Source organism: Paracoccus pacificus, from assembly GCF_042680785.1.
In the GTDB taxonomy this organism is placed as follows: Bacteria; Pseudomonadota; Alphaproteobacteria; order Rhodobacterales; family Rhodobacteraceae; genus Paracoccus; species Paracoccus pacificus.
This window is the reverse complement of the sequence record NZ_JBHUEN010000003.1, coordinates 165,932-211,549: the sequence shown is the minus strand read 5'-3', so window position 1 is coordinate 211,549 and position 45,618 is coordinate 165,932. Positions and strand designations below refer to the sequence as shown.

39 protein-coding genes, 1 tRNA gene and 1 pseudogene are annotated in these 45,618 nt (G+C 64.8%); 22 read left to right on the top strand and 19 right to left on the bottom strand.

Translation table 11 applies throughout. The annotated features are described in order from the left end of the window. Both ACFSCT_RS01150 and ACFSCT_RS01145 read left to right on the top strand, forming a co-directional pair. Positions 1-140, top strand: a pseudogene (locus tag ACFSCT_RS01150) (IS630-like element ISSpo6 family transposase); the annotation flags it as partial. 528 nt (positions 141-668) lie between these two features. Next, positions 669-1,439, top strand: a complete 771-nt coding sequence (locus tag ACFSCT_RS01145) for a hypothetical protein (RefSeq protein ID WP_379139468.1) — start codon at positions 669-671, stop codon at positions 1,437-1,439. 17 nt (positions 1,440-1,456) lie between these two features. On the opposite strand, the gene ACFSCT_RS01140 is transcribed toward ACFSCT_RS01145, so the two are convergent. Then, a complete protein-coding gene (locus ACFSCT_RS01140) occupies positions 1,457-3,934 on the bottom strand; it encodes a glycosyltransferase (RefSeq protein ID WP_379139467.1) in 2,478 nt (825 codons plus the stop codon). 140 nt (positions 3,935-4,074) lie between these two features. Between ACFSCT_RS01140 and ACFSCT_RS01135 the strand changes: the two genes are divergently transcribed. The 3 genes from ACFSCT_RS01135 (at position 4,075) to ACFSCT_RS01125 (ending at position 6,741) form a co-directional block, all read left to right on the top strand. Further along, positions 4,075-5,016 carry an NAD-dependent epimerase/dehydratase family protein gene (locus ACFSCT_RS01135; protein WP_379139466.1) on the top strand — a complete coding sequence of 314 codons (942 nt, stop codon included), beginning with the start codon at positions 4,075-4,077 and terminating at the stop codon, positions 5,014-5,016. A gap of 76 nt (positions 5,017-5,092) precedes the next feature. Then, a complete protein-coding gene (locus ACFSCT_RS01130; RefSeq protein ID WP_379139465.1) occupies positions 5,093-5,725 on the top strand; it encodes a sulfotransferase family 2 domain-containing protein in 633 nt (210 codons plus the stop codon). Further along, a complete protein-coding gene (locus ACFSCT_RS01125; protein ID WP_379139464.1) occupies positions 5,722-6,741 on the top strand; it encodes a hypothetical protein in 1,020 nt (339 codons plus the stop codon). The genes ACFSCT_RS01130 and ACFSCT_RS01125 overlap by 4 nt, the downstream gene beginning before the upstream one ends. On the opposite strand, the gene ACFSCT_RS01120 is transcribed toward ACFSCT_RS01125, so the two are convergent. The 3 genes from ACFSCT_RS01120 to ACFSCT_RS01110 form a co-directional block, all read right to left on the bottom strand. Beyond that, positions 6,707-7,450 carry a glycosyltransferase family 2 protein gene (locus tag ACFSCT_RS01120; RefSeq protein WP_379139463.1) on the bottom strand — a complete coding sequence of 248 codons (744 nt, stop codon included), beginning with the start codon at positions 7,448-7,450 and terminating at the stop codon, positions 6,707-6,709. The two genes, ACFSCT_RS01125 and ACFSCT_RS01120, sit on opposite strands and share 35 nt — an antisense overlap. A gap of 2 nt (positions 7,451-7,452) precedes the next feature. Then, entirely contained in the window at positions 7,453-9,831 is a 2,379-nt protein-coding gene (locus ACFSCT_RS01115; RefSeq protein ID WP_379139462.1) for a glycosyltransferase, read from the bottom strand. A 649-nt stretch (positions 9,832-10,480) separates the two neighbouring features. After that, entirely contained in the window at positions 10,481-11,305 is an 825-nt protein-coding gene (locus ACFSCT_RS01110; RefSeq protein WP_379139461.1) for an ABC transporter permease, read from the bottom strand. Positions 11,306-11,454: 149 nt separating this feature from the next. Here ACFSCT_RS01110 and cysQ point away from each other — a divergent pair, with 149 nt between their 5' ends. The 9 genes from cysQ (at position 11,455) to ACFSCT_RS01065 (ending at position 21,732) form a co-directional block, all read left to right on the top strand. Further along, complete coding sequence (cysQ, locus tag ACFSCT_RS01105) at positions 11,455-12,249, top strand: 3'(2'),5'-bisphosphate nucleotidase CysQ (RefSeq protein ID WP_379139460.1); 795 nt, start codon at positions 11,455-11,457, stop codon at positions 12,247-12,249. Continuing rightward, the gene (gene kdsB / locus ACFSCT_RS01100; protein WP_379139459.1) at positions 12,246-13,046 is read left to right on the top strand and encodes a 3-deoxy-manno-octulosonate cytidylyltransferase; all 801 of its coding nucleotides are present in this window, start codon (positions 12,246-12,248) and stop codon (positions 13,044-13,046) included. The genes cysQ and kdsB overlap by 4 nt, the downstream gene beginning before the upstream one ends. Beyond that, positions 13,043-14,320: a glycosyltransferase family 2 protein gene (locus tag ACFSCT_RS01095; protein ID WP_379139458.1), complete on the top strand. Its 1,278-nt coding sequence runs from the start codon at positions 13,043-13,045 to the stop codon at positions 14,318-14,320. The genes kdsB and ACFSCT_RS01095 overlap by 4 nt, the downstream gene beginning before the upstream one ends. 97 nt (positions 14,321-14,417) lie before the next feature. Beyond that, the gene (galU, locus tag ACFSCT_RS01090; protein ID WP_379139457.1) at positions 14,418-15,311 is read left to right on the top strand and encodes a UTP--glucose-1-phosphate uridylyltransferase GalU; all 894 of its coding nucleotides are present in this window, start codon (positions 14,418-14,420) and stop codon (positions 15,309-15,311) included. Between the two features lie 3 nt (positions 15,312-15,314). Continuing rightward, complete coding sequence (gene galE, locus ACFSCT_RS01085; protein ID WP_379139456.1) at positions 15,315-16,313, top strand: UDP-glucose 4-epimerase GalE; 999 nt, start codon at positions 15,315-15,317, stop codon at positions 16,311-16,313. Beyond that, positions 16,303-17,586, top strand: a complete 1,284-nt coding sequence (locus ACFSCT_RS01080; protein WP_379139455.1) for a glycosyltransferase family 4 protein — start codon at positions 16,303-16,305, stop codon at positions 17,584-17,586. Before galE ends, ACFSCT_RS01080 begins: the two co-directional genes overlap by 11 nt. Before the next feature lie 71 nt (positions 17,587-17,657). Then, positions 17,658-18,644 (top strand): glycosyltransferase family 2 protein, encoded by a 987-nt coding sequence (locus tag ACFSCT_RS01075; protein ID WP_379139454.1) that lies wholly within the window; start codon positions 17,658-17,660, stop codon positions 18,642-18,644. Between the two features lie 5 nt (positions 18,645-18,649). Then, complete coding sequence (locus ACFSCT_RS01070; protein WP_379139476.1) at positions 18,650-20,347, top strand: DUF5927 domain-containing protein; 1,698 nt, start codon at positions 18,650-18,652, stop codon at positions 20,345-20,347. Continuing rightward, positions 20,344-21,732, top strand: a complete 1,389-nt coding sequence (locus ACFSCT_RS01065) for a sulfotransferase family 2 domain-containing protein (RefSeq protein WP_379139453.1) — start codon at positions 20,344-20,346, stop codon at positions 21,730-21,732. Before ACFSCT_RS01070 ends, ACFSCT_RS01065 begins: the two co-directional genes overlap by 4 nt. Here ACFSCT_RS01065 and ACFSCT_RS01060 read toward each other — a convergent pair. Together ACFSCT_RS01060 and cls are read right to left on the bottom strand one after the other, a co-directional pair. Further along, positions 21,717-22,049, bottom strand: coding sequence for a 4a-hydroxytetrahydrobiopterin dehydratase (locus ACFSCT_RS01060; protein ID WP_379139452.1), 333 nt, complete (start codon positions 22,047-22,049; stop codon positions 21,717-21,719). The two genes, ACFSCT_RS01065 and ACFSCT_RS01060, sit on opposite strands and share 16 nt — an antisense overlap. Positions 22,050-22,110: 61 nt before the next feature. After that, positions 22,111-23,538 carry a cardiolipin synthase gene (gene cls, locus ACFSCT_RS01055; protein WP_379139451.1) on the bottom strand — a complete coding sequence of 476 codons (1,428 nt, stop codon included), beginning with the start codon at positions 23,536-23,538 and terminating at the stop codon, positions 22,111-22,113. Between the two features lie 87 nt (positions 23,539-23,625). Here cls and accD point away from each other — a divergent pair, with 87 nt between their 5' ends. After that, complete coding sequence (gene accD / locus ACFSCT_RS01050) at positions 23,626-24,540, top strand: acetyl-CoA carboxylase, carboxyltransferase subunit beta (RefSeq protein WP_379139450.1); 915 nt, start codon at positions 23,626-23,628, stop codon at positions 24,538-24,540. 256 nt (positions 24,541-24,796) lie between these two features. Then, positions 24,797-26,305 (top strand): catalase, encoded by a 1,509-nt coding sequence (locus ACFSCT_RS01045; RefSeq protein WP_465263165.1) that lies wholly within the window; start codon positions 24,797-24,799, stop codon positions 26,303-26,305. 466 nt (positions 26,306-26,771) lie between these two features. On the opposite strand, the gene ACFSCT_RS01040 is transcribed toward ACFSCT_RS01045, so the two are convergent. From ACFSCT_RS01040 to ACFSCT_RS01025, 4 genes are all read right to left on the bottom strand, one after another. Then, a tRNA-Thr gene (locus tag ACFSCT_RS01040) sits at positions 26,772-26,847 on the bottom strand. Between the two features lie 147 nt (positions 26,848-26,994). Beyond that, on the bottom strand, positions 26,995-28,716 hold the full coding sequence (locus ACFSCT_RS01035; RefSeq protein ID WP_379139448.1) for a heme biosynthesis protein HemY: 1,722 nt from the start codon (positions 28,714-28,716) through the stop codon (positions 26,995-26,997). 10 nt (positions 28,717-28,726) lie between these two features. Beyond that, entirely contained in the window at positions 28,727-30,262 is a 1,536-nt protein-coding gene (locus ACFSCT_RS01030) for a COG4223 family protein (protein ID WP_379139447.1), read from the bottom strand. Positions 30,263-30,374: 112 nt separating this feature from the next. Further along, positions 30,375-31,094, bottom strand: coding sequence for a uroporphyrinogen-III synthase (locus ACFSCT_RS01025; RefSeq protein ID WP_379139446.1), 720 nt, complete (start codon positions 31,092-31,094; stop codon positions 30,375-30,377). Positions 31,095-31,191: 97 nt separating this feature from the next. Between ACFSCT_RS01025 and tsaD the strand changes: the two genes are divergently transcribed. From tsaD to zapE, 6 genes are all read left to right on the top strand, one after another. Beyond that, positions 31,192-32,277, top strand: coding sequence for a tRNA (adenosine(37)-N6)-threonylcarbamoyltransferase complex transferase subunit TsaD (gene tsaD, locus ACFSCT_RS01020; protein WP_379139475.1), 1,086 nt, complete (start codon positions 31,192-31,194; stop codon positions 32,275-32,277). Next, positions 32,274-33,227, top strand: coding sequence for an NAD(P)H-dependent glycerol-3-phosphate dehydrogenase (locus ACFSCT_RS01015; RefSeq protein ID WP_379139445.1), 954 nt, complete (start codon positions 32,274-32,276; stop codon positions 33,225-33,227). Before tsaD ends, ACFSCT_RS01015 begins: the two co-directional genes overlap by 4 nt. Positions 33,228-33,229: 2 nt before the next feature. After that, entirely contained in the window at positions 33,230-33,499 is a 270-nt protein-coding gene (locus ACFSCT_RS01010) for a YciI family protein (RefSeq protein WP_379139444.1), read from the top strand. After that, on the top strand, positions 33,499-33,921 hold the full coding sequence (locus tag ACFSCT_RS01005; protein ID WP_379139443.1) for an EVE domain-containing protein: 423 nt from the start codon (positions 33,499-33,501) through the stop codon (positions 33,919-33,921). Before ACFSCT_RS01010 ends, ACFSCT_RS01005 begins: the two co-directional genes overlap by 1 nt. A 167-nt stretch (positions 33,922-34,088) precedes the next feature. Continuing rightward, complete coding sequence (locus ACFSCT_RS01000) at positions 34,089-34,703, top strand: DUF6778 family protein (RefSeq protein WP_379139442.1); 615 nt, start codon at positions 34,089-34,091, stop codon at positions 34,701-34,703. A 177-nt stretch (positions 34,704-34,880) separates the two neighbouring features. After that, on the top strand, positions 34,881-36,011 hold the full coding sequence (zapE, locus tag ACFSCT_RS00995) for a cell division protein ZapE (protein WP_379139441.1): 1,131 nt from the start codon (positions 34,881-34,883) through the stop codon (positions 36,009-36,011). Between the two features lie 251 nt (positions 36,012-36,262). On the opposite strand, the gene ftsH is transcribed toward zapE, so the two are convergent. The 9 genes from ftsH to tolQ form a co-directional block, all read right to left on the bottom strand. Continuing rightward, positions 36,263-38,167 (bottom strand): ATP-dependent zinc metalloprotease FtsH, encoded by a 1,905-nt coding sequence (gene ftsH, locus ACFSCT_RS00990; RefSeq protein WP_379139440.1) that lies wholly within the window; start codon positions 38,165-38,167, stop codon positions 36,263-36,265. Positions 38,168-38,231: 64 nt separating this feature from the next. Continuing rightward, positions 38,232-39,476 (bottom strand): tRNA lysidine(34) synthetase TilS, encoded by a 1,245-nt coding sequence (gene tilS / locus ACFSCT_RS00985; RefSeq protein WP_379139439.1) that lies wholly within the window; start codon positions 39,474-39,476, stop codon positions 38,232-38,234. Continuing rightward, positions 39,469-40,377 carry a tol-pal system protein YbgF gene (gene ybgF / locus ACFSCT_RS00980; RefSeq protein ID WP_379139438.1) on the bottom strand — a complete coding sequence of 303 codons (909 nt, stop codon included), beginning with the start codon at positions 40,375-40,377 and terminating at the stop codon, positions 39,469-39,471. Before ybgF ends, tilS begins: the two co-directional genes overlap by 8 nt. 1 nt (position 40,378) lies before the next feature. Then, positions 40,379-40,906 carry a peptidoglycan-associated lipoprotein Pal gene (pal, locus tag ACFSCT_RS00975; protein WP_379139474.1) on the bottom strand — a complete coding sequence of 176 codons (528 nt, stop codon included), beginning with the start codon at positions 40,904-40,906 and terminating at the stop codon, positions 40,379-40,381. A gap of 26 nt (positions 40,907-40,932) precedes the next feature. Beyond that, positions 40,933-42,255 (bottom strand): Tol-Pal system beta propeller repeat protein TolB, encoded by a 1,323-nt coding sequence (tolB, locus tag ACFSCT_RS00970; RefSeq protein WP_379139437.1) that lies wholly within the window; start codon positions 42,253-42,255, stop codon positions 40,933-40,935. Positions 42,256-42,301: 46 nt separating this feature from the next. Beyond that, positions 42,302-42,727 (bottom strand): hypothetical protein, encoded by a 426-nt coding sequence (locus ACFSCT_RS00965; protein WP_379139436.1) that lies wholly within the window; start codon positions 42,725-42,727, stop codon positions 42,302-42,304. Further along, a complete protein-coding gene (gene tolA, locus ACFSCT_RS00960; RefSeq protein WP_379139435.1) occupies positions 42,727-44,319 on the bottom strand; it encodes a cell envelope integrity protein TolA in 1,593 nt (530 codons plus the stop codon). The genes ACFSCT_RS00965 and tolA overlap by 1 nt, the downstream gene beginning before the upstream one ends. Positions 44,320-44,323: 4 nt before the next feature. Then, on the bottom strand, positions 44,324-44,803 hold the full coding sequence (gene tolR, locus ACFSCT_RS00955) for a protein TolR (RefSeq protein ID WP_379139434.1): 480 nt from the start codon (positions 44,801-44,803) through the stop codon (positions 44,324-44,326). A 3-nt stretch (positions 44,804-44,806) separates the two neighbouring features. Then, positions 44,807-45,505 (bottom strand): protein TolQ, encoded by a 699-nt coding sequence (gene tolQ, locus ACFSCT_RS00950; RefSeq protein ID WP_379139433.1) that lies wholly within the window; start codon positions 45,503-45,505, stop codon positions 44,807-44,809. Between the last annotated feature and the right edge of the window lie 113 nt (positions 45,506-45,618).

The following is a 45,618-nucleotide window of genomic DNA, read 5'->3' as shown; positions in this document are numbered from 1 at the left end:
CCAAGCTCAAGGCCCACCTGCGCAGGATCGGCGCCCGCACTTTCACCGAGGTGTTCAAGGCTATCGGTCAGGTCTGTGACCTATACGGGCCTGACGAGTGCTCAAACTACTTCACCGCCGCCGGATATGTATCAAGTTAAAACCGAAATGCTTTAGGGTCGGGTCCCCCTGGCTGATGAGGCGATCCGTCTACCGCCACGGGCGGAAGCGTTGCGAAACAAACGCGCCACGGACGCCTGACGGTCAGCCCGCAATCAACACCACCATTCAGCTCTCCCGTCGTTTTCGGGCACCATCCGGACGACCCGATGCATGCAGCCCGTCGACAACGCGCCCCGACAAACGGGCGCCGACCAACGGGCTGCGAACAGCGGAAATCCCGCCCAGCCCGGCCCTAGCGAAGCCGACCCGCTGAAGGGCTTCATCGACGGGTAAAATCGGGTTTGAGGTGGTGCATCGCCGAAAGGCGCGCTAGAAGACCACACCCACCCATTGAGGCACCTGTGTCCGACCTGATCCTGCATATCGGCGCGCATAAGACCGCGACCACCGCCCTGCAATCGCTGCTGTCGAAATCGCCCGGCCAGCTTGCTGAATACGACATTATCTATCCGCATATCTCTTGGTGCCAATTCGCACAGCACCGGCTGGCGTTTGGCCTGAAGAACATGCGCGACCCGGCGCGTGGCGACATCCCCGATGCCGCGACCGAGATTGATGGGATCAACGCGACGTTGAAGCGCAATCCCGGAAAGAAAATCCTGATCTCCAGTGAAGAGCTTTTCACTCTTCGTCCAGAGGCGCTCACGCTTTTGCGCGACCGCCTTGACGCGCGCAGCATCCGCATCATCGCCTGCGTCCGCCGACCCGACGAGATGCTGCTGTCGATCTATAATCAAAAGGCCAAGACGCCGAACAATGGCTTTGTCATGCCGTTGAATTTCTTCCTTGAAAAGCCGCGGCAGATTGATCCTGACATCGCTTACGGGCAGCAGCTTGGGAAATGGGCCGACCATTTCGGCACTGAGGCGCTTACGGTGTTCACTTATGAGGCCGGGCCGGTGATGGATAATTTTTTCACCCTGATCGGCATGCCGCCATCGCCCCATAAGGGACCCAAGGTGAATCGCAGCGTTCCCGCCCCGGTGGTCGAGTTGCTGCGGTTCGCCAAGGCGCAGGAATTTCCCGCCCATTTACAGCAAAAGCTTTATAATCTGGCGCTGGAGCGGTTCCAGAATGAGCGGAAGCTTACCCTCACCAACGCTCAGCGCCTGCGCATCCTGCAGATTCTCAAACAGGAATACGACGACATCTTCGCGCGGCTGGGCCGGGAAAACCCATACCCGCCCAGTCTTGTCCGGGACTTGCCTGAAGGGCCGGAACCCACGGCGCCGCTTACCTTTCGAGACCTGCTGTCACTGATCGAATCCCTGATGTAGCGGACGACGGGCATTCCCTAGCCCGTCTTTCCGGTCACATTGTTGAACAAGTCCAGCAAGGTTCTGGCCTCGCGATCGGCCAGAATGTGTCCGTTCGGGGCCGCGGCGATGGTATCACCCTGCGCACCAAGCGCAAATGACATGACCGGCAGCCCCGTCGCCAGCATCTCATGCGTCGCGAACGAGAATGTTTCCGGCACGACCGAGGGCATCAGCCAAGCCTGCACCCGATGAAGCCGGATCAGTGTGGGCAAATCTTCGACGCTGTAACGCCCGGTAACGACGACATTTTCCGGCAGTGGAAACGACAGGTCGAATTCGCCGATCACGACAATGCGGGGCGCGCGGGGCAGCGTCTGCAACTCGGCCGCGACCCTTGACAGATAGCCCGCCCCTTTATGAGCTCCGATCGCGCCAAGCACGCCGATCGTGCCGGACGCGTCCTTAAGCCAGTCTGCATCCCCGACGGCTAGGTCGCCGATGCTGATCTCATGCGGACGGATGACAAGGTTATCGCCGAGATCGGGCCAGACTTCGCGGATGATCCGGGCGCTGCTGGGCGAAAACACCCGCACCTCGTCCGCCTTCATGACAAGACGTCCCCATTCGGCCTGCCATTCGCGCAAAGCCACGACCCGGCCGTCTGCATCCAGGCCTTGGTGGGCCACGTCCGTCGTGTCCTGCGGCGGCACGCCCAGATAATCGCCTTCGGCATTGACCAGCGCATGCGAGGGGCTGACCGGCCAGTAATCGTGGAACAGTACTTCGATCCTGCCGTCCGCGCCGGCCAGATCCCGGACGAGGCCGGGAATCTGGATGCCATGCGGATCCCCCACCCCACAGGAATAGATCAGCCGATGCCCGGAAAGTGGTGCCATCAGACGGCGCAGCAAAGCGGTGTCCTCGACCGCCGCCGAGATCATGCTGCCCTGCCCATGCACCTCGACCCTATAGCGGACCGGGCCGCCCAGACGAATAACCACGGCGGGAAGGCCAAGCTCCACATCCGCCAAGATGGCGCGTCTCAACCAGCTGTCCGCGCCACCGCCCATCGAATGCCCGACATAGACCGGCGCCCGGGTACTCTGACCCGCAGCCATACCCGCCGCCCAGGCCAATGCCAGCGCCAGCCGATGCCCCCGCAACGGGTCCGAGGCGATATAATCCTGCACGTCCTGATCGAAGGCCGGAAAACGGGTCGAGATCAGGCGCCCGTTGGCGCGCATCAGCGCGATCTTGGTATCGCTGCCAAAGGATTGCCCGCCACGGTGCTCGACGAACAGGTTGCCGATGCCCAGATGCCGCATTCCGGCCGCGCGAACCTTTTGGCACCAGTCGACCTCTTCGCCGTAACCCTTGCCGAACACCGGGTCGAATTGGCCGAGTACCGCCAAAGACCGCGCCGACATCGCCATGCAGAAGCCCACGCCCGTCGGCGCCGGGGCGGTCAGCGCGTCGGAGAGGGTGCGCGCCGTTTCGTCCAGCCGATCAGCCAGCCCCTCGGGGATGGCCGAGGACAGGCCGATAATGGGCACGCTGAAGATGGTGGCGTCATTCGACATCGGCGTCACGCTTGCCACGTTCGGGTCGGCGAGGATCGGCGCTAGGATCCGGCTCGCCCAGCCTTCCGGCACCAGCGCGTCGCTGTTCAGCAGAATCAGCGGACGGTCCTTGGGCGCGGCATCGAACGCCTTGTTGACGCTGCCGATGAATCCCAGATTCCGGTCATTCTCCAGAACCGTGACCCGGCCCGGTCTGGCTGCCGCCCAAGCGCGAAGCCACGGTCGCACCCGTTCATCGGTCGAGCAGTCCTCGACCGCGATCAGATGCCACGGCAGGTCAGTATGGGCCTCGACGCGGCGCACAGCCTCCGACACCAGATCGAAAGCATTATATACCGGCAAAACGATGGTGATGGCAGTATCGGCGGCAACGGGCGGCAGGGTGCCGGTGTCAAACAGACCCTTGTCCACCACGAACAGGGCCGGCGGCTCGATCGCCAGGCCAAGCTTGCGGCGCAGCGGGGCAAGGTCGATCGGCTGACGCCGCAACTTCTTCAAAACCACTCCCGGTCCATCAACAGCCGAGATTTTCAAGGTCTTTCCGATGACCCGCAACTGCCAGAGCCGCCACTGCGCAGGGCTCGGCACCGGCAGGGCCAGACGCGTACCATCGGGAAAATACAGCGAGACCGGACCGCTGAGCCACAGCAGGTCAAGATCGAAGCCGGGCCGCCCGCCATCCGTGACGATGTCGGGGCGGCTTTGTGCAACATCGGGACGTTTGAGGGTGCGAAGCAGTTTGCGGCGCTCTGACCCGATTTCCATGACCAGGTCACCACCGCCATACCAACCCGACAGGTGTACGCGCCCCTCGCGATAGCTCAACCGGTCAATGTAGCCGACCGGCTCGACCCCCGGGGCGGCAAGAGGAATACCCGTGAAATCCGCAATGGAAGTGCCCCGCCGTACCTTCTGATACAGTCGCCGGGCCATCAAATTCATCAAATGTCTTCGCTTCTTCTGGGTCGTTTTATGTTCTACAAAACTGTACTAAGACACCCCTGAATGCAAGCGTGCGGCGATACGAACCGCATCCGGATTCGTTCAACGCACGTTAAGGAAAAGGGGGCGCAATGCCGAAATCAGTTCCACCTCGGCAGGGCACGACGGGGCAAGAAAAGATCGTACTGGTAACCGGCGGCGGCGGCTTCATCGGGCAGGCGCTGTTACCGCAACTGGTGGCGGAAGGTTGGCAGGTTCGGAATCTGGACTTCATTCCCGGCCTGTTCGAACATCCCGCGGTCAGCCACTGGCAGGGCAGTTTCACCAACGGCGATCTTCTTCACGAAAGCATGAACGGGGTCGATTGCATCCTGCACCTCGCCTCGACCCATTTCCCACGAGAGGCGAACGCCCATCCCGATGCCGACGCCGCAAGCGGCATCCTCGGCATCATCGCCATGGCGCAAATGGCCGAAGATCGGGGCGTGGGGCGCATCGTCCTCGCGTCGTCGGGCGGGACAGTTTACGGGTCGCCCGAGCAGGTGCCGATCGTCGAAACCCATCCCACCCGTCCGATCACCGCCTATGGCATTTCGAAACTGGCGGCCGAGCATTACCTGCGATTCTTCGACACCCGCGGCATCCGTACCCTTTCGCTGCGGATCGCGAACCCCTATGGACCGGGCCAGAACATCCGCAAGGCACAGGGCGCGCTTACCACTTTTTGCCACCACGCAGCGAAAGGCCTTCCCATCGAAATCTGGGGCGATGGCTCGGTCGAGCGTGATTTCATTCATGTTGATGATGTCGCCCGCGCCCTTGTCCTTGCCGCCGACGCCGAGGCGCATGGAACCGAGATCAACATCGGATCGGGTCAGGGCCTTTCCCTGAACCTGCTGCTGGACCTGATCCGCGAAAACGGATTCAAGCCGGATGTGGTTTATCAGCCGGCACGCAGTTTCGACGTGCCGCGCAACGTGTTGGCGATCGACCGCGCACGCGAATTACTCGGCTGGACGCCGCAAGTCAGGATCGAGACCGGTATCGCGCAGATGTTGCAGGCATTTTCTTAGGATTTGCCGTTGCGCGGCGACGCATGCTTCGTCAAAACAATACGACGACATATTGATCATATTGCAGGCTGGACCGATGCCTTTCATACAGATTCAGAACCAGCGCGTGCTGTTCGTTCATATCCCCAAGACCGGCGGCAGTTCGGTGACGCGCTGGATGCAGGACCTTGGGCGGGTGCGCCTTCACGGCAACACGAAACCCGAAGGGCTCAAAGTCACCTCACAGCACCTGACTTGGACTGACATCGACGCGATGTGGGGGTGCGACGATTTCGACTATGTTTTCACCGTGGTGCGCAATCCGTTTACCCGTATGGCCAGCGAATTCGGGATGCGGCAGAAACTGCGGGAGCAGGGCTTTTTCGGCGGTTCGATGCATTTCCCCTCCTGGCTCGAGCGGGCGCTGATCGACACGCGTAACAACGCCAATCATTTCGACAATCATATTCGCCCACAATGGACCTTCATCAGTGACCGGATGCGAGTCTTTCGCTTTGAGGACGGGATGGAAACAATCCTGCGTGCGGTCAGCGCCGACCTGGGCCTTCCCGCGCCCGCGTCGGTGCCCCATATGCTGTCCTCGGCTGATCCGCAGCGTGCCCCGTTGACGTGGGATCGCGGCGACATCCTGCGGATGCGCGAGTTCTACCAGCAGGATTTCGAGCAATTCGGATATGATATTGAACCTTTGGAAAGCCAACCTGAATGACCGACCTGATCCTGCATATCGGCACCGAAAAGACCGGAAGCACCTCGATTCAATACGCGCTTGCCTCCTGCCGCCAAGAGTTGGCCGCGCGAGGCATCCTATATCCCCGTCTGTTGGGAACGCCGAACCACACCGAAGTCGCTATGATCTCCATGGGCTTCCAGTACGACGATCCCCTGCAGATGCAGGAGCTGGCCCGCACCGGTCTGAGCCTGCCGGATTATACCACCGAGGTTCTGCGGCGACTTGACGACGAAATCGCCCAGACCGACGCGCAAACGGTGCTGTTGTCGAATGAACACTGCCACGGGCGCGTGCTCGGCCGCGAATTCGTCGAGCGGCTGCATGCGCATTTTTCGCCGCGTTTCAGCTCGATCCGGGTGATCGTCTACCTCCGGCGCCAGGATCGGATGGTCGTCAGTCACCATTCGACTCGCCTGCGCGAAGGAGGAGAGGGGCAGGTCTTTCCGCAAAATGGCACGGAATCGCCCTTCTACAACTTTGAGCGGCTGTTGGGCTTTTATGGTGATCTTTTCGGGGACCAGGCAATCACCGTGCGTCTGTTTGAGAGTGACCGCCTGATCGCCAACGACATAGTGCATGATTTTTTCGAGACCGCCGGTCTCGGAATGGCACCGCCTCCTCATAAAATCATCGCCAATCCTTCCGTGTCGCGGCAACAGAGTCGGTTCCTGACACTGTTCAACACCCGCTTTCCGCTGGTCGTGAACGGGGCGCTGAATCCCGAACGCGATCTGGTGGTGCCGGCCATCGAGCAAACGCTGAAAGGTCCGCAGGCCCGCCCTGCACGCGCCGAGGCCCAGGCATTCCTGTCCCGCTTCGACGCCGCGAACACGCGTCTGCGTGACCGTTTTCTGCCCGATCTGGATCGTCCAACGCTGTTCGATACGAATTTCGCCGACTATCCCGAGAAAAGCGACCTTGAAGTGCCCCTTACCGAAGCTGAAATGCTGGAATTCGCTAGCGCGCTTTGGCGTTGGAAGGTTGCGCCCTGACCAACGGCTGTCGCATCGGCCAGCTTACCCCGTCAGCGGCCAGCACATGCGACATTTGCGAACCGCGACGGCGACGGATGAAATACACCGTTTCAAGGACCGGCTTGTGGGCATGACCCGCCGCCAGGGTGACGCGGTTCCAGTGCCAGTCTTCGTGCCCGAAACCTCGGTGCAGATCATTGCCCGCGAATGGCAGGCGGCGATAGGTTTCAACCGGCGCACAGGAAATCGCGGTCCAGTAGTTCGACCATTCCAGATAAAGCGGGTCGAACAGCGTCGATTCGGAATCGACATGCCACCACAGGTTATTTTCAATGCCGAAGACCCGATTACAGGCCGGGTGGAAAATAGCGTCGGGCCGCGACTGAACCGCCCGTATGGCTTCGGTGAACCAGTTCTCGGACACCAGATCATCGGCATCAAGAAAGGTCGCCGCAAAGCCCGAAGCGTTCGCGATACCGACGTTGCGCGCGCGGCCGGGGTCACCTTCGTCAGTCTCGATGAAGGAAACCTCTGCACCCTCCGTCCGGCCGAAGCCGTGGCGCATTATCGCGCGGGTATCGTCGTCGGCGCGGTCCAGAGTCACGATGACCTCCACCGTCACGCCGGCGCGACGCGCATGCGCGATCGCCGCCTGTGCGCTGCGGATCGTGGGTCCCGCCAGAATGCCCTCACGATGGGCGGTGATGATCAGGCTGAGGTCAGTCATCGTTATGTTCTCTGTCCGTCAAGGATCGAATCAAGTTGCCGGCGATACTGCTGCTGGCTGTGGCGCGACCGAGCAAGGTCCATCAATGCCTGTGCGCGAAGCCGCCGCTGATCCGGCGCAGCCAGCATTTCGCGAATGACGCGGACGTAATCCTCGGCCGTCGCGTCTGCCGCCACCGGCCAGCCAGTCTGTTCCGTGATCAGTTCGGGAACGCCGCCGACGGCGCTGGCCACGATGGGGACCCCCCTGCTTGCGATCTCGATCAGGATGGTAGGCAATCCGTCCCATCCCGAGGTATAAAGCCAGCCGTCGCTTTGACCCAGCGGCAATTCGTCAATGCTGGAATAAACGCCCATCAAGGACATGTTCTCGGGCAGTTGCGACATGTCGGGCGGCTGGTCCAGAACCGCTTTACCCCAGCATTTGAAATCGACCTCGGGCATCTGTCGCGCGATCTCCTGCACCAGATCGAAACGCTTCTGACGATCGAACCGGCCGGCCCAGAGAATGCAGGGGCGTGACCGGGTATCGGCAGTTGCCGTCTGCGCCAGAACCGTCGCTTCGTCCGCGCTGGGGTGCATGGTCGGGCTGTAGATCGGTTGCACCCGCTGCGCCATGGCCGGGTCCAGCGCATGCCGCCGGATCAGCGTCGCGGCAAAATCCGCATTGTCGATCAACGCGCAGTCCAGATGCTTCTGAAGCGGGGCGAAGAAGTCGATGGCATAGCCGGCTTCTGTCCCGTCGGGGCGACGGTCGGCGCAGAAATAATAAGTGTAAAGCTCCATGAACTGGCGCATCTGCCCGCCGAACCGCTGCAAGGTTTCATAAGCGGCGCGGCTGTTGACATTGAACAGGCGTCGGGCCTCGACATGGTGCAGAAGTGTGTAAAGAACCTGCGCCCGCAGCGGCATGTCGATCTGCGTCAGCACATCGGACAGATCAGCAGTCGCAACGCCTTCGGGGAACCAGTCGGGACGCTCCCAGTCGGATTGTTCGGTGCGTAACACAAGCACTGATTCGGATCGGTCGGAAAGGGCTTTGGCCAGCACGCCAGCGACAAAATCGGACCCACCGAGCTTGACGAAGGGAACCATGATGACGTTATGAAACCGGCCTTTGGGCAGGCGCTCGACGCAGGCTTTGTACAGGAAGAAAAGATTGTCGTGCCACGGCGGCATGAACGAAGGGATCATTTCCGAATTGATGCCGATCAGCGGTTCGATCGCATTCGCCGCCACGGTCGCCGCCTTCAGCCCGCCGTCGCGGAAATCCTGCATGGCGGCCAGGTCCAATGCCGCCGTACCCGAGGCGGTTTCGGCAAAAACCTTGCCCAGACTGCGACGTGCCGGCAGGTCGTGAATCCGGGGCAGCGCACCGATTGTGACGTTCGGCGTGAACTGGCGCTGTTCGTCAAGCCCATGCAGAATCCAGTGCTCGAAACTCGCGAACAAGCCCGGGTTCACCAAACCGTAATTACGTTCATCAAAGGCGGGTGTCGGCGAAATACCGAGCGCGCGACCGCGGCGCAGCCAGTCGATGAAAGGCGCCTCTTCTGCCGGCTGCATCTGCAACTGCGTAATCTGGCGCGCATAGTGGTCGGCATCGAACAGCGGGCCCGGAGCCTCGCCCTTCGCCAGACCCACGCTAAGGTAATGGACCAAAAGGTCGATGTCGCTGACCCCGGCCAGATCGGGGTGCCGGCGGCGATAATGCGCGGGCGAGAACATGGCAATCAGGATCTTCCCGACATTCAGCGAGATGTTAGCGAACTCATCAACTTCATAGCCTTGCTCGAACAGAAATCCGCGCAGCGGATCCAACAGAAAGCCTGCCCAAAGGTGCACCATGCTCGAGCCGGGCACGAGACTTGTCGAGGGCGGCATCCCCGCCGCGACATAATGTTCCAGCGGGCTGACCGTTCCGGTGGCAAGCTCGGGGAACTGTTCAAGGTAGTGTCGGGTCGAGAAGTCGGGCGAAGGATCGGTGCCCTGCGTCCAGCCGAGCGTCAGATAATGGCGCAGCGGATCCGCACCGCTTTGCTTCAGCGCCGGCCAGTGCATGGCGTAATGTTCGGGATCGAACAGCGCAGACAACCGCGGGTCAACCGGCTGAGCGGCAAGTGCGGCGGCGTGAACCAGAGGTGGAATCCCGGCATCTTCCAAATCGGGATAAACCGCGAGATAGTCGCGCGTTGAGAATGTGGGTGACGGGTTGCGGTTCTCGCGCCAGCCATCTTTTAGGTAGTGCGCGGTCGGATCAATTCCGGCCATACGCACGTCGGTGTTCTGTTTCAGATAAAGACCGGTATCAAAAATATCCTTGATCAACTCTGCCTGCTGCTCAAGCGATGTTGGCAAGTCCAAGGGTTTCAGGGGCTGCATAGTCGCCTCCGGAGTAATAATTCATGGGGGACGTGAAGCAGCCGGGCCGGATTGGCAAGGGTAATCGCGCAACAACCCCGAACCGGCACCAAGCTTTTGTCTGGGCGACGGTCATGGGCCGTCATCACAACGCAGCCAGAACCACGCCGGTAATTCTGAACCGCTGGCAGCAGCGTTGTTGCGAGACCTTGCGGACGTCGCTGTTGTCGATGCCGCAGACAGTTCAGTCCTCACCCAGCACATGCCAGGTCCCGGGCCGGAATGCTTCGTCCAAATCTTGTCATCTAAAATCAGCCAGAGCGCTTTCGCGCGCTTCAAAAAAATTGGCGATCCTGCTTATCGTGCTCCACCTTACTCAACAGAAGATGCCCCCGGCAAGCCGGAGGCATAAAAGAGTGATGGAACCCGCTGTTGGTCACGCGGATTTTATCGGGACAGCCCGGTACGGGCCGCGATGCCATTTTGCGGCATTGCGACAGCCACCATCGGACAGCACCCCAATCTCGCGGCCTTTCGGGATGCCTGCAACATCGTTGTAGGTCCCCGGGCCGTTCCGTGTCCCTTTCGCACGATCATCGCCGGGGAATCCGGTGTGCCAGACCGGAACGAGCGTCGTCGATCCGATCTATCAGAGGCCGCTACCCAGCCGCTAGCGGGCCGCATGCCAACTGATCGACTGCGCCCGGCGGGTCACGAATTCCAGCATCAGACCGATCATCAACAGCGCAATCGTGACATAAAGCGGGTAGTGCCAGTTCGAGTTATGGGGGGTGTAATTGATGAAGGCAAAGCCCCGGGTCTGGTCGATGATGTGAAACAAGGGGTTCCAGTCGAACATGGCCAGCATGAAGCCCGGCAGCGTATTGGCCACGAACATCTTGCCCGACGCGATCATGTTGACGCGCTGATAAATCACCGTGATCGCGCGCCCGGGCCCCGGGAACCAGGCGCTGATCGACCGGAAGATAAGCCCGACGCAACAGCCGGAAAACCACGCCAGCAGCAGCATCGCAAGGCAGCCGCGCCAGCTTTCCATATGCAGCGGCGCGATCGTGGCGGTATAGACGTAGAAGATGACCAGCGATGCGATCACCTGCCGGTAGAGCGCCGCCAAAGCGGCCGAGGTGATCGAGATCGCCGTGTTCATCGGCGTGTGCTTCATCATCGGCGAGGTCGGCCCTTCGGCCATCGCGACCGCCCCCACCGCCGAAACATGGGTCATGTAAAGGAAGATCCCCGACATGATGAACAGGATGAAATCACCCCGCATGGGTGAGCTTCGGATGCCCATGACCGAATAGCTGAGGTAGAATACCAACACCAGCGCGACGCTTTGCAGGATGGACTTGAACAGCCCATAGATCGCGTTGCGGTCGTTCATGCGCAGCTTGTGGACGGTATTGTCGTAGATCAGCGACAGCGTGACCAAGGCTGCCTCGACCATATTGGCCGGGCGACGGGGCGATACGAACATGCCGGCGAACCTTTGCAACTGCGTGACACGCCCGCAACTGTGACCAAGCATATGCTTGCCCAGCACGGATTCCCGTGATCATAAGAGGGTCAGACCCGCCGATCAATGGAAGTGCGGTCCAAAATGCGCTTCAGGCGAAAGGAAAATAGATGGATTTCGAACGATTAACGGTTGAGATGCGTCGGCTCGCCCTTCAGGCGGGCGAGAAAATCATGGAAATCTATGGCAGCGACGACTTCGACACCCGCGCCAAGGCCGACAACTCGCCGGTGACCGCGGCTGATGAGGCGGCGGATGCACTGATCTCGGCCGGGCTCGGCACGGCGTTTCCTGGCGTCACCCTGATCACCGAGGAACAGGCGGCATCGCACAACCAGTCGGCGCCCTCGTTCCTGATCGTCGATCCGCTGGACGGGACCAAGGAATTCGTCCAGCGCCGGGGCGATTTCACCGTCAACATCGCCTATGTCGAAAACGGCGTGCCGGTGCGGGGGGTGGTTTATGCGCCCGCAAAGGGGCGGCTGTTCTATACCACCGCCGACGGCCGCTCGGTCGAGGAAACCGGCCCCTTCGGCGACACCCCCGGCGAGGTTACGCCGATCGGTGTCTCGCCCACGCCCGACAATCGCGGCCTGATGGTGGTGGCGTCGAAATCGCACCGTGATCAGGCGACCGACGATTATATCGCCCGCTACGCGGTGCGTGACATGACCAGCGCCGGATCGTCGCTGAAGTTCTGTCTGGTCGCGACCGGAGAGGCCGATCTTTACCCGCGCCTCGGCCGCACCATGGAGTGGGACACGGCGGCGGGCGACGCGGTTCTGCGCGGCGCGGGCGGCCAGGTCGTGCGCTTTGACGACCACATGCCGCTGACCTATGGCAAACCGGGCTATGAAAACCCGTTCTTCATCGCCTATGCCCCCGGGGTTCTGTTGGCGAAATGAGCGTTCTGGTCGTCATACCCGCGCGCTATCCCTCGACCCGCTATCCGGGCAAGCCGCTGGTCGAATTGCGCGGCGCCACGGGCGTGGCGAAATCCCTGATCCGCCGCAGCTGGGAAGCTGCGGGCGCGGCCGAAGGCGTTGACCGAGTCGTGATCGCGACCGACGACGACCGCATCCGCGACCATGCCGAAGCGTTCGGCGCCGAGGTGGTGATGACCGCGGACAAGCACCGCAACGGCACCGAACGCGTGGCCGAGGCGGTAGCTAAGCTTGGCGGCGCGCCCGAGATCGTGGTCAATCTGCAAGGCGATGCGCCGCTGACCCCGGCGTGGTTCGTCGAAAAGCTGGTTCAGGGCCTGCGCGCCGACAAGAACGCCCGCATGGCGACGCCGGTCCTGCGCAGCACCGGCAAGATGCGGGCCGATCTGCTGGCCGACCGCGCCGCTGGCCGCGTCGGCGGGACAACGGCCGTATTCGGCCATGATCATCAGGCGCTTTATTTCTCGAAAGAGGTCATTCCCTTCGCGGCGGCACCATTCGCCCCCGACGCCCCTACCCCGGTGTTTCATCATGTCGGCGTCTATGCCTATCGCCCCGATGCGCTGGCCGCCTATGCCACATGGCCCGAGGGCGTCCTCGAACGGCTGGAGGGGCTCGAGCAGTTGCGTTTTCTGGAACACGGGCAGCGCATCCTCTGCGTCGAGGTCGAGGCGCGCGGCCGGCAGTTCTGGGAATTGAACAACCCCGAGGACGTCCCGCGCATCGAACGCATGCTGGCCGAAATGGGGGTGGCGTGAGCGGCGCTGAAGCCGCTTTGCCCAATCCGGTTCCCGCCACCGTGGTCGTGGTCTCGCGCCATCGGCCGCGCGATCTGGCGCTGTGCCTGAAGGCCCTGGCGTTGCAGGATCACCCGGCCTTCGCCGTGGTGATCGTCGCCGATCCCTCGGGGCTGGCTGTCCAGACCGATCTGCCTGTCCATCGGATCGGCTTTGACGAAGCGAATATCTCGGCGGCGCGGAACCTTGGGATCAGGGCCGCCGTGACCCCGGTCGTGGCTTTCATCGACGATGACGCGATCGCCGAACCGGGCTGGCTGTCGCGGCTGACCGCCGGCTTTGCCGATCCCCGGGTGATCGCGGCCACGGGCTATGTCCGGGGACCGAACGGGCTTGACTGGCAGGCGCGGGCCGAGCGGGTGACACGGGCGGGCACAACCCTGCCCATCACGGTCACCGGTGATGATCCGGTATTTCTGCCCCCGGACGCTACCGGCCCGATCAGCACCATGGGCACGAACTGCGCCTTTCGCCGCGACGTGCTGATGCAGATCGGCGGATTCGATCCTGCCTTTCGCTTTCATCTGGATGAAACCGACCTGAACATGCGGCTGGCGGCATTGCATCCGCAAGCCCTGACCGCCGTCGTGCCACTGGCCGAAGTCGCACACCGCCAATCACCGTCCCCGCAACGAACCGACGGGCGCGCCCCTACCGATCTTGGGGACATCGGCCGTTCGGCGGCGCTGTTCTGGCGGCGCTGGCACGCGCCCCCGGACGCCCTGCTGCAACTGAAAGCTGCGCAACGCCGGCGTCTGCTGCGCAGCATGGTCGCCGGAACGCTGGACCCGTTCGCCGTCGCGCCCGCCCTGAAAAGCCTGGACGCCGGGATTGCCGGAGGCGCGGGGTTGCCGCTTGAGCTTCCCGAGCCGCTTGCCCGCTTGGACGAAGGCCCCCCGCGCCTGATCGCCGGCCGTCGGCGGCAATCGCTTTTACTGGACGGCTGGCTGTGGCAGGCGGCCGCGCTGCGGGCGCGGGCCGCGCAACTGGCAGCCGCGGGCAATATCGTCACGCTTTTGCTGCTGACCCCCGGCGCGACCCCGCACCGATCCGGGCTCGTCGCGGGCGGCTGGTGGGAACAGCGCGGCGGAATCTGGGGCGCTTCCGGGCCGGACGATCAATCCTTTGTCATCTGCAACCGCCGCGACCGTGTTCGGCGGGAACTTCACCGTATCGCGCGCGTTCGTGATACGACGGTTGCCGGCGAAGCCCGGCCGCCGTTAATCGCTATTTGATATAGACAGTTATCCCACTGTTTCTCTGCCTGAAACTGATGATACACACCTTACCCGAGCAATGTTCGTCAGTGCCGATTCTAAAAGGAGTTCGCTCATGAATCCGAAGGTCACGAAAGCCATCTTCCCTGTCGCTGGCCTGGGGACCCGGTTTCTTCCTGCCACCAAGAGCATCCCGAAAGAGATCATGACGCTGGTTGACCGGCCGCTTATCCAATACGCCATCGACGAGGCGCGGGCCGCCGGGATCAAGGAATTCATCTTTGTCACCTCGCGCGGCAAGGGCGCGCTTGAGGATTATTTCGACCACGCGCACGAGCTTGAGGCGACGCTGCGCAGCTCGGGCAAATCCCAGTTGCTGGAGGTGCTGCGGCACACCAACATGGAATCGGGTGCCATCGCCTATATCCGCCAGCACAAGGCGCTTGGCCTGGGTCATGCGGTATGGTGCGCGCGCCGGCTGGTCGGGGATGAGGCGTTTGCCGTCATCCTGACCGATGACGTCATTCAGGGCGACGTGCCCTGTCTGCAACAGATGATCGAGGCGCATGCCGAAACCGGCGGCTCGATGGTTGCCGCGATGGAGGTTCCGGCCGACAAGGCATCCGCCTATGGCGTGATCGACGTTGAAGAGGATATGGGGTCCATCGTCTCGATCAAGGGCATGGTGGAAAAGCCGCGCGCCGGAACCGCGCCGTCGAATCTGGCGGTTATCGGGCGCTATATCCTTGCGCCGACGGTGATGCAGAACCTGCACAAGCTGCGCACCGGCTCGGGCGGGGAAATCCAGTTGACCGACGCCATCGCCGATGAGATCGAGGAAGGCCGCAAGGTCTTTGGCCTGCGTTTCCGCGGCCAGCGTTTCGACTGCGGCTCCAAGGCGGGCTTTTTGCAGGCGACCGTTGCCTTTGGTCTGGCGCGCCCGGATCTGCGCGACGAATTCGCCGGCTATCTGTCCGAGCTTGTGGCTTTGCGCAAGGCGGCCGAATAATTCATGGCCGACCAGACCGCGAAGCACGTCCTTGTCACCGGGGGTGCGGGCTATATCGGCGCGCATGCCTGCAAGGCGCTGGCGCAGGCCGGGTTTATCCCGGTCTGCTATGACAGCCTGATCACCGGCTGGCGCGACGCGGTCAAATTCGGTCCGTTCGAGCAGGGCGATCTGATGGACCGGGCGCGGCTGGATGCGGTCTTTGCCCGCTGGAATCCGGTCGCGGTGATGCATTTCGCGGCGCTGAGCCAGGTCGGCGAGGCGATGCAGCAGCCGGGCAAGTACTGGCGCGGAAATGTCTGCGCGAGCCTTAACCTGATCGAGGCGGCGGTGGCGGCGGGTTGCCTCGACTTCGTCTTTTCGTCGACCTGCGCGACTTACGGCGATCATGACGGGGTGGTGCTGGACGAAAACACCCCCCAGCATCCGCTGAACGCCTATGGCGCCAGCAAGCGCGCGATCGAGGATATGCTGCGCGATTTCGGCGCCGCCTATGGGTTGCGCGCGGTCATCTTCCGCTATTTCAACGTCGCAGGCGCCGATCCCGATGGCGAGATCGGCGAGTTTCACCAGCCCGAAACCCATCTGATCCCGCTGATCCTTGACGCCATCGACGGCAAGCGCGACGCCCTGACCATTCACGGCACCGACTATCCGACGCCGGACGGCACCTGCATCCGCGATTATGTCCATGTCATGGATCTGGTGGATGCGCATGTTCTGGGGCTGCGCTGGCTGAAGGACGGCAAGGGTTCGGCCGTGTTCTGCCTTGGCACCGGCGCGGGCTTTTCGGTGCGCGAGGTGATCGACCATTCCCGCCATGTCACCAACCGCCCCGTCCCGGTGATCGAGGGGCCGCGCCGCGCCGGCGACGCCGTGCGCCTTGTTTCCGGCAGCGAGGCCGCGCGGCGCGATCTTGGCTGGCAGCCCACACGATCGACCCTGAAACAGATGGTCGGCGATGCCTGGCGCTGGCATCAGAACGGCGGTTATGGCGGCTAGGGCCAGTCCTTGGCTTCTGGACATCTCGCGTCTGGTGTCGCGCATCGGCACCGGCCCGCTGACCGGTATCGACCGGATCGAAGCCGCGTGGCTGCGCCATCTTGCCGAGGCCCGGACCCGCGACGCCGAGGTGCTGTTTCTGTTGTGCCGCAGCGATACGGGCCAGCTTTTGCTGCCGGGCGAACTGGCGGGGCGGGTGCTCGACTGGGCGGGCGGGGACCGGCGCGGTTTGGCGCAACGCCCGGGCTGGCGGGACCGGCTGCGCGGCCCGGTCGCGGAACGGCACCGGGCGCTGGCGGCGCTGCGCCCGCATGCGATTGGCATCAGCCTTTTGTCGGGCGGCCCGTTTCACTGGCTGGCCCGCAAGATCCGTCGCGCCCTGCCGCAGGGGGGCACCTATCTGAACCTCGGCCACGCCAATCTTGATCCCCGGCTTGCCGCGACGCTGGCGCAGGTGCCGGGGCTGCGGCGGGTGGTGATGATCCACGACACGATCCCGCTGGATCACCCCCAATATGCCCGCCGCAATCAACCCGCCGCACATCGCCGGCGATTGGGCACGGCGATGGGTTCGGATCTGATCCTGACGGTCTCGCAGGATTCGGGGGCCCGTATCCGGCATTGGGCGGAACGGTTCGGCATGCCCGCGACCGCGCCGGTGGTGGTGACGCCGCCGGGCATCGCCGTCGATGCCTCCGCCGTGCCGCAGCTTCCCGACGGCATCCCGACCGACCGGCCGTTTTTCGTCACCCTCGGCACCATCGAGCCGCGCAAGAACCATGCGCTTTTATTGGACGTGTGGGAGGAACTGGCCCGCAGACTGCCCGCCGGCCAGATCCCGCGCCTGCTGATCCTCGGCCGCCGCGGCTGGATGAACGAGACCGTTTTTGCCCGCCTCGACGCCCTGCCGGACGGCTCGCCCGTCATGGAACTGCCCGGTTTGCCCGACACCGCCGTGACCGCCATTCTGGCGCGCGCGCATGGGTTGTTGATGCCCTCGCATGCCGAGGGCTTCGGCCTGCCGCTGGCCGAGGCGGCGGCACTTGGCACGCCGGTGCTGGCCTCCCCCCTGCCGGTGGTGCGCGAGGTGCTGGGGGATACTGCGGTCATACTGCCGCCCGACGAACCGGCGGCATGGGCCAAGGCGATCGCCGGCCTTTCGATAGGCCCGCGCAGGGCGATGCCGGTGCCTGAATTGCCCGGCTGGCCCGCCCATTTCGCCCGCGCACGGCAGGCGATAGGCGGACTCGCCCCGGCGAAAACTTTTGATTAAGTTCGACCGGATAATTTGCGGATGGAACCGACAGGGAATCAGCAGTGAAACGGTGGCTCAGACGCATTCGGATGAGAACGCTGCGGCATTACTATATCGGCCGCGCCATCCGCCGCAGCCGGCAACTCCGGCCGCTGGTTAACCGCACCGCCGCGATCCGCCCCGACGCCATTCTGGTTTTCGTCACCCAACGGAATGAGCGGGTGCGCCTGCCCTATTTCCTCGACTACTACCGGCGCATGGGCGTCGACCATTTTCTGTTCGTCGACAATGGGTCCGACGACGGCAGTCAGGAATATCTGCGCATGCAAGGCGATGTGTCGCTTTGGCACACCAGCCACAGCTATAAATCGTCGCGCTTCGGCATGGATTGGATGAACGGGCTGCTGTTCCGCTATGGCGCCGGGCATTGGTGCCTGACCGTCGATCCTGACGAGTTTCTGGTTTATCCGCATCACGACAGCCGGCCGTTGCGGGCGCTGACCGACTGGCTGGATGCATCGGCGAACCGGTCGTTTTCGGCCATGCTTCTGGATATGTATCCGCGCGGCAGTATCGAAAGCGCCGCCTATGTCGAAGGTCAGGACCCGTTCGAGGTCGCGCGCTGGTTCGACCCGGCCAATTACACGATCAACAAGAATTCCGGCTATGGCAACCTGTGGATTCAGGGCGGTCCCCGGGCGCGCAGCTTTTTCCCCGACACGCCGCGCCGCGCCCCGGCGCTGAACAAGACGCCGCTGGTCTTCTGGCAGCGGCACTATGCCTATGTCAGCTCGACCCACTCGCTTTTGCCGCGCGCGCTTAATCTGGTATATGAGGAAGACGGCGGCGAAAAAGCCTCGGGCGTGCTGATGCACGCGAAATTCCTGAACACCTTCGTCACCAAATCGACCGAAGAGCTTCAGCGTGGTCAGCATTACGCCGACAGCCACGAATATCTGGCCTATTCCGCCGGGTTGCAGAATGACACCAATCTTTGGTGCCCGGAATCGAAGGAATATGTCGACTGGCGGCAGATCGAGGATCTGGGCCTGATTTCCAAGGGTAACTGGGCGTGAACGTGATGCCTGCGGAAACCGTCGCCGCGACCCGGCTGGGCGTCGTGTTCATGTGCCACGACGCCCCCGAACAGGCCGCCCGGCGCGCGCGGATCTGGGCCGAGGGCGGCGCCGCGGTGGTCGTCCACGCCGACAAGAAGATGTCCCACAAGGATACCGTGGGGATGGAGGCGGCGCTGGCCGATCTGCCCGACCTGTCCTTCTGCGCCCGCACCAATTGCGCCTGGGGCACCTGGTCGCTGGTCGAGGCGACGCTGACCGGGGTCGAGCAGCTTTTGCGCCTGCACCCGGATGTGACGAACGTCCTGCTCGCCTCGGGCGCCTGCCTGCCGCTGCGGCCGGTAGCGGAACTGACCGCCTATCTGGAACGTCATCGCGACGTCGATTTCATCGAAAGCACCACGGTCGCCGATGTCGGCTGGACCATCGGCGGCCTGCATGACGAGCGGTTCAGCATGTATTTCCCCTTCAAATGGAAGCGGAACCGCTGGCTGTTCGACCGCTGGACCGCGATCCAGCGCCGGTTGAAGGTCGATCGCCACAGACCCGAAGGCATCGCTCCCCATATCGGATCACAGTGGTGGTGTCTGTCGCGCCGCACGCTGGAGGCGATCCTGACGGATCCCCGCCGGGCCGAGTTCGACCGCTATTTCCGTATGGTCTGGATCCCCGACGAATCCTATTTCCAGACCCTGTCACGGCGCCACTCGCATCGTGTCGAAAGCCGCAGCCTGACGCTTGCGAAATTCGACCAGCAGGGCAAGCCCTATACGTTCTATGACGATCACGCCGAGATTCTTCAGGAATCGCGCTGCTTCATCGCCCGCAAGATCTGGCCCCGGGCGGAACGGCTGAATGCGCTTTTCCCCCAGCCCGTGCGGGGCAACGACCCAGCGGCCGAACCCGATCCGGCGCGCATCGACCGGATCATCAATCAGGCGGTGCTGCGCCGCACGATCGGCCGGCCGGGCCTTTACATGCAAAGCCGGTTCCCGGCCAAGGACCGCGAAAACGGCAAGACCTCGAACCGTTATGTGCTGTTGCAGGGCTTCACCGACCTGTTCCCGGACTTCGAGGGCTGGTTGCAGGATCGGGTCGGCATGCGGGTCCACGGTCATCTTTTCGCGCCGGGCGGGGCCGAATTCGCCGGCCGGGTCAAGATCGGTCCGGGCGCGCTTTCCAGCTCGGCGGCGGTGCGCGACTATGACCCGCAGGGGTTTCTGACCAGCCTGATCCGCAGCAGCGGCGACACGCCCCAGCTATTCCAGTTCAGCCCCCGCGACACGCAGGCGCTGAACTGGTTCATGACGACCGACAACAACGCCCGCATCGCCGTCATCACCGGCGCTTGGGCCGTCCCGCTTTTGCATTCCGACATGCCCTTCGACGACGTGCGCCATATCGCGGGGATTCTGCAGCGCCGGGAAAAGACACAGGTCGACATCCTGCGCTCGGTCTGGGCCAAGGCAACCATCAGCATTTGGGAACTGGCCGATTTCGTCGCCCGGCCCGAGCCGATCCTGCGCGATCTGCTGACCGAGCTTTCCCTGCGCGTGGAAGAATATGATCTTGTCTTGCCGCCGATGCGCGACATGGCCGGCTTTGCCGATTTTCTGCAACGCCTGCGCAATGCCGGCCTGCAACCGTTGATGATGGGCCAGTTTTCGGCCGAAGCGCAGCATGATGAAGGGGCCGCCGGATGAGTTTCACAAGTTTCGTCATGCTGGCCGGCATGCGCACCGGATCGAACCTGTTGGAGGCGACGCTGAACGCGGTCCCCGGCGTCACCTGCCATGGCGAGGCCTATAATCCCGCCTTCGTCGGCTATCCCAGACGCGACGACCTGCTTGGGGTGACGCTGGAACAGCGCGACGCCAAGCCCTTGCATCTGCTCAAGCTGATCCGGTCGCAGCCCGGGCTGAACGGGTTTCGTTATTTCAACGACCACGATCCGCGCATCCTGAAACCTTTGCTGGACGACCCGGATTGCGCCAAGATCGTGCTGACCCGCAATCCGGCCGAAAGCTATGTCTCCTTGGCGATCGCGCGGGCGACCGGGCAATGGAAACTGGGCGATGTGCGCCGCCGCAAACAGGCGACGGCCACCTTCGATGCCGGGCAGTTCGAAACCCATCTTGAAAAAACCCAGGCCTTTCAACTGGCGATCCTGCACGGGCTGCAAAGCCGGGGGCAGACCGCCTTTTATATCGACTATGAGGATCTGCACGATCCGGCGGTTCTGTCCGGTCTGATGCGCTGGCTGGGCCTGCCCGAGGCCGAGATTTCGCCCTCGGCCGAGCTGGTTCCGCAGAATCCGCAGGCGATGGCGGAAAAAGTCGGGAATTATGACGAGATGGCGCGCTCGCTGGCCCGGCTGGACCGGTTCAACCTGTCACGCACGCCGAATTTCGAGCCGCGCCGTGGCCCGGCCGTACCGTCGTTCCGGGCAAGCGATGCGGGTGCGGGGCTGATCTATATGCCGGTCCGGGGCGGCCCGGTGGATGGGGTGTCCGCATGGCTGGCGGATCTGGGGCCGGAAACCGTCGATTTCACGCAGAAAACGCTGCGCGAATGGAAAAAGGCGCGTAACGGCCACCGCAGCTTTACCGTGCTGCGCCATCCCTTGCTGCGGGGTTGGTCGGCCTTTTCGGCGCAGGTTCTGGACAAGACCAATGCCGAGCTGATCGCCTATCTGTCGCGCGGCGGCAAAGATCCCGGCGCGGATCCCATGTCCGGTTTCGCCGATTTTCTGGAATTCGTGCGCCAGACCCTGAACGGCCAGACCCCGTTCGCCGTCGATCCGTCATGGGCCAGCCAGACCGAAGTGATCGCCGGCTTCGCGCGCTTCGGCAGCCCCGACCACATCCTGCGGGAAGAGGAAATGGCCGAGGAACTGCCCCGGCTTGCAGCCGCCATCGGCATCACCAATGCCCCCGAGGTATCGACGCGCGCCGATTTCCCCGATGCGCTTTTGGCCGACAAGGCGCTGATGAAAGCCGCGCGGGCGGCATGGGCACGCGATTTTGTCGATTTCGGTTTCCCCGAATCGGTGGGCCGGCTGAAAAAGGCGCGTCAGGCGACGATCTGATCCAGCTTGGCCGCGCAGATGAAATCATTGCGGCTCAGCCCCTTGGCCTCGTGTGTGGTGAATGTCACCGTGCAATAGCCCCAGCCAAAGCAGATATCGGGGTGATGGCCATTCTTGTCGCCCACCCATGCCGCAAGGTTCGCCATCTGGACCGCCTTGGCAAAACCCTTGGATTCGAACCGGCGGCTGATCGCGGTGGCGTCCTCGGACAGCAGCCAGTCGTCCAGCTCGCTGATCAAAAGCTCGGCCTCGGCCCGGTCAAGGGCGCCGGTGCCGCTTTTGCAGGGTTCACATGTGCTGTCGGCAAGTGCGGTCATGATCCGATCCCCCTCTGGGTGTGGTCGGGATATAACGCCGGCCGCTCGGCGCCGTTCCGGGCTAAAGCAGCGGCGATGCCAGCGCCAGCAGGTTGTTGCGTATCCGCTTCCACGCCGGGGCCGAGCGGATTTCGCCCGATGTCAGTTCGCGCGCGCGCGATATATAGCTGGCCTGCCGCGCGTCGATCTTGGCAACCAGCGGCTGATCCAGAAACAGCAGGTTCATTTCGTAATTCAGCTCAAAACTGCGCCGGTCCAGATTTGCCGAGCCGATCATCGCCATATGCCCGTCGACGGTGACGATCTTGGAATGAAGCAGCCCCGGACGGAACAGCATGATCCGAACCCCGGCCGAGATCAGCCCGGCACAGAAACCGACGCTGGTGGCGCTGACGATGAAGGAATCGTTCCGCTCGGGCAGGATCATGGTGACTTTGACGCCACGCCGGGCGGCGCTGCGGATCGCCGTGTCCAGCGCCGCATCCGGGACGTAATAAGGCGTCGAGATCGTGCAGCTTTCCTGAGCCGCATAGATCAGCGTGCACAGGCAATCGGCGATCGAACCCTGACGCCGGTCCGGCCCCGTCGCCACCACCTGCGCGATGACATGCTGGTCGTTCCCGGCCGGGACGAACTCCAGCATCGCGCCCAGATCCTCGCCGGTATAGCTCATCCAGTCCTGCAGAAAGATCGCCTGCATCTGGCGGAGAACCGGGCCTTCGATCTGGAACAGCACGTCGATCCACGGCGCGAAACGCGGCTTTGCGCTGAAGGCGATGTCGGAGCAATTGCGGCTTCCGGTAAAGCCGACCCGGTTGTCGATGATCGCGATCTTGCGGTGATTGCGCAGGTCCAGGCGCTGAAAAATCATGCTGTAAAGCGGATTTCCCCAAGGGAACGCGGTTCGGCCGTGGATGCCGGCCTCCAGCATCCGGCCCCACCAGAACGATCGCACGAATGTCCGCGACCCCAGCGCATCGACGATCACCCGCACCGTCACCCCGCGCCGGGCGGCGCGAATGGCGGCCTCGGCCACGCGGGCGCCCGAATTGTCGGGCAACCAGATGTAGAACAGCAGATGCACATGCTCGGTCGCGCCGTCGATCGCCGTCACCAGCGCGTCGATGGCGCTGTCATCCTCGGGCAAAAGGATGGCGCTGTTCCCCCCGACCGCGCGGAAACCGCCGGTCGCGTAGTTCGCGTCAACGACCTGCCGGGCGAAATCGGGCGGCGTTTCGATCATGAACGGACTGGGGCGCCACAGGCCCGAAAGCCGTTCGCGCACGTCGGCCATGCGCTGAACCTCGGCCCGGCGCATCCGGATCTCGCCGAACAGCAGATAGCCGAGGATGCCGACCAGCGGCAGCACCTCGATGATCAGGATCCAGACCAGCCGCGTCGTCGGCTCCATCCGCGGGCGCAGCAGCACCCGCAGCACGACCAGCGTGGCGGCGATATAGTGAATGACGATCAGCGCGGTTCCCATCATTGGCGAAGTGAAGCCTACCGGCAGCGGAATTGCAATTCGGCGTCGCGCGGCCTATCTGGACGGGACACGTCCGCGAAAGGTCGCCTGATGAACTGGATCACCAACTATGTCCGCCCGCGTATCAATTCGCTGTTCTCGCGCCGCGAAGTGCCCGAAAACCTGTGGACCAAATGCCCCGAATGCGGAACCATGCTGTTCCATCGTGAGCTTGCCGAGAATCTGAACGTCTGCACAAGCTGCGACCATCACCTGCAGATCACGCCGCGCGACCGCTTCAAGGCGCTGTTCGACGGCGGTGTCTATACCGAGATCAAGGTGCCGGAACCGCTGGCGGACCCGCTGCAGTTCCGCGACCAGAAAAAATATCCCGAACGCATGAAGGCCGCGCAAAAGGCCACCGGCGAGAAAGAGGCCATGCTGGTCGCCGAGGGCGAGATGGGCCGCACCCCGATCGTCGCCGTGGCGCAGGATTTCAGCTTCATGGGCGGCTCCATGGGCATGTATGTGGGCAACGCGATCATCGCCGCCGCTGAACGCGCCGTGGCGTTGAAACGGCCGCTGGTGCTGTTTTCGGCGGCCGGTGGCGCGCGGATGCAGGAAGGCATCCTGTCGCTGATGCAGATGCCCCGCACCACAGTCGCGGTCGAGATGCTGCGCGAGGCGCATCTGCCCTATATCGTCGTTCTGACCCATCCGACCACCGGCGGGGTCACGGCAAGCTATGCCATGCTGGGCGACGTCCAGATCGCCGAGCCGAATGCGCTGATCTGCTTCGCCGGTCCGCGCGTCATCGAGCAGACCATCCGCGAAAAACTGCCCGAGGGCTTCCAGCGCGCCGAATACCTGCTGGAACACGGCATGCTGGACCGGGTGACGCATCGCAAGGATCTCAAGCAGGAACTGGTCCGGGTGCTGCGCATGCTGACCCGCCAGTCCCCGCCGGTCGCGGGCGATCTGCCCGCGCCGAAGCCGGTCGAGCCGCAACCGGCGCCGGCCACCTGATCCCGGCCGGACGCGACGATCGGGGCAAGTGCCGCGACCTTTGTCGCAAGCCTTTTTCGGGCGCTTTTTTGGACGATCCGCGACCTGTGACCCTCTGCGCGGTTGTCATCGCGGACCTGTCTGTTAGGCTGTCGGCAGCACGGGCGAAAGGCGCCCGGCGTCGGACTGCCTGACCGCGTCCGACTTTCCCTCTATTGCCACTTTCGGCCCGCGGCCTCTGTGCTGCGGAGCCAGCAAGCAGCTAGCGGAGTATATGATGGATACGAAGAAAACCGGCTCTTTGGGGGCATCGCAATTCCCCTCGACCACGACCTCGGGCGCGCCTGCCCACAGCGACCGGAATTCACTGACGATCGGCGCAGACGGTCCGGTTCTGCTGCATGATGTGCAGTTTCTTGAACAGATGGCCCATTTCAACCGTGAAAAGACCATCGAGCGGCAGCCGCACGCCAAGGGCGGCGGCGCCTTCGGGACCTTCGAGACCACCGAGGACGTGTCAGCCTATACCAAGGCGGCGCTGTTCCAGCGCGGCACCCAGACCGAGATGCTGGCGCGATTCTCGACCGTCGCGGGCGAACAGGGCAGCCCCGACACATGGCGCGACGTGCGCGGCTTTTCGCTGCGGTTCTACACGGATGAGGGCAATTACGATCTGGTCGGCAACAACACCCCGATCTTCTTCGTGCGCGACCCGATGAAATTCCCCCACTTCATCCGCAGCCAGAAGCGTCTGCCCGACCGCGGGCTGCGCGACAATAACATGCAATGGGATTTCTGGACCAATAACCCCGAATCAGCGCATCAGGTCACCTATCTGATGGGTGTGCGCGGCCTGCCGCGCAGCTGGCGGCACATGAACGGCTATGGCTCGCACACCTATATGTGGGTGAACGAGGCCGGCGAACGCTTCTGGGTCAAATACCACTTCCATACCCAGCAGGGGATGGAGTTCCTGACGAATGCCGAGGCGGCCGAGATCGCCGGCGCGGATGCCGATTATCACCGCCGCGACCTGTTCGAGGCGATCGAGCGCGGCGAGCATCCGCAGTGGATCATGTCGGTTCAGATCATGCCCTATGCCGACGCCAAGACCTATCGGATCAACCCGTTCGACCTGACCAAGATCTGGCCGCATGCGGATTATCCGCTGATCAAGGTCGGCACCATGACCCTGAACCGCAACCCCGAAAACTTCTTTGCCCAGATCGAACAGGCGGCGTTCTCGCCGGGCAACACTGTTCCGGGCATCGGGCTGTCGCCGGACAAGATGCTGCTGGGCCGGGCATTCGCCTATAACGATGCGCAGCGGAACCGGATCGGCGCGAATTTTCATCAACTGCCGGTGAACCAGCCGAAAGTGCCGGTGAACACCTATATGATGGACGGCCCGATGGCCTATCACCACACGGGCAATGCGCCGGTATATGTGCCGAACAGCTATGGCCGCACCTGGTCGGACGAAACCGGGCCGGTGGCGAACGGCTGGGAAGCGGATGGCGAGATGGTGCGCAGCGCCTATAATCTGCGCGCCGATGACGATGATTTCTCGCAGCCCGGCACGCTGGTCCGCGACGTTTTCAACGATCAGGAGCGTCAGGCGCTGGTCGATCAGGTCGCGGACATGTTAACCGCCGGTGTGCGCGAACCGGTGCTGAGCCGGGCGTTCGAATATTGGGACAATATCGACCCCGATGTCGGACGCCGGATCCGCGAAAAGGTGCAGGGTGTCAGCGCCGCCGCGCCCAGCATGGCCGATGCGAAATAGAAAGAACGTGAATTAGGAAAAAATCGGCCGGACGGTCACCGCATCACCAAGGACCGTCCGGCCTGTACGAACGAGTTGAAGACGTCGTTCAACCGTCATGTTAGCATGGCTACCGTAATCCGAAAGCGAATTCTGAACGATCCGGTACAAGTTCTGTTGAAAACCGGCAGCGGCTGAGCCGGCCATATCGTTGCGGCGCCGGTGCCGCACCCCCGCGGGGTCAGGTTCGGCAAAGCGCCCGCCGCGACAATCGGCCACGCGGCATCGCCGGGATCAACGGCAAAAATGCACCCGGCTTCTCGCGGCGGCTTGGCCGTCTGGCGTTTTCGGCGAAAAGCTGGTCGGAGTGCTGCATTCAGGGGAATATTGCAGCGGTCATGGCCGCTCACCCCAGCATCTCAGCGCCGGACGGACCGAAAGGCGTGCATCGCGGATTTTCAGCAATTCTGGCTGCCGGACCGCAGCCTGGTGCCGGTGAAGGGACTCGAACCCCCGACCCCATCATTACGAATGACGTGCTCTACCAGCTGAGCTACACCGGCATCTGCGAACGCCGCCATCACGGGCAGCGCGGCATCTGGTATTCCGCCCCTTGGCGGAGCCAGCGCCGGATAACACCATCCGGCGCGGGTGAAAAGGCCAAATTTGACCATGTCGTAAGGGGAAGGCCGCAGCGGCCCCGGCGCCAGTCACAGACGCGAAGGCCCCTCATCGGGATCAATGGGTTCCACATCGGGGCGGACCGGATGCGGGCCGGATTCGATCACCTCGCGCGGCCGCTCGACCCGGCGCGTGCGCGCATTGCCTTCCGCCGGCGCGCCAACCGCGTCGTCCGGGGTGCGGACGGTGCTTGAAGGCTCGTAATCCGGCTGCTTCCCCTGCGGGCTTGATGAGGGCGCAACCACGTCCGGGGCCTTGGTGGCGGGGCGCATCGGCTCGGGCGGGGTGATGTCGATCGGGCCCTTCCGGGGCGGTTCGGCCACCACCTCTTCCTCGATCTCCAGCTCGGTCACCGCCGGGCGCGCGGGCGTCCCGACGATCAGCGGCAGCACCTCGGCGCCGTTCCCGGTCGTCCCCACGCCCAGCGACGGCTGTTCCGGCTCGCGCCAGGTCAGCGTGTCGAAACCGCCGCAATTGTCGCAGACCGGCGCCCAGTCGGCCATGATGTTGTGGCACTTGTCGCAGACCCATTGCGGCCCGCGCGAGGCGGTCAGCGCACGCGCCAGCCAGCCGCGCACCACCGCGTCATCCGATCCCTCGCCACGCTCGATCGCCGCCATGATCGACAGCGACCGCACGGTCGGATGGGTCTGGGCCAGATCGCCAAGCGCACGCCGCGCCGCCGGAAAATCCTCGGCGGTAAGGGCCAGTTCGGCGCGCAGCAGATGGGTTTCCTCGTCATCGGGGTTCTTCGACATCAGCGCCTCGAACCGCTTGAGCCGCTGGGCCGGGGTTTCCTCGGGCACGATCTCGGCATAGGCCGCCGCCACCGCCGGATGCGGCCGCACCGACCATGTCTTTTGCAAGACCCGCGCCGCGTTACGGAAATCCTTCTGCGCGATATAGCTGCGCGCGGCCAGAACCGCGGCCGGGATCAGATCGGGACTGGCGCGGTTGGCCGAGATCGCGGCCTCGCGCGCGCTGATCGAGTTGCCATGCGCCAGCACCTCTTTCGCCTCTTGCAGCGCCAAAACGGCGTCGCGGCGCAGGTGCACATCCTGCGGCAAGGCGCCCTGCTTGCGCTTGTCCTTCAGGATCGCGCGGGCGCCCTTCCAATCGCCCTGCCCGGTCTGCAACGCAAGCAGCGTGTCCTGCACCTCGGCATGGCGCGGCTTCAGCGCATAGGCTTTTTCGGCAAGCTTGAGCGCGGTTGCGGTATCGCCCTCGGCCAGTTTCTGACGCATCAGCCCGCGGACGCCGACAAAGCGGGTGCGGTCGTCGGCCAGCAGGCGGCGATAGACGGTGTTCGCCGTCGCGGCGTCGCCTGCGACCTCGGCCGCCTGCGCCGCCAGCAGATCGGTGACATGGGGCCGGTCCAGCAGTTTGGCCGCCCGTGCCGCCTTTTCCTGCGCCAGCTTGCCCTCGCCCGAAGCGACGGCCAGCATCCCTTCGGACAGCGCCTCATAGCCCTTGCGCTCGCGCGAGCGGGCGAAATAGCGGCTGATCGCGGTCTGGTCGCCCATCAGGAACCGCAGAAACGCAACCGCAAGACCAAGCAGCTTGGCGATAAGCCAGACGGCGATGAACAAAAGAACGATCGCCACGAAGGTCTGAATCGGACCCAGAACATATTCCTTGCCGCCAAAGGCCAGATAAAGCGCATCGCCGGTTTCGGACAGCCGCACGGCGAAAAGCGTCAGCGCCAGCACGACCGCGAAGAAGAACAGGATCTTCAGGATAGACAGGATCATCTGGCGTCCTTCACTTCAGCTCGGCGCCAAGCTGCGCAACGGCTGTATTCGCACCGACCCACGCCTGGGCCATGGCAGTCCAATCGTTCATCGCATCTTGTCCGGCGGCCGGCAGCGTCTCGATCTCGTCCAGCGCGCCCTGAATCTCGCCGTTGCGCACGGCCTCGGCGGCGCGCGACAGCACCGCATCGGGGTCGGTGCCCTGTTGCGGTTCAAGCGAGCGGGCGCCGGTCTGGACGCGCAGGAAATTCCCCAGCCGCGTCCCGATCCCTTCATTCGCGCTGTCGGCCCGCAAGGATGCCGTCAGCCCGGCCCGCGCCGCCGCGTCAAAGGCGTCGTTCAGGTCGACAAGGCTGGGCGTGTCCGGCCCAAGCCCCTCCGGCACCGGAACACCGGCCGAGCCGAGTTCGGCCAGCGCAGCATCAAGCCCGTTGCCGGTCTCAAGCGCCGCCTGCAACAGCGCCAGCGCCGCGGCACCCCGCGCCCGGCGTCCGGTTTCGGCCGCGTCAGCCTGCAATTTCTGCGCCTCGGCCTGCGCGGCGGCCAGATCCTCGCGGGTTTTGCTGACGGCCGTATCCATCTGCTGCTGCAACTCGGCGGCTTTCTGCTGGACCGCGGCGTCAAGCTGGGCCGGATCGACGCCGGTTCCGGCGGGGCGGTCCTTCAGCGCCTGAATCTCCTGCGATTGACGATCGAGCGTCGTCTGCATCTGGGTCAGGGTCTGATCCAGCCCGTCCGGCGCGGCGCCGGCGGGCGCGGATTGCAGCGCTTTGATCGATTCGTCCAAGGCCGCGATTTGCTGCGCCTGCGCGTCCAGCGCGGCCTGCATGCCCTGATCGGGCGCAGCCGGTGCCGGAAGCGCCGCCAATGCCGATTTCACCGAGGCGTCCACCTGCGCCGAAATCTGTTCATCAAGACCGGGCGTACCGGCTCCACCCGGGCGCCACGATGGCGGCAGATGCGGAATCGCCCACCACGCCGCCGCCGCGCCGATCGCCGCCGCCGCGACCCCGCCCAGAAACACCGGCCAGAACCCGGTTCTTCTGACGGTGACCGGCGCGGGCTCAGGTTTCGAGTATGCGGCGCCGGGCGGGCTTGCCGGTCTGGAATCCGATGATCCGGTATCGGATGGTTTTGCATCGGCGGATTTGGACTCGACCGGCTTGGACTCGACCGGGCGGGCGGTCCCGCCGCTGGCCGCTGGACCGCCGAGCGTCGTGGCCGGTGTCGACGACGCGGCCGCGCTTGTCGGGCCGGCATTGCCCGGCTTGCCGAAAACTGCCCCCGTGTCCGCAGGCTTCGGTGCTTCCGGCTTCAACTCGACCGGCTTCGTGGTCGCCGGTTTCGCCGCCTCGGGCTTGGAACCCGTGGGCGTCCCGGTCGATGAGGCCAGTTTCGCATCGTCCTTCAGGATCAGCTTCGACGGGGCCGGATCCGATTCGGACAGGGTCGCGTTACCGCCCAGACTTACCTCGTTCGATTTCGCGGCTTCGGCCTCGGCCTTGTCGGACTTCGGCTTATTGGTGGTCGATTTCGGAGTTTTCACGGAATCCTGTCCCTTTAGAACCGGCGTCATGCGACCCGAAAGGACGCGACCGAGCCGTATGAACCTTTGGACCAATCTAGACGCCTGATCCCGTTGCCTCAACCCACGCCGATCAGCTTTGTTCCGTCCCCGCCCCGCCGTCCAGAAGCAATTCCAGCGCATCAAGCACCGCCCCGGCATCGGGCCTGACCGCGACCGCCAGCCGTGCGGCCTGACCGAACCCCGCCGCCGCCGAGGCGCTGATCGCCGCGACCCACGGTCGGGTCGTGCCGGCGGCCAGCCAGCCGGCCACGATTCGGGCGCTGAACGGCGAGAATACCGGCACCAGCAACGGACCGTGAAGCGAGGTGACCTCGGCCGGCGGCGGCAGGGGGCGCTGTTCATAGACGACCGCCGCGACGATCCGCAACTCGGGCAATAACGCGGCAAGATCCGCCGCACGCTGGCGCCCGTGCGGATAGAACAGAGGACCCGCGCCGGTATCACCCCTTCCATGCCGCTCCCGGATCAACCGGGCCAGCGCCGCCGCGTCACCCTTCGCCGAAATCGCCCGAAAGCCCGCCTGCGTTGCCGCCAGCGCGGTCTGATCGCCGACCGCATAAGCCAGCCGCCCCCGGCCCGGCCCGGCCCGCGCCGCCGCCTGCGGCGAGGTCAGGATGACCGCGCTTGCATCCTCCAGCGCCTGACGCGCGAAGCTGACGGGTTCCACGGCCAGGGCGGGCGCGCGTATCACCGGCCAGTCGGGCCCGAACCGGCGCGCGAACGCATCGGCAAAGCGGGTGGCGCCCGGCTCGGGCCGGGTCAGCAGCAGGGGCGGAGCGTTCCTTGTCATTCGCGGGCCAAAGTGGTTTCTGAGGGATGAAGAGTGACTTATACACCGGACCCCATCAAGCGGCACCCCGATGCCGCGCCTGCCCCGCCTTGGACCCATGACCGAAACCCTGACCTTTCTTGGCATCGAAAGCAGTTGCGACGACACCGCCGCCGCCGTGGTTCGGCTTGGCGCCGATGGTCGCGGCCAGATTCTGGCCTCGGTCGTCGCGGGTCAGACGGCGCTGCATGCCGATTTCGGCGGCGTCGTGCCCGAGATCGCCGCCCGCGCCCATGCCGAGCGGCTGGATGATTGCGTGCTTCAGGCATTGGCGCAGGCCGGGCTGTCCCTCAGCGCGCTGGACGGGGTGGCGGTCACCGCCGGTCCGGGGCTGATCGGCGGCGTCATGGCGGGGGTCATGTGCGCCAAGGGCATCGCGGTCGGTGCGGGGCTGCCCCTTGTCGGGGTCAACCATCTGGCCGGCCATGCGCTGACGCCGCGCCTGACCGACGATCTGGGCTATCCCTATCTGATGCTGCTGGTGTCGGGCGGCCATTGCCAGTTTCTCGGCGTTGACGGCCCCGAACAGTTCCGCCGTCTGGGCGGCACCATCGACGATGCCCCGGGCGAGGCGTTCGACAAGGTCGCCAAGATGCTGGCGCTGCCGCAGCCCGGCGGCCCGCAGGTCGAGGCCTGCGCCGCAGAGGGCGACGCCACCCGCTTTGCGCTGCCCCGGCCGCTTCTGGACCGGCCGGGCTGCGATATGTCGTTCTCGGGTCTGAAAACCGCCGTCCTGCGCCTGCGGGACGATCTGATGGCCGGAACGGACGCGCTGCACGCACAGGACCGCGCCGATCTGTGCGCCGGGTTTCAGGCCGCGGTGGCCGAGGTTCTGGCCGAAAAGTCGCGCCGTGCGCTGGCCATGCTGCCCGACGCCACGGGTCTTGCGGTGGCGGGCGGTGCGGCGGCGAACCGGACCATTCGTGCGGCGCTGGAGCAGGTCGCCGCCAAGGCCGGCACCCGCTTTGTCGCGCCGCCGCTGGCGCTGTGTACCGACAATGCCGCAATGATCGCCTGGGCGGGGATCGAGCGGTTCGGCACCGGTGCGCGCGACGGGATGGATCTGGCCGCACGACCGCGCTGGCCGCTGGACGGTCGCGCGCCGGCAATGCTGGGCGCGGGCAAACGGGGGGCAAAGGCATGACCTCGGGCGCGCCGATCGGCATTCTGGGCGCGGGCGCCTTTGGTGGCGCTTTGGCCGTGGCACTGGCCGCACGCGGCCCGGTTACGTTATGGGGGCGCGATCTGCGCCCCGGACAGCGCGCATTGCCGCGCCTGCGGGACGTGGATCTGCCGCCGGCCGTCACCACCACCGACCGGATCGAGGACGCGCTGGATGCGATCGTGCTTTTGGCGTTGCCGGCACAGGCGCTTTCCGGCTTTCTTTCCCAGCACGCCGCGCTTCTGGACGGCCGCGCGCTGGTCGCCTGCGCCAAGGGCATCGATCTGAACAGCGGCCTCGGCCCGGTCGAGGTGATCGCCGCCGCCTGCCCGAATGCGACACCCGCCGTCCTGACCGGCCCGTCATTCGCCCATGACATCGCCCGGGGGTTGCCGACCGCATTGACACTGGCCTGTGCCGATGAGGCGCAGGCGATCGCATTGCAGGCGGCGCTGTCGACGCCGGTGCTGCGGGTCTATCGCACCACCGATGTGATCGGCGCCGAACTGGGGGGGGCGCTGAAGAACGTCATCGCCATAGCCGCCGGTGCGGCCATCGGTGCCGGCTTTGGCGACAGCGCGCGGGCCGCGATCATCACCCGCGGCTTTGCCGAGATGACCCGCCTTGCGGTCAGCCGCGGCGCGCGCGCCGATACCCTGACCGGGCTTTCCGGTCTGGGCGATCTGGTCCTGACCTGCACATCCGAAGGCTCGCGCAATTTCCGCTTTGGCCTTGCGCTTGGCGCCGGTGAACCCTTTGACCCCGCGATCACCGTCGAAGGCGTCGCCACCGCCAGCGCCGCCGCCGCGCTTGCCCGGGCCGAGGGGCTTGATCTGCCCATCACCGCCGCCGTATCCGACCTGTGTCAGGGACGCGCCACCATCCAGACCGCGCTTGCCGCGCTTCTCGCCCGACCACTCAAGGAGGAATGACAATGCTTTACGCCCTGATCTGCCGCGACAAACCCGGTGCCCTGCAAACCCGTCTGGACACGCGCGAGGCGCATCTGGCCCATATCCGTCAAAGCGGTATCGTCGCGATGGCCGGCCCGCTGATCGAGGATGGCGAGATGCGCGGCTCGCTGGTCATTCTGGATGCCGAAACTCTGGAACAGGCGCAAGCATGGGCCGATGCGGACCCCTACAAGGCGGCGGGGCTGTTCGCCTCGGTCCAGTTGAACGAATGGAAAAAGGTGATCGGCTGATGGCCTATTGGTTGTTCAAATCCGAACCGGATGTCTTCGGCTGGGATGATCTGGTCGCGCGCGGCGCCAAGGGCGAGGAATGGGACGGCGTGCGCAACTATCAGGCCCGCAACAATATGCGCGCCATGAAGCTGGGCGACCGGGGCCTGTTCTATCACTCGAACGTCGGCAAGGAGATGGTCGGCATCGCCGAGGTCTGTGCCGAGGTGCACCCCGACAGCTCGACCGACGACCCGCGTTGGGAATGCGTCGACATTCGCGCGGTGCGGCCGTTGGGGCGCCCGGTCACGCTGGATCAGGCCAAGGTCGAACCCCGGCTGTCCGAGATGGTGCTTGTCAACAACTCGCGCCTCTCCGTTCAGCCGGTCAGCGATAGCGAATGGGCGGTGATCATGGAGATGTCGGAAACCGACCCCGATTAACCCAGTTTCCAGACAAGTGCCGGAAAACAGGCATTCTCCCATTAGAATCATTGCATAATATTGCGATGTGGCGCAATAAAATGACCAGCGACCTGTACTGTACATTGTCAGGTCCTGAAGAATTGGTGAATGGGGACCCTCTGTCCCCCGGTGGTACGAGGTTTCAGATGATCAAAAGCGTCTTGTTGGGTGGGCTGGTGGTGGCTGGTCTTGCCGGGTGCGCGGTTCGGTCCGATTGGCGCACCGAATACCAGCAGATTCCGGCCAGCCAGTCGGCGAACTGGAAAGTGACCGGCGTCAATGTCGTGGCCCCCGCCACGCTGACCACGACCGAAGAAAACAGCTATGTCCCCGAAGCGGATGTCGTCTGGCATGGCGATCCCCCCGGTGACCGGCGGGCACAGGCCGCGGCCATCGTGACCGAAGGCATCCGCGCCGGTTCGGCCGGTCTGCGCGGCCGCACGCCGGTCACCATCGCGGCCACGGTCACGCAGTTCCACGCCCTGACCCCGCTGACCCGTGGCACGAATTTCGCCAACGCCGGGGTCGAGAATATCTCTTACACGGTGCAGGTGCTGGATGCGCGCAGCGGCGCGCCCCTGACCCAGCCGCAACTGATCGAGGCTGATTTTCCGGGTTTGACCGGCAGTGCCGCCGTCGCGGCGGACGCCGCCGGCAATACCGAACGGCGGCAGATCGTGAACCACATCGCGGTGGTGACGCAGAACTGGCTGGGCAGCGGCCCCGATCCGCGCGGCGGCTTCAACCGCATGGGCCGCTGATCGCGCGAGCCCCCGAATTAACAGAAACGGGCCGGCCCGGCGGATAGGGGCCGGCCTTTTCGTTTGACCGGTCGGGCGCGCATAAGCCCCGCGATCCAGCGCCCGGCGACCTTGCGGGTCGCGGCGGCATTTGGCACAGGTGAGGTCGACACGACCGCCCCAAGCCCTCGAGGTTCCATGCCCAGCGTCAGCCAATTATACGAGGCCCGCGTCGCACGTGGCGAGCTGGATCCGGACCCGGCGCAACGCGCGCTTTTGCCCCGGCTGGACGCGCTGGTCGGCGAGCTCGCCGCGGCGCCCCCCGCACCCGTCACGAAGGCCAGGGGCGGCTGGCTGTCGCGGCTGGTCGGCGGCGGTCCGGCCGATGCCACGCCGATTGCCGGCCCGCGCGGTCTTTATATCTGGGGCGGGGTCGGCCGCGGCAAGTCGATGCTGATGGACCTGCTGGTCGAGGCCGCGCCCATCGCCCAGAAGCGCCGGGTCCATTTCCACGCCTTCATGCAAGAGGTTCAGGCCGGTCTGAACCGCGCCCGGGCCGAAGGGGCGCAGGACGCGGTCCGGCCCGTCGCCGAGGCCATCGCCGACCAGACGCGCCTGTTCTGTTTTGACGAGATGCAGATCACCGACATCGCCGACGCGATGGTCGTCGGGCGGCTGTTTCAGGTCCTGTTCGATCGCGGTGTGACCATCGTCACGACATCGAATCGCGTGCCCGAGGATCTTTATAAGGATGGGCTCAACCGGCAGCTTTTCATGCCCTTCATCGCGCTGATCCGGCAGAAACTGGACGTGATCGAACTCGCCAGCCCCCATGATCACCGACAGGACGGAACCGCCGAGGATGACCGCTGGTTCGTGACCCCGCCCTCGGCCCGCAAGGCGATGGATGCGGCCTGGGCCCGGCTGACGGAGGGGGCGCCCGCGGCGCCGCTGGTCCTGCCGATCAAGGGGCGCGAGATCGCGATCCCCGCATTTGCGACCGCGCCCGACGGGCAGCGGATCGGGCGGATCGGCTTCTGGGACCTCTGCGGCCGCCCCTATGGCCCGGCCGAATATCTTGCCATCGCCGATGCGGTGGATCTGCTGATGATCGACGATATTCCGCAACTTTCGTCGGCGAATTACAACGAGGCGAAGCGCTTCGTGACCCTGATTGACGCGCTTTACGAGGCCAGGGTCAAGCTGATCGCCTCGGCCGCCGCGCAGCCGGAATCGCTGTATCTCGAGGGCACCGGATCGTTTGAATTCGAACGCACCGCCAGCCGCCTGCGCGAGATGATGGACGCGGATTGGGGCAAGGCGGGATAAGCAAGATCCCGCCGAACCCACGTGGCCGCCATCAAATCCGGAACCACCCCCGCCGCCCGGCAGTTGGCCCTACAAGCCTGTACCACCACAGGCCGCCAGTCGGTGCCCTTGCTGAGCGTTCAGAAGGGTATCGTCCGGGTCGTATGGCCCGGCTTTGAGTACCAATTACTTTTCAATACCGAAGACCCCGGCCCCAAAAGGGAACCGGGGTCTTTTTTCGCACCTGTCCCGGCGGTCGGGCGGGCCGGAACTCAGCCCTGCGGAACCGCCGCGCCATCGCCTGCCGGACGGGGCGTGTCCGGGCGGGGCTGGGTGGTGACGGTCGGAATACGGCTGCCCGGTCCGGGGCCGTCATCCTCGCCGCCAAGGGCGACGCCACGGATGACCTTGCCGATTTCCTCGCCGGTCAGGGTTTCATATTCCAGAAGCCCCTTGGCCAGCCGCTCGAATTCCTCTTCCTTCTCCAGAAGGATCCGGCGGGCTTCCTGATAGCCTTCTTCGATCAGGTCAAAGACTTCCTTCTCGATCAGTTCCTTGGTGTGGGCCGAGATCGAGAATCCGGCGGTATTGCCGGAATAGCCTTCATGCGCTTCGGAATAGTCGATCGCGCCGACCTTGTCCGACATGCCCCAGCGCATCACCATGGCGCGGGCAAGCTGGCTGGCCTGCTGGATGTCGCCGGCCGGGCCGTTCGACACGCCTTCCTCGCCGTATTTGATGATCTCGGCGGCCTTGCCGGCCATGGTCATGGCGATCTTCTGCTTGGCTTCGTCCTTGTGATAGTTCAGCCGGTCCATCTCGGGCAGGCTGACGACCATGCCAAGGGCGCCGCCGCGCGGGATGATCGTGGCCTTATAGACCGGATCGCATTTCGGCAGGGACAACCCGACGATGGCATGCCCGGCCTCGTGATAGGCGGTCTTTTCCTTCTGCTCGGGCGTAAGGACCATGCTGCGGCGTTCGACCCCCAGCATGACCTTGTCCTTGGCATTCTCGAAATCTTCCATGCTGACAAAGCGCCGGCCGATACGCGCGGCGGCCAGCGCGGCCTCGTTCACCAGGTTCATCAGATCGGCACCCGAGAAACCGGGCGTGCCGCGCGCGATGATGCGCAGATCCACATCGGGGCCGACCGGCACCTTGCGGGCGTGCACGTTCAGGATCTTCTCGCGGCCCTTGATGTCGGGGTTCGGAACATAGATCTGGCGGTCGAAGCGGCCCGGGCGCAGCAGCGCGGGGTCAAGCACGTCCTTGCGGTTGGTCGCGGCGATGATGATCACGCCTTCATTGGCGTCAAAGCCGTCCATCTCGACCAGAAGCTGGTTCAGCGTCTGTTCGCGCTCGTCATTACCGCCGCCAATGCCGACGCCGCGGGCACGGCCAACGGCGTCGATTTCGTCGATGAACACGATGCAGGGGGCGGATTTCTTCGCCTGCTCGAACATGTCGCGGACACGGCTTGCACCGACGCCGACGAACATTTCCACGAAGTCGGAACCCGAGATCGTGAAGAACGGCACGCCGGCTTCGCCCGCGATGGCGCGCGCGAGCAGCGTCTTACCGGTGCCGGGCGGGCCGACCAGCAGCGCGCCTTTCGGGATCTTGCCGCCAAGACGGCTGAATTTCTGCGGGTTGCGCAGGAATTCGACGATCTCCTCCAGCTCTTCCTTGGCCTCGTCGATGCCGGCCACGTCGTCGAAGGTGACGCGTCCGTGCTTTTCGGTCAGCATCTTGGCGCGCGACTTGCCAAAGCCCATCGCACCGCCTTTGCCGCCGCCCTGCATCCGGTTCATGAAGAAGATCCAGATCCCGATCAGAACGATGAACGGCAGCCAGACACCGATCAGCGACATGAAACCGGACTGAGACTGCCGCTCGACCCGGACATCGACGTTCTTTGCGATCAGCTTGTCGGCGATATCCTCACCTTGCGGACGTATCGTGGTATAGGTCTTGTCGTCCGATCCGGTCACGATCAACTGCTCGCCATCCATGACGACCGACTTGACCTCGGATTTTTCGACCCGGGCCATGAAGTCCGAATAGCTGATGGACCTGCTGTCCATCGAACCGGCGCCGCCGTTGAACAGATTGAACAGGGCCAGCACCAAAACGAACAGCACGACCCAGAAGGCGATATTGCGCGCGTTACCCAATGGGGATTCCTCCGAGCGAGCGGGAAAAAAGCTTATGGTGAAAATAGGGATTCATTGCCGGGGTTCAATGCGAGATTAGCAACGCGTGGAAATCCGCCAATGATCGCACCGGCCGGACCGCCCAATCCCCCGGTTTTCCAAGCAGGGGCGCGGCGCACAGCGCGCCGTTCTGCCAGATCGCCGGGCTGGCGGCGGCCGCGTCACGGGACAGGCCGGACCCGCGCCAGTCGATTTCCGCAAGCGCGTCATACCCCAGCGCCGCGACGGTTTGACCGGGCGCCAGCGCGCCTTTGATATACCAGCGGTTATCCCAGATTTCGCCCTGCATCGGGGGCGCCCGGCGGGCGGCCTCGGGCTCTCGTCCAAAAAAGATCCGGTGCTGATCGACCGTGATCAACACCCCGTCCAACGTCGCCCGGCCGCCTTCGCGCATCCCCGCCATCAGACCCGCCACGCTGGCGCGGCGCGGCGCATATGAGGCCCCCGTTACCAGCCGCAGGGCTGCGACGATCAGCCGCCGGCGAATTTCATCCGGCTGCTCGGCAAGGGGCTGAAAGGGCAGCATAATATCGCCGTTCCGCACCTCGGCCCCGCCAGCGGCCCGGGTCGCAAAGAACCCCAGCGCCTGCCGCGCCATCGCCATGTTCTCTGCGACCTGGGTCAGCGCCACGGGGGTGATACCAAGATCGGTCAGCGCCGCCGCCGCCTGCCGCATGCGGATACGTTCAAACTCGGGCTTTTCGTTGGAAGGGTCGTCCGCCCAGCCGATGCCGCGCGCGGTCAGCCAGTCGCGCAAGCCGGCGCGGTCAATCTCCAGTAACGGCCGCAGCCACAACAGGCCCGATACCGCGCGCGCCGGTGCCATCCCGGACAGACCGTCAACGCCCGCGCCGCGGGTCAGGCGCATCAGCACCGTCTCGGCCTGATCGTCGCGGGTATGGCCCTGCACGACGGCGATCGCGCCCGCAGCCCGCGCCCAGTCCGAGATCAGCCGCAACCGCGCCTCGCGGGCGTTCGCCATCAGGTTTCCGGGCGAATCACCCCCGGTCCAGCGCAGGATCGTGTGACCGACGCCCAGTTTCCGCGCGGCACGGCCGGCCGCGGCGGCCTCATCCGCCGACTCGGCCCGCAGCCCGTGGTCGACGGTGGCGGCGATGACGGCGCGGCCCCGGTCGGCGGCCCAGCGGGTGGTCAGATGCAAAAGCGCGGTCGAATCGCCGCCCCCCGAATAGGCGACGGCGATCGGCCCCGGGCCATCCGGCACCAGTCGATCCAGCGCGGCATTCAACCGATCCTGAAGATCAGTCATTCCCGGGTGACAGGTCTTCCGGCACGCCATCCCCGCCCGTCAGATCGCAGTTCTGGGCGCCCAGCCGATTTGTCGCCTCGGTGCCGGCGGGGTTCTGGGGAAACCGCGTGGTGATTTCCTGCAAATACAGACAGGATTCCTCGGCATGGCCAAGATCGGCCATCACCCGCGCCAGACCCAGCAACGCTTCGGGCGCGCGGGTGCCGTCGGGGGCGCCGGCGAATGTCTCGAGCCAGGCGCGCGCCGCCCCGCGGCTGTCACCGGCACTGTCCAGCGCCTGCCCTTCCAGAAACCGCGCCTCGGCGGTCAGGGGACCATTCGCATAGGTTTCGGCAACGGCCGCGAAGAGTTCCGCAGCGCCGCGAAAGTCACCTTGACCGAGCACCTCCCGGGCCCGGTCGAATGCAGCCTGTTCGCCTTGGGTGGTGGCGGTCCCGGCCGGGGACGCTGGTGTCGGCGCGGGCGCGGTCAAGGCCCCGCCCTGATTGTTTCCGGGCAGGGGCGAGGCCGCCCCGCCGCCGCCGCTGCCCAATGCGGGCGTGTCGGTCAGCGCCCCGATGTCGCAGCCTTCCTCCATCTCGCACAGGCGGAATTCGATATCGCCGATGCGGTTGGTGCCATCCTTGACCACACGGTTGATGCGGTTCTGCATCTCCTCGGTCTGGTTGGTCAGCTGCGAAAGCTGGGCCTCCATCGCGTCCATGCGGGCGATGGCGCTGTCGCCGCCGGCGGCCGCGAAACCCTGCGCGCCCGAGGCGACGAGCTCTCTCCGCAGCCCCTCCAGCTGGCGCGTCAGTTCAGACAGTTGCGCGCGCAGGTCGGCCAGCGTGGCGGCATCCTGCGCCGCCGCCGGCATCGCCAGCCCACCCGCCAACAGCGCCGCAAGGATGACGCGCCGCATGTCAGCTACCGGCGCCGGGCTGGACCACGGTCACGGAACGGCGGTTCTTGGCATAGCAGCTTTCTTCCGAACAGATCGCCAGCGGGCGTTCCTTGCCATAGCTGACCGTGCGGATCCGCCCCGCCGCCACACCCTGCGAGATCAGGTATTCCTGAACCGAGTTCGCGCGCCGTGCGCCAAGCGCAAGGTTATATTCGCGCGTGCCCTGTTCGTCGGCGTGCCCCTCGATCACAGTCGAGAATCCGAGGTTCTGGTTCAGCCAGCCGGCCTGACCGGCCAGCGTGCTGCGCGCCTCGGGCGTCAGGGTCGACTGGTCGACGGGGAACAGCACCGTATCCCCCACGGTCGAGCGGAAATATTCAACCGATCCCTGACCGGGCATCGCGCCGGTGCCAACACCGCCAGCCCCGGCCCCGCCATTGGCATAGGGGTCCACGACCTGCGATCCGCCATAGCTTCCGTTGCGGTTGGCGCAGGCCGACAGCGCCAGCGCCGATACAAGCACCGCGATCTTGACCGAGGTTTTCATCTTCATACCGTGTCCGTTCCGTTCCCTTAAGGCAGCAGCGGGCCCCAATCGGGGTCGCTGGCCGGATTATCCAATTTCGCAGGGCGCATATTTCGCCCGGTAATGTCAACCGAATGAAGTCGCGGCTGGCCACCACCGCCCGGCGTTTCCCGCGTAAACATTACTACGCGGCCATTGGGGGCCCAAGTGGGACCCTCGTCAAGAAACGATTCTGTCAGCGTCCGTTCCTCGGATCCATCCGTGCGCATGACGCCGATGTGGAATTTGCCGCTATTCTGCCGGGTATAGGCGATCATGTCGCCGCGCGGCGACCAGACCGGCGTGCCATAGCGCCCCTCGCCAAAGCTGATCCGGGTCGCTTCGCCGCCCGAGGCCGACATGATATATAGCTGCGGCGAGCCCGAGCGGTCGCTTTCGAACACGATCTGCTTGCCGTCCGGCGAATAGCTGGGCGAGGTCTCGATCGAGGGGGCGTTGGTCAGCGCCCGGGTCGCGCCCGTGGCCGCATCCATCTGATAGATGTCGGTGTTTCCGCCCTGCTCCAGCGAGTACAGGATCCAGCGCCCGTCCGGCGAATAGCGCGGCGAGAAGGTCATGGTGCCCTGCTGCTCGGACAAGGTGCGCGAGCGGACGCTGTTCACGTCCAGTTCCATGATCCGCGGAAAGCCCGAGGCAAACGATGTATACAGGATCTTGTTGCCGTCGGGCGAGAACTGGGGCGCCAGCACCAGCGCCGAGGAATCGGTCAGCCATTTCACGTTGGCGCCGTCGTAATCCATCACGCCGATACGTTTCTGGCGGGCGTCCTTGGGGCCCGATTCCGACACGAAGGCGACCCGGCTGTCGAAATAACGCCCCTCGCCGGTGATCCGCGAATAGACCTGATCGGCGACCTTGTGGGCCGCGCGGCGCCAGTTCGATTCGCCGCTGTCGAATTGCATGCCGTCGCCCAGCGGCTGTCCCGAGGTCACGTCGAACAGCCGGAACTTGACGTTGATCTTGCCGCCCTTGACCGAGACCGCGCCGGTGATCAGCGCCTCGACGTTGATGGCGCGCCAATCCTCATAGGCGACGGGGGACGAAAAGCTGGCGGGGCGGGCGATATGCGCCTCGCGCGGGACCAGCTTGAACAGCCCGGTGCCGATCAGGTCGTCCGCGATGACCGAGCCGATCTTGCGCGTCATCTCATCGGCGCCGCCCTCGTTCTCGAACGGGGCGATGGCGAAGGGCATCGGTTCGATGACGCCTTCGGTGATGGTGATCCGCAGCGGACCGTCCTGCGCCAGCGCGGGCGCGGCGGCGGCAAGGGAAAGTATGGAAGCGAGGGCGAGCGAGAATGTGCGCAGCATGTTTTTCAACCTTCGGTGTTTCCAGTGGTTCGGCAAGTCGCGGACATCAGCGCATCCGCATTTCATCGGGAGTAAACGTGATCACGACATCCTTCCAGACATCGTATTTTTCTTTCGGCAGGGTGTAACCGTCGCGGCTGCAACGCAATATGGCGCGGCGGGCGGCGGTATATGCCTGCTCGACCGATGCCTCGGTTCCGCCCTCGGCCTTCAACATCCTGATCGAGCCGGAATCGGGCGTCCCGTCGGGATTCAGGCGCAAGGCGATTGTTACGACCGTAGCCGCCGCATCGGCCGGCAACGCGCCCTGGGTCCAGCAGGCGCCGACGGCGGCCACGAAGGCCGCCTTTTCGGCCGGCGTCAACGCGGCGGCGTCCTGTGCCAATGCAGCCGCCGCGGGCAATTGCAGCATCGCCGCCGCGCACAGCACGCCACGGCAAAACAGCGGGATATGCAAGGCCTGCCTGATCATCAGCGCATCCGCATGTTGTTCGGGTCAAAGACGATCTCGACGTCCTTCCAGCGATTATACTTCTCGGCCGGCAGCGGATAGCCGCCCTTGGCGCAACGGATGATGGCGCGGCGGGCGGCCTCGAACGCCTGCTTGGCCGATGCGCCGGTGCCGCCGCTGGAATCCTTCATCTTCATCGAACCGGCGTCGGGGGTGCCGTCCGGGTTCATGCGGAAGCTGACCGTCACCACAGTACGCATCGCGTCCGAGGACAAGGCGCCGACGTTCCAGCATTGCCGGACCGCAACCATGAACCCGTCCTTTTCGCCAGAGGTCAGGGGCGGGCCGTTGCTGGCGGCGCCACCGCCGCCCGAGCCGCCGGAACCCTTTTGCTTGTCGGGCGAATCCGCGCCTGCGGCGGCAAGCGCCTCGGCCAAGGCGGCCTCTTTCGCCTTCTGGGCGGCTGCGGCATCGGCTTTCGCCTTGGCGGCGGCTTCCTTCTTGGCGCGGGCCTTGGCTTCGGCTTCGGCCTTGCGTTCAGCCTCGGCCTTGGCTTCCGCCTCGGCCTTTTCCTTGGCGGCTTTTTCCTTGGCGGCCTTCGCGGCCGCCGCCTTCTTGGCTTCGGCTTTTGCCTCGGCCTCGGCCTTGGCTTTCGCTTCGGCTTTCGCTTCCGCCTCGGCCTTTGCCTTTGCCTTGGCTTCCGCCTTCGCTTCGGCTTCGGCCTTGGCTTTCGCCTCGGCCTTGGCTTCGGCGTCAGCCTTTGCCTTGGCTTCCTTCGCGTCGGCGTCGGCTTTTTCCCTGGCGGCTTTTTCCTTGGCGGCCTGTTCTTTCGCGGCTTCGGCCTTGGCCTTTGCATCCGCCTTGGCCTCGGCCTCGGCGGCCGCATCCGCCTTGGCTTTCGCTTCCGCTTCCGCTTCGGCATCCGCTTCGGCCTGCGCCGCGGCCTTGGCCCGGGCGGCCGCATCCGCCTGTCGCTGGGCGGCCTCGGCCTCGGCGGCGGCGGCAAGGGCCAGCGCCTCGGCCTGACGGCGCTGCGCGGCTTCGGCCAATCCGGCGGGACGCGCGCCGGGACGGGCCGAGCTGTCCAGCGCCAGCGCCGATGCCGGGGGTGCTGCGGGTTCTGCGGGCGGGGTCGGTGTCGTGCGTGATGGCGAAGCGTCCGAGGTCTGCCCCCCGGTCGGGCTGGCATCCGATTGCGGCGGCCGTTCCTGAGGCGTCGGCGCCAGCGTCGCCACCTGAACCGGCGGGTTGGGGGCCAGATCGGTCAGATCGGGGCGCGGCTCGGGCGCGGGCGAGGGTTCGGGCATCGCGGCCGGCACATCGGCGGTCTCGGTCGCGGCCTCGCCGCTGGTGTCGATCGCGGGCGAGGTCGCGTCATTCGGTGCCGCCGGTTGTTCGGGGGCCGAGGGCGCACCGGGATTGGTCGCGGCCCGTCCGATCGAAGCCGCCGCCATCTGCGCGAACTGGGCCTCGGACATCACCGATACCTCGGTCATCTGAACGGCGTCCAGCGGCTGGGCGCGGAACAGGGCGCCGCCGACCACGGCCCATGTCAAAAGACCGGCGTGGCCAACGCCTGATACCCATTTGCCGATGCGCTCCGCCCGGTCCATGGCCTTAACCCGCCTGTTCCTGACCGTTCATGCGCGGTCCGCCGGTGTCCGTCACCAGCACGATGTTGGAAAAGCCCGAGGCGTTCAGCGCCCCCATCACCTGCACCACCCGCTCATAGGGGATGGTGCCATCGGCGCGCAAAAAGATCTTGTCGGTTTCGCGCTGCGTCGCCACGGCGCGCAGGCGTTCCACCAGTTCCTCGGGCGCGATCGGGTTGTTCATCAACGATAGCGCACCATCGGCCTGAAGCGAGATGGTCAACGGTTCCTCGGGCTCCGCCGGCACCGCCTGCGCCGAGGTCTTGGGCAGGTTCAGCGGCACGCCCACGGTCAAAAGCGGCGCCGCGACCATGAAGATGATCAGCAGGACCAGCATCACGTCCACGAAGGGCGTGACGTTGATTTCGGCCATCACGGCGTGCTTTGAGCGGCCCGCGCGCCGCCGGGTGCCGCCGCCGCCCTTTTTCATGACGCCTGCGCCCATGGCCTACTCCTCGTCCAACTGACGTGAAAGGATGGTTGAAAACTCATCGGCGAACGATTCGTAGCCCGCCACGATGCGGTCGCTGTCGGCGGACAGCTTGTTGTAGAATATGACCGCCGGGATGGCCGCGAGCAGGCCCAGACCGGTCGCCAGCAGCGCCTCGGCGATACCCGGGGCGACGACGGCAAGGCTGGTGTTCTGCGAAATCGCGATCTGCTCGAACGCGGTCTTGATCCCCCAGACGGTCCCGAACAGGCCGATGAACGGGGCGGTCGAGCCGACGGTGGCCAGAAACGGCAGGCCACGGTTCATGCGATCGGCCTCGCGTCCGATGGCGACATCCATCGCCCGGTCGATGCGGCTGTTGGCCCCGGCGATCAACCCGCCGTCGTCGCGATGGCTGCGCCGCCACTCCAGCATGCCGGCGGAAAACACCCGCTCGGACGGCCCCGAGGGCGATGTGCCGATGCGGTCATACAGATCGTCCAGCGGCTGGCCCGACCAGAACGCCCGGTCGAATGCGGCGGCTTCGCGCCGGGATGCGCCATAGGTGATGAATTTCTGGACGATGATCGACCATGACCAGAACGAGGCGATGATCAGCATCACCATGACGATCTGAACGGTCAGTGACGCGCGCAGGAACAGCGCCACCAAAGAAAAGTCGATCTCCGGCCCAGTGGGAAGAGTTGAAGGGTCCATGTAGCTGCTCTGCCTTTTTGGCCACGATTTCGCGGCGTTATTAACAGCGTATTTACACAGGTTTCAGACCCAAAGCCAACACAATGGCGTCAACTTTACCCGCCGTTCCGATC

What these genes read in the sequence shown, in the direction of transcription:
- ACFSCT_RS01060 (WP_379139452.1), bottom strand. Translation starts at nt 22,049, where the DNA reads ATGACCGCACTTGCCGACAGCACATGTGAACCCTGCAAAAGCGGCACC.
- zapE (WP_379139441.1), top strand. Translation starts at nt 34,881, where the DNA reads ATGCCCAGCGTCAGCCAATTATACGAGGCCCGCGTCGCACGTGGCGAG.
- ACFSCT_RS01130 (WP_379139465.1), top strand. Translation starts at nt 5,093, where the DNA reads ATGCCTTTCATACAGATTCAGAACCAGCGCGTGCTGTTCGTTCATATC.
- tolA (WP_379139435.1), bottom strand. Translation starts at nt 44,319, where the DNA reads ATGGACCGGGCGGAGCGCATCGGCAAATGGGTATCAGGCGTTGGCCAC.
- ACFSCT_RS01070 (WP_379139476.1), top strand. Translation starts at nt 18,650, where the DNA reads ATGCCTGCGGAAACCGTCGCCGCGACCCGGCTGGGCGTCGTGTTCATG.
- accD (WP_379139450.1), top strand. Translation starts at nt 23,626, where the DNA reads ATGAACTGGATCACCAACTATGTCCGCCCGCGTATCAATTCGCTGTTC.
- tolQ (WP_379139433.1), bottom strand. Translation starts at nt 45,505, where the DNA reads ATGGACCCTTCAACTCTTCCCACTGGGCCGGAGATCGACTTTTCTTTG.
- ACFSCT_RS01045 (WP_465263165.1), top strand. Translation starts at nt 24,797, where the DNA reads ATGGATACGAAGAAAACCGGCTCTTTGGGGGCATCGCAATTCCCCTCG.
- ACFSCT_RS01035 (WP_379139448.1), bottom strand. Translation starts at nt 28,716, where the DNA reads ATGATCCTGTCTATCCTGAAGATCCTGTTCTTCTTCGCGGTCGTGCTG.
- galE (WP_379139456.1), top strand. Translation starts at nt 15,315, where the DNA reads ATGGCCGACCAGACCGCGAAGCACGTCCTTGTCACCGGGGGTGCGGGC.
- tilS (WP_379139439.1), bottom strand. Translation starts at nt 39,476, where the DNA reads ATGACTGATCTTCAGGATCGGTTGAATGCCGCGCTGGATCGACTGGTG.
- ACFSCT_RS01010 (WP_379139444.1), top strand. Translation starts at nt 33,230, where the DNA reads ATGCTTTACGCCCTGATCTGCCGCGACAAACCCGGTGCCCTGCAAACC.
- ACFSCT_RS01025 (WP_379139446.1), bottom strand. Translation starts at nt 31,094, where the DNA reads ATGACAAGGAACGCTCCGCCCCTGCTGCTGACCCGGCCCGAGCCGGGC.
- ACFSCT_RS01080 (WP_379139455.1), top strand. Translation starts at nt 16,303, where the DNA reads ATGGCGGCTAGGGCCAGTCCTTGGCTTCTGGACATCTCGCGTCTGGTG.
- ACFSCT_RS01125 (WP_379139464.1), top strand. Translation starts at nt 5,722, where the DNA reads ATGACCGACCTGATCCTGCATATCGGCACCGAAAAGACCGGAAGCACC.
- kdsB (WP_379139459.1), top strand. Translation starts at nt 12,246, where the DNA reads ATGAGCGTTCTGGTCGTCATACCCGCGCGCTATCCCTCGACCCGCTAT.
- ACFSCT_RS00965 (WP_379139436.1), bottom strand. Translation starts at nt 42,727, where the DNA reads ATGATCAGGCAGGCCTTGCATATCCCGCTGTTTTGCCGTGGCGTGCTG.
- ACFSCT_RS01140 (WP_379139467.1), bottom strand. Translation starts at nt 3,934, where the DNA reads ATGGCCCGGCGACTGTATCAGAAGGTACGGCGGGGCACTTCCATTGCG.
- ACFSCT_RS01075 (WP_379139454.1), top strand. Translation starts at nt 17,658, where the DNA reads ATGAGAACGCTGCGGCATTACTATATCGGCCGCGCCATCCGCCGCAGC.
- ACFSCT_RS01015 (WP_379139445.1), top strand. Translation starts at nt 32,274, where the DNA reads ATGACCTCGGGCGCGCCGATCGGCATTCTGGGCGCGGGCGCCTTTGGT.
- ACFSCT_RS01115 (WP_379139462.1), bottom strand. Translation starts at nt 9,831, where the DNA reads ATGCAGCCCCTGAAACCCTTGGACTTGCCAACATCGCTTGAGCAGCAG.
- ACFSCT_RS01005 (WP_379139443.1), top strand. Translation starts at nt 33,499, where the DNA reads ATGGCCTATTGGTTGTTCAAATCCGAACCGGATGTCTTCGGCTGGGAT.
- tolB (WP_379139437.1), bottom strand. Translation starts at nt 42,255, where the DNA reads ATGCTGCGCACATTCTCGCTCGCCCTCGCTTCCATACTTTCCCTTGCC.
- ACFSCT_RS01000 (WP_379139442.1), top strand. Translation starts at nt 34,089, where the DNA reads ATGATCAAAAGCGTCTTGTTGGGTGGGCTGGTGGTGGCTGGTCTTGCC.
- cysQ (WP_379139460.1), top strand. Translation starts at nt 11,455, where the DNA reads ATGGATTTCGAACGATTAACGGTTGAGATGCGTCGGCTCGCCCTTCAG.
- cls (WP_379139451.1), bottom strand. Translation starts at nt 23,538, where the DNA reads ATGATGGGAACCGCGCTGATCGTCATTCACTATATCGCCGCCACGCTG.
- tolR (WP_379139434.1), bottom strand. Translation starts at nt 44,803, where the DNA reads ATGGGCGCAGGCGTCATGAAAAAGGGCGGCGGCGGCACCCGGCGGCGC.
- ybgF (WP_379139438.1), bottom strand. Translation starts at nt 40,377, where the DNA reads ATGCGGCGCGTCATCCTTGCGGCGCTGTTGGCGGGTGGGCTGGCGATG.
- tsaD (WP_379139475.1), top strand. Translation starts at nt 31,192, where the DNA reads ATGACCGAAACCCTGACCTTTCTTGGCATCGAAAGCAGTTGCGACGAC.
- ACFSCT_RS01120 (WP_379139463.1), bottom strand. Translation starts at nt 7,450, where the DNA reads ATGACTGACCTCAGCCTGATCATCACCGCCCATCGTGAGGGCATTCTG.
- galU (WP_379139457.1), top strand. Translation starts at nt 14,418, where the DNA reads ATGAATCCGAAGGTCACGAAAGCCATCTTCCCTGTCGCTGGCCTGGGG.
- ACFSCT_RS01135 (WP_379139466.1), top strand. Translation starts at nt 4,075, where the DNA reads ATGCCGAAATCAGTTCCACCTCGGCAGGGCACGACGGGGCAAGAAAAG.
- ACFSCT_RS01145 (WP_379139468.1), top strand. Translation starts at nt 669, where the DNA reads ATGCGCGACCCGGCGCGTGGCGACATCCCCGATGCCGCGACCGAGATT.
- pal (WP_379139474.1), bottom strand. Translation starts at nt 40,906, where the DNA reads ATGAAAACCTCGGTCAAGATCGCGGTGCTTGTATCGGCGCTGGCGCTG.
- ACFSCT_RS01065 (WP_379139453.1), top strand. Translation starts at nt 20,344, where the DNA reads ATGAGTTTCACAAGTTTCGTCATGCTGGCCGGCATGCGCACCGGATCG.
- ACFSCT_RS01110 (WP_379139461.1), bottom strand. Translation starts at nt 11,305, where the DNA reads ATGTTCGTATCGCCCCGTCGCCCGGCCAATATGGTCGAGGCAGCCTTG.